Source organism: Burkholderia sp. ABCPW 11 (genome assembly GCF_001523445.1).
Lineage (GTDB): Bacteria > Pseudomonadota > Gammaproteobacteria > Burkholderiales > Burkholderiaceae > Burkholderia.
Genome location: NZ_LOVM01000004.1, coordinates 1 through 52,728 on the forward strand (window position 1 = coordinate 1; position 52,728 = coordinate 52,728).

68 protein-coding genes, 1 tRNA gene and 2 pseudogenes (1 of these 71 only partly in view) are annotated in these 52,728 nt (G+C 62.6%); 41 read left to right on the forward strand and 30 right to left on the reverse strand.

Annotation, left to right across the window (positions count from 1 at the left end):
- Positions 1–268 (forward strand): AAA-associated domain-containing protein (locus WS61_RS02505; protein WP_082725075.1); only part of this gene is annotated, 268 nt, incomplete at its 5' end.
- 88 nt (positions 269–356) lie between these two features.
- Here WS61_RS02505 and WS61_RS02510 read toward each other — a convergent pair.
- Positions 357–851 carry a hypothetical protein gene (locus tag WS61_RS02510; protein WP_059499102.1) on the reverse strand — a complete coding sequence of 165 codons (495 nt, stop codon included), beginning with the start codon at positions 849–851 and terminating at the stop codon, positions 357–359.
- Positions 848–1,399, reverse strand: coding sequence for a hypothetical protein (locus WS61_RS02515; RefSeq protein ID WP_059499103.1), 552 nt, complete (start codon positions 1,397–1,399; stop codon positions 848–850). Before WS61_RS02515 ends, WS61_RS02510 begins: the two co-directional genes overlap by 4 nt.
- 287 nt (positions 1,400–1,686) lie before the next feature.
- On the opposite strand from WS61_RS02515, the gene WS61_RS32455 reads away from it, so the two are divergent.
- From WS61_RS32455 to WS61_RS02525, 3 genes are all read left to right on the forward strand, one after another.
- Positions 1,687–1,896, forward strand: coding sequence for a hypothetical protein (locus tag WS61_RS32455; RefSeq protein WP_095211567.1), 210 nt, complete (start codon positions 1,687–1,689; stop codon positions 1,894–1,896).
- Positions 1,897–2,034: 138 nt separating this feature from the next.
- Entirely contained in the window at positions 2,035–3,456 is a 1,422-nt protein-coding gene (gene otsA, locus WS61_RS02520) for an alpha,alpha-trehalose-phosphate synthase (UDP-forming) (protein WP_059499104.1), read from the forward strand.
- On the forward strand, positions 3,449–4,075 hold the full coding sequence (locus WS61_RS02525) for an AAA family ATPase (RefSeq protein ID WP_059499105.1): 627 nt from the start codon (positions 3,449–3,451) through the stop codon (positions 4,073–4,075). The genes otsA and WS61_RS02525 overlap by 8 nt, the downstream gene beginning before the upstream one ends.
- A 30-nt stretch (positions 4,076–4,105) precedes the next feature.
- On the opposite strand, the gene WS61_RS02530 is transcribed toward WS61_RS02525, so the two are convergent.
- Both WS61_RS02530 and WS61_RS02535 read right to left on the reverse strand, forming a co-directional pair.
- Positions 4,106–5,473, reverse strand: a complete 1,368-nt coding sequence (locus WS61_RS02530) for an MFS transporter (RefSeq protein WP_059499106.1) — start codon at positions 5,471–5,473, stop codon at positions 4,106–4,108.
- 185 nt (positions 5,474–5,658) lie between these two features.
- Positions 5,659–6,039, reverse strand: a complete 381-nt coding sequence (locus WS61_RS02535; protein WP_059499107.1) for a DUF5594 family protein — start codon at positions 6,037–6,039, stop codon at positions 5,659–5,661.
- Between the two features lie 117 nt (positions 6,040–6,156).
- Here WS61_RS02535 and WS61_RS02540 point away from each other — a divergent pair, with 117 nt between their 5' ends.
- Positions 6,157–6,558, forward strand: a complete 402-nt coding sequence (locus WS61_RS02540) for a hypothetical protein (RefSeq protein ID WP_059499108.1) — start codon at positions 6,157–6,159, stop codon at positions 6,556–6,558.
- A 192-nt stretch (positions 6,559–6,750) separates the two neighbouring features.
- Here the strand turns inward: WS61_RS02540 and WS61_RS02545 are convergent, their stop codons facing one another.
- Positions 6,751–7,080, reverse strand: a complete 330-nt coding sequence (locus tag WS61_RS02545; protein ID WP_059499109.1) for a hypothetical protein — start codon at positions 7,078–7,080, stop codon at positions 6,751–6,753.
- A gap of 143 nt (positions 7,081–7,223) precedes the next feature.
- Between WS61_RS02545 and eco the strand changes: the two genes are divergently transcribed.
- Positions 7,224–7,724: a serine protease inhibitor ecotin gene (gene eco, locus WS61_RS02550; protein WP_059499110.1), complete on the forward strand. Its 501-nt coding sequence runs from the start codon at positions 7,224–7,226 to the stop codon at positions 7,722–7,724.
- Positions 7,725–7,745: 21 nt separating this feature from the next.
- Here the strand turns inward: eco and WS61_RS02555 are convergent, their stop codons facing one another.
- Positions 7,746–8,378, reverse strand: coding sequence for a TetR/AcrR family transcriptional regulator (locus WS61_RS02555; RefSeq protein WP_059499111.1), 633 nt, complete (start codon positions 8,376–8,378; stop codon positions 7,746–7,748).
- Between the two features lie 115 nt (positions 8,379–8,493).
- Here WS61_RS02555 and WS61_RS02560 point away from each other — a divergent pair, with 115 nt between their 5' ends.
- Complete coding sequence (locus tag WS61_RS02560) at positions 8,494–9,234, forward strand: SDR family NAD(P)-dependent oxidoreductase (RefSeq protein ID WP_059499112.1); 741 nt, start codon at positions 8,494–8,496, stop codon at positions 9,232–9,234.
- Positions 9,235–9,289: 55 nt separating this feature from the next.
- Here the strand turns inward: WS61_RS02560 and WS61_RS02565 are convergent, their stop codons facing one another.
- Positions 9,290–9,622, reverse strand: coding sequence for a hypothetical protein (locus tag WS61_RS02565; protein WP_059499113.1), 333 nt, complete (start codon positions 9,620–9,622; stop codon positions 9,290–9,292).
- Between the two features lie 221 nt (positions 9,623–9,843).
- A tRNA-Met gene (locus tag WS61_RS02570) sits at positions 9,844–9,920 on the reverse strand.
- A gap of 172 nt (positions 9,921–10,092) precedes the next feature.
- On the opposite strand from WS61_RS02570, the gene WS61_RS02575 reads away from it, so the two are divergent.
- The 5 genes from WS61_RS02575 (at position 10,093) to WS61_RS34660 (ending at position 13,648) form a co-directional block, all read left to right on the forward strand.
- Positions 10,093–10,674 carry an RNA polymerase sigma factor gene (locus WS61_RS02575; protein WP_095211568.1) on the forward strand — a complete coding sequence of 194 codons (582 nt, stop codon included), beginning with the start codon at positions 10,093–10,095 and terminating at the stop codon, positions 10,672–10,674.
- A 12-nt stretch (positions 10,675–10,686) separates the two neighbouring features.
- Positions 10,687–10,995 (forward strand): hypothetical protein, encoded by a 309-nt coding sequence (locus tag WS61_RS02580; protein WP_059499114.1) that lies wholly within the window; start codon positions 10,687–10,689, stop codon positions 10,993–10,995.
- Between the two features lie 2 nt (positions 10,996–10,997).
- Positions 10,998–11,294 carry a 4Fe-4S dicluster domain-containing protein gene (locus WS61_RS02585; RefSeq protein WP_059499115.1) on the forward strand — a complete coding sequence of 99 codons (297 nt, stop codon included), beginning with the start codon at positions 10,998–11,000 and terminating at the stop codon, positions 11,292–11,294.
- 97 nt (positions 11,295–11,391) lie between these two features.
- Positions 11,392–12,114 carry an O-methyltransferase gene (locus WS61_RS02590; RefSeq protein ID WP_059499116.1) on the forward strand — a complete coding sequence of 241 codons (723 nt, stop codon included), beginning with the start codon at positions 11,392–11,394 and terminating at the stop codon, positions 12,112–12,114.
- 481 nt (positions 12,115–12,595) lie between these two features.
- Positions 12,596–13,648, forward strand: a complete 1,053-nt coding sequence (locus tag WS61_RS34660; protein WP_157692665.1) for a hypothetical protein — start codon at positions 12,596–12,598, stop codon at positions 13,646–13,648.
- Positions 13,649–13,694: 46 nt separating this feature from the next.
- Here WS61_RS34660 and WS61_RS02600 read toward each other — a convergent pair whose 3' ends face one another.
- Complete coding sequence (locus tag WS61_RS02600; protein WP_059499265.1) at positions 13,695–14,270, reverse strand: recombinase family protein; 576 nt, start codon at positions 14,268–14,270, stop codon at positions 13,695–13,697.
- A 256-nt stretch (positions 14,271–14,526) separates the two neighbouring features.
- Here WS61_RS02600 and WS61_RS02605 point away from each other — a divergent pair, with 256 nt between their 5' ends.
- Entirely contained in the window at positions 14,527–15,027 is a 501-nt protein-coding gene (locus WS61_RS02605; protein WP_157692666.1) for a TIR domain-containing protein, read from the forward strand.
- Positions 15,024–15,890: a DUF4231 domain-containing protein gene (locus WS61_RS02610; protein WP_059499118.1), complete on the forward strand. Its 867-nt coding sequence runs from the start codon at positions 15,024–15,026 to the stop codon at positions 15,888–15,890. The genes WS61_RS02605 and WS61_RS02610 overlap by 4 nt, the downstream gene beginning before the upstream one ends.
- A gap of 32 nt (positions 15,891–15,922) precedes the next feature.
- Here the strand turns inward: WS61_RS02610 and WS61_RS35520 are convergent, their stop codons facing one another.
- Both WS61_RS35520 and WS61_RS02620 read right to left on the reverse strand, forming a co-directional pair.
- Positions 15,923–16,759 (reverse strand): hypothetical protein, encoded by an 837-nt coding sequence (locus tag WS61_RS35520; protein ID WP_059499119.1) that lies wholly within the window; start codon positions 16,757–16,759, stop codon positions 15,923–15,925.
- A 242-nt stretch (positions 16,760–17,001) separates the two neighbouring features.
- Positions 17,002–17,915: pseudogene (locus WS61_RS02620) on the reverse strand (IS3 family transposase); the annotation flags it as partial.
- Positions 17,916–18,333: 418 nt separating this feature from the next.
- Here WS61_RS02620 and WS61_RS02625 point away from each other — a divergent pair.
- A complete protein-coding gene (locus tag WS61_RS02625) occupies positions 18,334–19,095 on the forward strand; it encodes a hypothetical protein (protein WP_157692667.1) in 762 nt (253 codons plus the stop codon).
- A gap of 163 nt (positions 19,096–19,258) precedes the next feature.
- Here the strand turns inward: WS61_RS02625 and WS61_RS02630 are convergent.
- Positions 19,259–19,903 (reverse strand): annotated as a pseudogene (locus WS61_RS02630) (tyrosine-type recombinase/integrase); the annotation flags it as partial.
- A 268-nt stretch (positions 19,904–20,171) separates the two neighbouring features.
- Between WS61_RS02630 and WS61_RS02635 the strand changes: the two are divergent.
- Positions 20,172–21,290, forward strand: a complete 1,119-nt coding sequence (locus tag WS61_RS02635) for a site-specific integrase (RefSeq protein ID WP_257126640.1) — start codon at positions 20,172–20,174, stop codon at positions 21,288–21,290.
- Here the strand turns inward: WS61_RS02635 and WS61_RS02640 are convergent.
- The 17 genes from WS61_RS02640 to WS61_RS02720 all read right to left on the reverse strand — a co-directional run bounded on the left by WS61_RS02640 (position 21,287) and on the right by WS61_RS02720 (position 29,838).
- The gene (locus WS61_RS02640; protein WP_229290943.1) at positions 21,287–21,586 is read right to left on the reverse strand and encodes a helix-turn-helix domain-containing protein; all 300 of its coding nucleotides are present in this window, start codon (positions 21,584–21,586) and stop codon (positions 21,287–21,289) included. The two genes, WS61_RS02635 and WS61_RS02640, sit on opposite strands and share 4 nt — an antisense overlap.
- 5 nt (positions 21,587–21,591) lie before the next feature.
- Entirely contained in the window at positions 21,592–21,909 is a 318-nt protein-coding gene (locus WS61_RS02645) for a hypothetical protein (protein ID WP_218921191.1), read from the reverse strand.
- On the reverse strand, positions 21,906–22,520 hold the full coding sequence (locus tag WS61_RS35385; protein ID WP_218921192.1) for a hypothetical protein: 615 nt from the start codon (positions 22,518–22,520) through the stop codon (positions 21,906–21,908). The genes WS61_RS02645 and WS61_RS35385 overlap by 4 nt, the downstream gene beginning before the upstream one ends.
- Positions 22,521–22,587: 67 nt before the next feature.
- The gene (locus WS61_RS02655) at positions 22,588–23,028 is read right to left on the reverse strand and encodes a hypothetical protein (RefSeq protein ID WP_059499122.1); all 441 of its coding nucleotides are present in this window, start codon (positions 23,026–23,028) and stop codon (positions 22,588–22,590) included.
- A complete protein-coding gene (locus WS61_RS02660; RefSeq protein ID WP_257126642.1) occupies positions 23,025–23,840 on the reverse strand; it encodes a PRTRC system ThiF family protein in 816 nt (271 codons plus the stop codon). Before WS61_RS02660 ends, WS61_RS02655 begins: the two co-directional genes overlap by 4 nt.
- Complete coding sequence (locus WS61_RS02665) at positions 23,786–24,166, reverse strand: hypothetical protein (protein WP_059499124.1); 381 nt, start codon at positions 24,164–24,166, stop codon at positions 23,786–23,788. The genes WS61_RS02660 and WS61_RS02665 overlap by 55 nt, the downstream gene beginning before the upstream one ends.
- Complete coding sequence (locus WS61_RS02670; protein WP_257126644.1) at positions 24,163–24,963, reverse strand: PRTRC system protein A; 801 nt, start codon at positions 24,961–24,963, stop codon at positions 24,163–24,165. Before WS61_RS02670 ends, WS61_RS02665 begins: the two co-directional genes overlap by 4 nt.
- A gap of 5 nt (positions 24,964–24,968) precedes the next feature.
- Complete coding sequence (locus WS61_RS02675) at positions 24,969–25,682, reverse strand: PRTRC system protein B (RefSeq protein ID WP_059499125.1); 714 nt, start codon at positions 25,680–25,682, stop codon at positions 24,969–24,971.
- Positions 25,679–26,740 carry a PRTRC system protein F gene (locus tag WS61_RS02680; RefSeq protein WP_059499126.1) on the reverse strand — a complete coding sequence of 354 codons (1,062 nt, stop codon included), beginning with the start codon at positions 26,738–26,740 and terminating at the stop codon, positions 25,679–25,681. Before WS61_RS02680 ends, WS61_RS02675 begins: the two co-directional genes overlap by 4 nt.
- Positions 26,737–26,895 (reverse strand): hypothetical protein, encoded by a 159-nt coding sequence (locus WS61_RS02685; protein ID WP_157692668.1) that lies wholly within the window; start codon positions 26,893–26,895, stop codon positions 26,737–26,739. Before WS61_RS02685 ends, WS61_RS02680 begins: the two co-directional genes overlap by 4 nt.
- A gap of 23 nt (positions 26,896–26,918) precedes the next feature.
- Positions 26,919–27,401: a PRTRC system protein C gene (locus tag WS61_RS32460; protein ID WP_095211572.1), complete on the reverse strand. Its 483-nt coding sequence runs from the start codon at positions 27,399–27,401 to the stop codon at positions 26,919–26,921.
- Positions 27,402–27,415: 14 nt separating this feature from the next.
- Positions 27,416–27,964: a PRTRC system protein E gene (locus WS61_RS02695; RefSeq protein ID WP_059499128.1), complete on the reverse strand. Its 549-nt coding sequence runs from the start codon at positions 27,962–27,964 to the stop codon at positions 27,416–27,418.
- Between the two features lie 315 nt (positions 27,965–28,279).
- A complete protein-coding gene (locus WS61_RS02705; protein ID WP_059499130.1) occupies positions 28,280–28,486 on the reverse strand; it encodes a hypothetical protein in 207 nt (68 codons plus the stop codon).
- A 7-nt stretch (positions 28,487–28,493) separates the two neighbouring features.
- Positions 28,494–28,619 carry a hypothetical protein gene (locus WS61_RS35525; RefSeq protein ID WP_257126648.1) on the reverse strand — a complete coding sequence of 42 codons (126 nt, stop codon included), beginning with the start codon at positions 28,617–28,619 and terminating at the stop codon, positions 28,494–28,496.
- A complete protein-coding gene (locus WS61_RS02710) occupies positions 28,616–28,846 on the reverse strand; it encodes a hypothetical protein (RefSeq protein ID WP_059499131.1) in 231 nt (76 codons plus the stop codon). The genes WS61_RS35525 and WS61_RS02710 overlap by 4 nt, the downstream gene beginning before the upstream one ends.
- Positions 28,847–28,854: 8 nt before the next feature.
- Entirely contained in the window at positions 28,855–28,983 is a 129-nt protein-coding gene (locus WS61_RS35530) for a hypothetical protein (RefSeq protein WP_257126649.1), read from the reverse strand.
- Between the two features lie 450 nt (positions 28,984–29,433).
- The gene (locus WS61_RS02720) at positions 29,434–29,838 is read right to left on the reverse strand and encodes a hypothetical protein (RefSeq protein ID WP_059499133.1); all 405 of its coding nucleotides are present in this window, start codon (positions 29,836–29,838) and stop codon (positions 29,434–29,436) included.
- Positions 29,839–29,923: 85 nt separating this feature from the next.
- On the opposite strand from WS61_RS02720, the gene WS61_RS32465 reads away from it, so the two are divergent.
- On the forward strand, positions 29,924–30,163 hold the full coding sequence (locus WS61_RS32465) for a YdaS family helix-turn-helix protein (RefSeq protein ID WP_095211573.1): 240 nt from the start codon (positions 29,924–29,926) through the stop codon (positions 30,161–30,163).
- 180 nt (positions 30,164–30,343) lie between these two features.
- Here WS61_RS32465 and WS61_RS02725 read toward each other — a convergent pair whose 3' ends face one another.
- Entirely contained in the window at positions 30,344–30,544 is a 201-nt protein-coding gene (locus WS61_RS02725; RefSeq protein WP_023477126.1) for a hypothetical protein, read from the reverse strand.
- 89 nt (positions 30,545–30,633) lie between these two features.
- Between WS61_RS02725 and WS61_RS02730 the strand changes: the two genes are divergently transcribed.
- The 24 genes from WS61_RS02730 to WS61_RS02840 form a co-directional block, all read left to right on the forward strand.
- Entirely contained in the window at positions 30,634–31,140 is a 507-nt protein-coding gene (locus WS61_RS02730) for a phage regulatory CII family protein (protein WP_059499134.1), read from the forward strand.
- 27 nt (positions 31,141–31,167) lie between these two features.
- Positions 31,168–32,535 carry a replicative DNA helicase gene (gene dnaB / locus WS61_RS02735; protein WP_059499135.1) on the forward strand — a complete coding sequence of 456 codons (1,368 nt, stop codon included), beginning with the start codon at positions 31,168–31,170 and terminating at the stop codon, positions 32,533–32,535.
- A 5-nt stretch (positions 32,536–32,540) separates the two neighbouring features.
- Positions 32,541–33,620 carry a helix-turn-helix domain-containing protein gene (locus WS61_RS02740; RefSeq protein ID WP_218921193.1) on the forward strand — a complete coding sequence of 360 codons (1,080 nt, stop codon included), beginning with the start codon at positions 32,541–32,543 and terminating at the stop codon, positions 33,618–33,620.
- A gap of 12 nt (positions 33,621–33,632) precedes the next feature.
- Positions 33,633–34,034, forward strand: a complete 402-nt coding sequence (locus tag WS61_RS02745) for a hypothetical protein (protein ID WP_059499137.1) — start codon at positions 33,633–33,635, stop codon at positions 34,032–34,034.
- A gap of 311 nt (positions 34,035–34,345) precedes the next feature.
- On the forward strand, positions 34,346–34,714 hold the full coding sequence (locus tag WS61_RS02750) for an HNH endonuclease (protein ID WP_059499269.1): 369 nt from the start codon (positions 34,346–34,348) through the stop codon (positions 34,712–34,714).
- Between the two features lie 195 nt (positions 34,715–34,909).
- Positions 34,910–35,413, forward strand: a complete 504-nt coding sequence (locus WS61_RS35535) for a hypothetical protein (protein WP_059499138.1) — start codon at positions 34,910–34,912, stop codon at positions 35,411–35,413.
- A gap of 44 nt (positions 35,414–35,457) precedes the next feature.
- The gene (locus tag WS61_RS02760) at positions 35,458–37,134 is read left to right on the forward strand and encodes a terminase large subunit (protein ID WP_059499139.1); all 1,677 of its coding nucleotides are present in this window, start codon (positions 35,458–35,460) and stop codon (positions 37,132–37,134) included.
- Positions 37,131–38,420: a phage portal protein gene (locus WS61_RS02765; protein WP_059499140.1), complete on the forward strand. Its 1,290-nt coding sequence runs from the start codon at positions 37,131–37,133 to the stop codon at positions 38,418–38,420. Before WS61_RS02760 ends, WS61_RS02765 begins: the two co-directional genes overlap by 4 nt.
- A complete protein-coding gene (locus WS61_RS02770; RefSeq protein ID WP_059499141.1) occupies positions 38,386–39,198 on the forward strand; it encodes a head maturation protease, ClpP-related in 813 nt (270 codons plus the stop codon). The genes WS61_RS02765 and WS61_RS02770 overlap by 35 nt, the downstream gene beginning before the upstream one ends.
- Positions 39,199–39,266: 68 nt before the next feature.
- Entirely contained in the window at positions 39,267–40,532 is a 1,266-nt protein-coding gene (locus tag WS61_RS02775) for a phage major capsid protein (protein ID WP_059499142.1), read from the forward strand.
- A 50-nt stretch (positions 40,533–40,582) separates the two neighbouring features.
- A complete protein-coding gene (locus WS61_RS02780) occupies positions 40,583–41,167 on the forward strand; it encodes a head-tail connector protein (RefSeq protein ID WP_059499143.1) in 585 nt (194 codons plus the stop codon).
- Between the two features lie 9 nt (positions 41,168–41,176).
- Complete coding sequence (locus WS61_RS02785; RefSeq protein WP_027808749.1) at positions 41,177–41,503, forward strand: phage head closure protein; 327 nt, start codon at positions 41,177–41,179, stop codon at positions 41,501–41,503.
- A complete protein-coding gene (locus WS61_RS02790; RefSeq protein ID WP_027808748.1) occupies positions 41,496–41,918 on the forward strand; it encodes an HK97-gp10 family putative phage morphogenesis protein in 423 nt (140 codons plus the stop codon). Before WS61_RS02785 ends, WS61_RS02790 begins: the two co-directional genes overlap by 8 nt.
- Positions 41,915–42,256, forward strand: coding sequence for a DUF3168 domain-containing protein (locus WS61_RS02795; protein WP_059499144.1), 342 nt, complete (start codon positions 41,915–41,917; stop codon positions 42,254–42,256). Before WS61_RS02790 ends, WS61_RS02795 begins: the two co-directional genes overlap by 4 nt.
- A gap of 59 nt (positions 42,257–42,315) precedes the next feature.
- A complete protein-coding gene (locus WS61_RS02800) occupies positions 42,316–42,780 on the forward strand; it encodes a phage tail tube protein (RefSeq protein WP_059499145.1) in 465 nt (154 codons plus the stop codon).
- 27 nt (positions 42,781–42,807) lie between these two features.
- Complete coding sequence (locus tag WS61_RS02805; RefSeq protein WP_059499146.1) at positions 42,808–43,275, forward strand: phage tail assembly chaperone; 468 nt, start codon at positions 42,808–42,810, stop codon at positions 43,273–43,275.
- Positions 43,272–43,550 carry a DUF4035 domain-containing protein gene (locus tag WS61_RS02810; protein WP_027808744.1) on the forward strand — a complete coding sequence of 93 codons (279 nt, stop codon included), beginning with the start codon at positions 43,272–43,274 and terminating at the stop codon, positions 43,548–43,550. Before WS61_RS02805 ends, WS61_RS02810 begins: the two co-directional genes overlap by 4 nt.
- 13 nt (positions 43,551–43,563) lie before the next feature.
- Positions 43,564–47,664: a phage tail tape measure protein gene (locus WS61_RS02815; protein ID WP_059499147.1), complete on the forward strand. Its 4,101-nt coding sequence runs from the start codon at positions 43,564–43,566 to the stop codon at positions 47,662–47,664.
- Positions 47,664–48,002: a phage tail protein gene (locus WS61_RS02820; protein WP_059499148.1), complete on the forward strand. Its 339-nt coding sequence runs from the start codon at positions 47,664–47,666 to the stop codon at positions 48,000–48,002. The genes WS61_RS02815 and WS61_RS02820 overlap by 1 nt, the downstream gene beginning before the upstream one ends.
- Positions 48,003–48,010: 8 nt before the next feature.
- On the forward strand, positions 48,011–49,486 hold the full coding sequence (locus tag WS61_RS34665; protein ID WP_157692669.1) for a hypothetical protein: 1,476 nt from the start codon (positions 48,011–48,013) through the stop codon (positions 49,484–49,486).
- A gap of 6 nt (positions 49,487–49,492) precedes the next feature.
- On the forward strand, positions 49,493–50,176 hold the full coding sequence (locus WS61_RS02825) for a phage minor tail protein L (protein ID WP_059499149.1): 684 nt from the start codon (positions 49,493–49,495) through the stop codon (positions 50,174–50,176).
- Positions 50,177–50,225: 49 nt separating this feature from the next.
- On the forward strand, positions 50,226–50,978 hold the full coding sequence (locus WS61_RS02830) for a C40 family peptidase (RefSeq protein WP_059499150.1): 753 nt from the start codon (positions 50,226–50,228) through the stop codon (positions 50,976–50,978).
- Positions 50,975–51,538 carry a tail assembly protein gene (locus WS61_RS02835; RefSeq protein WP_059499151.1) on the forward strand — a complete coding sequence of 188 codons (564 nt, stop codon included), beginning with the start codon at positions 50,975–50,977 and terminating at the stop codon, positions 51,536–51,538. Before WS61_RS02830 ends, WS61_RS02835 begins: the two co-directional genes overlap by 4 nt.
- Positions 51,535–52,728 carry the start of a phage tail protein gene (locus WS61_RS02840; protein ID WP_059499152.1) on the forward strand. Its footprint extends 2,712 nt past the window's final position, so 1,194 of the gene's 3,906 nt are visible here — the first part of the coding sequence; its start codon is at positions 51,535–51,537; its stop codon lies beyond the right edge, outside the window. The genes WS61_RS02835 and WS61_RS02840 overlap by 4 nt, the downstream gene beginning before the upstream one ends.

Genomic DNA, 52,728 nt, shown 5'->3' on the forward strand with positions numbered 1-52,728 from the left:
GGAATTCGGCACGCAGGAGCGCAAGCTGATGTTCGCGGATCACCTGCTGAAGCACGTGCCGCTTGCTGCCCGGATCAAGAAGGTGCTGAACGAGCGTCCGGGCCACCGCGCGCCGCGCGTGCGCTTCGAGCAGGAGCTCGAGGACTTCCTGTCGGACGGCGCGGCCGAGGAAACGCTCGACGCGGTGATCGACTGGGGCCGTTACGGCGAGATCTTCTCGTACAACGACCAGACCGAAATCTTCAGCCTGGAGGACGTCGAGTCCTGATCGCGCCGGGCCGGGCCGTGCGACCCGGCCCGGTATTCGCGTGCTTCGAGCATCACGCGCCGCGCACCACGCACCACGTATCGCCCCGTTACTGCAAATTCCCCCACCGATCGACGGCCGGTTCCGCCGACGCCCACTTCCAGTGCGTGCCTTGCTGGCACGCATTCGCGAAATACCAGTCGGCCTTGCCGCCGTCCTTCACCGAGAACGCGAATTCCTTGCACAGCGCGAGCGCCGACGAGTACGCGCGTGTGACCCGCACCTCGCCGTCGCCGTTTTCGAGCGGCAGCGTGTTCTTCACCTTCCACGGCTTCACTTCGCCGACGGCGAGACTGCCGGCCGTCTTCGCGATCGCGTCCTGCTGGTTCTGATGGAGCTGCTTCATCGTGCGGTTGACGGCTTCGTCGGTCGCGGCCTGCACGGCGATCCCGACACCGACGCCGACCGCCGGGTTCGCGGTGACGAGGCCCGTCGCCGCACCGGCCAGCGCGCCGCTCGCCGCGCCGACCGACCCGCAGCCCGACAGCGCGACCGTCGCCGCGCACAGCGCACCGATCGCCGCGATACGAATCGCGACGCTCATTGCAGCGCGCCCCAGCGTTCGGTCGCCGGTTCGGCCGACGCCCATTTCCACACGGGCCCGTCGCGGCAGATGGTGGCGACGTAGAACGCCGATTGCGCGGCCTTGTCGGCCTTCGCCGGCGTGTCGACCGCGAACACGATTTCCTTGCAGTCGAGCGGACCGACGCTGATCATGCGGCTGACCGTCACGCGGCCCTGCTCGTCGTCCTCGATCGGGAACGAATGGTGCGTCGACCACGGCGCGACGCCGCCGACGTCGAGCGGGCCGGCCGCCTTCGCGATCTGCTCCTGCGTGTAGCGGTGCGCGACGCGTTGCGTGTACTGGACGCCGGCCCGCGCGCCGGCGACGGCGCCGAGGCCGATGCCCGTCGCGACGGCGGCGTTGTTGGTGACCTTGGAGGCGATCGCGGCGCCCGCGATACCGGCGCCGGCCGTCGCGCCTTCGCTGTACAACGAATTGCAGCCGGACAGCAGTGCGGCCGTGGCGATCGCGGCCAGCACGACGCGCGCCGGCGTGGCCCGGCGCGGCGATTCGAAACGAATGTTCATCCCTGAGTGCAAGTCCTGTCTGGGTGAGCGGCGACGCGTGCACGCCTGATGCCGCGTCATTGTTTCGCAATTGTCATGGGAAAATTGCAAAGCTTTGACAAATCGCCGTGCGGCAGGCCGCGTGCGCGCGGGCGGCGTTATTGTCGGATAGATGCTCGACGAAGGGTCGAAACGTTACAAATTGAAGGTAATTGTTACCATCGGCCGCGATGACGCGACCTAGACTGTTTTGTTATGGAATGTTTCTACGACGGCCTCGAGCCGCGCCGCATATGAGACACCCAGCCATGCGCCGTTCGAAACGGTTGTCACACCGGCCGCCTGACGCGGCGGCCGGCCATCCGGAAGACCGCTCGCGTCCGCAGACCGACGCGCCATCGGCACCGCCTGCGGGCGCGCCGGACGAGACGCCGTCGGACGGCGATCACAACCAGGGTGGTGCTCGCCCGGAAGGGCTCGACTATCAACGCGACCTCGGTCAGGAGCAGGACGCTTGATACGGTCGTCGCCGCATTCCACCGCCGTATTTCATTGCAATTCTCGGAACTGAGTCGCCGCGCGGCCGCCTTCGGGCCGCCGCGCCTGCTTCGGCGTGCGTTGCGCGCCAGCCAATCGAATCGAGGAGGGGAAGTCGCATGAGCAGATTGATCGTGGTATCGAATCGTGTCGCCGCCGGCGAGGATACGCGCCCGAGCGCGGGCGGTCTGGCCGTCGGCGTGATGGACGCCCTGAAGGAAACGGGCGGCGTCTGGTTCGGCTGGAACGGCGAGATCGTCGGTACGCCGGATGCCGAGCCCGCGATCCAGCGGGACGGCAACGTGACGTATGCGACGGTCGGCCTGACCCGGCGCGACTACGACCAGTACTACCGCGGCTTCTCGAACGCGACGCTGTGGCCGGTGTTCCATTACCGCGGCGATCTCGCGCGCTTCGATCGGCAGGAGTACGCCGGTTACCTGCGCGTGAACGCGATGCTCGCGAAGCAGCTCGCCGCGCTGCTGCGGCCGGACGACCTGATCTGGGTGCACGACTACCACCTGCTGCCGTTCGCGAACTGCTTGCGTGAACTCGGCGTGAAGAACCCGATCGGCTTCTTCCTGCACATCCCGTTTCCGTCGCCCGACATGCTGCGCCTCGTGCCGCCGCACGAGGAGCTCGTGAAGTTCATGTGCGCGTACGACGTCGCGGGTTTCCAGACCGAGGCCGACAAGCAGGCCTTCACCGACTACATCGAGCGGCGCGGCATCGGCGCGGCGAGCGACGACGGGATGCTGCACGCGCATGGCCGCGTCGTGAAGGTCGCGGCCTATCCGATCGGCGTGCATCCCGACGCGATCGCGCAGGCGGCCGTCCAGTACGGCACGCGCAAGCCGGTGAAGATGCTGCGCGAGGCGCTGGGCGACCGCAAGCTGGTGATGAGCGTCGACCGTCTCGATTACTCGAAGGGGCTCGTCGAGCGCTTCCAGTCGTTCGAGCGGATGCTCGCGAATGCGCCGGGCTGGCAGGGGCGCGTGTCGCTCCTGCAGATCGCGCCGCCGACGCGTTCCGACGTGCAGACCTATCAGCACATCCGCGAAACGCTCGAAGGCGAGGCCGGCCGGATCAACGGCCGCTTCTCGCAGCTCGACTGGACGCCGATCCAGTACCTGAACCGCAAGTACGAGCGCAACCTGCTGATGGCGTTCTTCCGGATGTCGCAGGTCGGCTACGTGACGCCGCTGCGCGACGGGATGAATCTCGTCGCGAAGGAATACGTCGCGTCGCAGGATCCGGCCGATCCGGGCGTGCTCGTGCTGTCGGAATTCGCGGGCGCGGCGGCCGAGCTGACCGGCGCGCTGCTCGTCAATCCGTACGACCTGTCGCAGATGGCCGAGGCGCTCGAACGCGCGCTGTCGATGCCGCTCGCGGAGCGGCAGGCGCGTCACGAGGAGAACCTCGCGCGGCTGCGCGAGAACGACCTGTCGGTCTGGCGCGACACCTTCGTCGCCGACTTGCGCAGCGTCGCGGCCGCGGCGTCGGTCACGCAGCGCGCGGGCCGGCGGGTCGCGCATGCGTGAGTTCGTGCCGGGCGCCGCCGCGCCGGGCGCCGCTGCGCCGCGCGCCGCCGATCGCGACGACGAAGCGGTCGACGACACGACCGGCCGCTTCTTCGTCGTGACGGGCGGCCCGGGTTCGGGCAAGAGCACGTTGCTCGATGCGCTCGAGCGCGCCGGGTTTGCGCGCTCGCAGGAGGCCGGGCGCGGCGTGATCCGCGACCAGATGGCCGTCGACGGCCCTGCGCTGCCGTGGCGCGACCCGGCCGCGTTCGCCGAGCTGATGCTGAGCTGGGAGATGCGGTCCTACCACCTCGCGCGGCAGGCGCGCGGTCCGGTGTTCTTCGACCGCGGCGTGCCGGACGTGATCGGCTATCTGACGCTGACCGGGTTGGCGGTGCCCGCGCACGCGGAAGCCGCGGCGCGGCGTTTCCGCTATCACCGGCGCGTGTTCATCGCACCGCCGTGGCCCGACATCTATGCGCAGGACACCGAGCGGCGGCAGGATTTCGCGGAGGCGGTGCGGACCTACGACGCGATGGTCGATTGCTATACGTCGTACGGCTATCGGCTGATCGAGTTGCCGCGCGTGAGCGTGAAGGCGCGTGTGCGCTTCGTGATGGATACGCTCGACGCCGCATGACGCCCGCCGCCTGTGCGGCGCGCGACGGTGTCAGGCTGCCGTGTCCGGCCGCGGCGACGCGATGCGCAGCAGGCTGACGACCGCGGCCACCGCCGCGAACGCCGTGGCGACATAGAGTGCGATCGTCGGCCCGCGGTCCGGCGCGAGCCCGAAAATCAGCGCGACGAGCGCGGCGCCGAGCGTCTGGCCCGTCAGGCGTGCGGTGCTCAGCATGCCGCCGGCGCCGCCGCTGCGTGCGCGCGGTGCCGACGACAGCATCGCGCGATTGTTCGGCGACTGGAACAACCCGAAGCCCGCGCCGCACAGCGCCATCCGCCATACGATGTCGACCGTGCCCGGGTGCGCGCCGATCGTCGCGAGCGACAGCAGCCCGGCGGCGAACAGCGCGAGCCCGATCCCGCCGAGCATGCCGGCCGAATAGCGGTCCGACAGCACGCCCGCGAGCGGCGCGGCGAACACGATCACGAGCGGCCACGGCGTCATGTAAAGACCCGTCTCGACCTGCGAGAACCCCAGCGAATTCTGCAGCCAGAACGGCAGCGCGACGAACGCGAGCATCTGCGACGTGAACGACGCCGTCGACGTGTAGACCGACAGCGCGAACATCGGGATGCGCATCAGGTCGACCGGCAGGAGCGGCGCCGGCTGCGACAACTGACGCTTCACGAAGAAATAGCCGACCACGAACGCGACGGCCAGTTCGGCCGCGACGTACGCATGACCTTCGCCGTGACCGAGCCCGTCGACGGCCGTGATCAGCAGGCCGAATACGCATGCGTTCATCAGCGCGCTCGGGAAGTCGTACGGCGCATCGTGCAGCGGGTTGGCCGGCAGCGCGCGCAGGCTGCCGAGCACGGCCGCGATGCCGATCGGCACGTTGACCGCGAAGAGCCACGGCCACGACGCGAACGACAGGATCGCCGACGCGACCGTCGGCCCGATCGCCGACGACAGCGCGACCACCATCGCGTTGATCGACAGCCCGCGCCCGAGCATCGACGACGGGTAGATCATCCGCACGAGCGCCGCGTTGACGCTCATGATGCCGGCCGCGCCGAACCCCTGGATCACGCGCATCACGGCCAGCATCGGCAGCGAGCCGGCGAGCGCGCAGCCGAGCGACGCCGCGGTGAACAGCGCGAGCCCGGCGATGTAGATGCGGCGATAGCCGATACGTTCGCCGAGCGACGCGAGCGGCAGCAGCGTGATCGTGACCGCGAGCTGATACGCGTTGACGATCCAGATCGACGCGGCGTCGGACGCGCGCAGGTCGCGCGCGATGGTCGGCAGCGCGACGTTCGCGATGGCGCCGTCGAGCACGGCGAGCGTGATGCCCAGGGCGACGCAGACGATCGCCCAGTAGCGTTGCGGAAGCGGCAGGCCGGTATCGGCGTTCATGACAGGAGCGAGAGCATGGTTGTCCGCGCGCCCGCTTGCCGGTTGCGTGCGCAACCATGTGCAGGGGGGGAGGCGGCGATGAACGGCCCGGCCGGCGCGGCTGCACCGGGGCGGGGCCGGTCGAGTGTATCACCGGGCCGCCTCGCGCGACGTCGCGCCGCACGGCCGTCGGCGGGCGCGCGCATTCAGCCTTCGAAGTCGAGGCCGCCGAGCCGCACGAGCGGGTCGGCCTGCGTGCGCGATGCGAGATCGATGTCGCGCGCGCCCTGCCACGCGCCCAGCTTTCTCGGCAGCGCGGCGAGGTAGTGCTCGAAGCGCTGCGGGCCATCGGGTTCCATCAGCCGCTCGATCTCGTCGGTGTCCCACGTCAGTTCGAGATTCAGCGGATGCACGAAGCCGCTCACGTGCTCGTGCGGCGCGCTGCGGATCTGCACGCGCGTCGGATGTCCGTGCCCGCCATAGGGGACGACGTCGGTCTGCACGTGATCGGCGAAGAACGCGGCGATGGCCTGCGCGATGCGCGGTGCGAATTCGGTATCGAAACGGCGGGCGGTTTCGGGCTGCATGACGGCGTCTCCTGTATGCCGAAAATCGTAGCACGGCGACGCCGCGTTTCGGCGGGTGCGATACCGGTAATCGCGCGTTACCACTTGCTGCATCTATTACGGTCGCGGACCGCCACAATGCATCGCATCCAGTACCACTTCGCGTGGGAGTCCATCATGAAAAAGATTGCCGCAGTATGTGTCCTTGCCGGTTCGCTCGCGGTCGCGGGCCCGGCGTCCGCGCATGGCCGCGACGGCGGCGCCGTCATCGGCGCATTGATCGGCGGCGCGGTGCTGGGTGCGATCGTGACGTCGGCGATGAATCCGCCCGTCGCATATCAGGCACCCGCGTACCAGGCGCCGGCCTATCAGCCGCCGACCTACTACCAGGCGCCCGCGTACCAGCAGCCTGCCTACCCGACCTATCAGCAGGCGCAGTACCAGGACGACGGCCCGAACTATTGCTACGACCGCTACCAGCGTGCGTATGTGTGTGGGGCGCCGGTGCAGGGTGGCTACGCGCAGCCGGCGGGCTGGTAAGCGGCGGCGCGCGAGCGGATTCGGTGCCCGGCGGCCACGCTCTCGCCGACGTTCGCTTCGCCCGGCAGGACGACGAAAGGCCCTCGCTCGATGCGAGGGCCTTTGTCTATTGCGTGGCCGTCCGTTCGCCGGTGTGATGCGCCGCCGGCCATCGGCGGGCCGTGCGTGGATACAAACGGTTGCAATTGCGCGTCAGTGGCGATGACCGCCGCCGTCGCCGCGACCGTGTCCGCCGCCACCGCCGCCTTCGTTCCAGTCGCCGCGGCGTCCGCCGCCGCGCCACCAACCGTTGCCGCGGTTGCCGCGATCGCCGTCCCAGTGATGGTAGTCGCGCCGGCCGCGATCCCAGTCGCGTCCACCGCCTCCGCCCCAGATGTTGACCGTGCCGTACACGGGAGACGGGGCGTACGCATAGCCGGGATCGGAATAGTAGGGCTGCCCGTAGCCGTATCCGGCGTCCGGGGCGACCACGCAGCCGGCCAGCAGGGTGGCGACGCCGGCGGCGGCAATGAGCTTCAGCATGATGTTCTCCGTTGGTTCCGCTATAAGTACCGCGCCCGGGGATTGCCGGCTGTTTGCAATTGTGTCGCCAAATTACAGCCTCGTAAGGTCTTGAGACGAAAGTGTTAGCATCCGGGGCTCATTTGTTTTTCAGGAGCACATCGATGAAATTCGCGATCCGGGCCGCGCTGGCCGCCTTCTGCGTGACGACGGCCGCCGCATGCGTGGCCGCGCCGGCATCCGCACCCGCCGTGCCGGCCGAGTCGATCAAGATGTTTCCGCAGGCAGCCGCCGGCCAGCAGCGCGCCGTGATCGCGCTGCCCGCGCTCGAGAACGAGGGCGATGCGCGCGTCGAGTTGATGATCGGCAAGACGCTGCAGACCGACTGCAATCAGCAGTGGTTCGGCGGCGAGCTGACCGCCGAGGACGTGAAGGGCTGGGGCTACACGTATTACCGGCTCACCGACGTGAAGGGCCCGGCATCGACGCTGATGGCGTGCCCGGGCCAGGCGCCGCAGCAACGGTTCGTGCAGGTGCGCGGCGACGGTCAGCTGCTGCGCTACAACAGCCGTCTGCCGCTCGTCGTGTATGTACCGGATGGCTTCGACGTCCGCTATCGCGTGTGGCATGCGTCGAAGGACGTGCAGCAAGCCGCGAAACAGTAATCTCCCGGCGGCGTCCTGCCGCTATCCGCCAGTCGCGCCGGCCGGGCCGCGCGCGCCGACGAGCGCCGGCCATGCGGCCAGCGCGGCCTGCGCGACGGCCTCCAGATCGCGGCGGCTCGCGCCGTCGCGCGCCTGGATCGACATCCCCTGCTGAACCGTCACGTAGTAGCGCGCGATCGCATCGACGTTCGCGTGCGCCGATATTTCGCCGGTCGCGACGCCTTGCGCGAGGCGTTCCCGCAGCGCGTCGACCGTGCCCTCGCGCATCGCGATCAACGTCTGCCGGACCATGTCGGAACGTTCGGCCGGATGCAGCGCCGACAACACGATCAGGCAGCCGGCCGGCTTCGAACGCCGCGTGAACACGCGTGCGGTATCCATCAGGTAGTTCTGCACGGCGTCGTACGCGCTGGCCGCTCGTTCGACGCCCCCCCAGATTTCCCGCCCCTCGGTTGCGCGGTAATGTTCGAGGGCTTGCCGGAACAGCGCTTCCTTGCTGCCGAAGGCCGCATACAGGCTCGGCGACGCGATGCCCATCGCGGCCGTCAAGTCCGTCATCGACGCCCCTTCGTAGCCGAGACGCCAGAACACCTCCATCGCGCGATCCAGCGCCGCTTCCTTGTCGAAGCTTCTCGGTCGGCCTCGTTCAGCCATTGCGTCCGTTCCTTCGTCGATATCTGTATCGATCGATAAAATAAATCAATTGACTGTGCGACGCAACTTGCCACATTCTGTGTCGGTCGTTACATAAATGAGGAAAGGAACCGACATGAACCGACTTCAGGGCAAGTGTGCACTCATCACCGGCGGCAGCCGCGGCATCGGCGCGGCGATCGCCAAACGGCTGGCAGCCGAGGGCGCCGACGTGGCGATCACGTATGAAAAATCGGCCGAGCGGGCGCAGGCCGTCGTCGCCGGCATCGAAGCGCTGGGCCGTCGCGCCGTGGCGATCCAGGCCGACAGCGCCGATCCGCTTGCCGTGCGCAACGCGGTCGATCGTGCCGCGCAGGCGTTCGGCGGCCTCGACATCCTCGTCAACAACGCGGGGATTTTCCGGGCCGGCGCGCTGAACGACCTCACGCTCGACGATATCGATGCGACGCTGAACGTGAACGTGCGTGCGGTGATCGTCGCGTCGCAGGCGGCGGCGCGTCATCTCGGGGAGGGCGGGCGCATCGTGTCGACCGGCAGTTGCCTCGCGACGCGTGTGCCCGATGCGGGGATGAGCCTCTATGCGGCGAGCAAGGCCGCATTGATCGGCTGGACGCAAGGGCTCGCGCGCGATCTCGGCTCGCGCGGCATCACGGTGAACATCGTGCATCCGGGCTCCACGGATACCGATATGAATCCGGCCGATGGCGAGCACGCCGATGCGCAGCGTTCGCGGATGGCGATTCAGCAGTACGGCAAGGCCGACGACGTAGCCGCGCTCGTGGCGTTCATCGTCGGGCCGGAAGGGCGATCGATCACCGGGACCGGGTTGACGATCGACGGCGGGGCGAATGCATAAACACTGATGCGCGCTGCGTGAACGGGCCGGGTGACGGTTGGTTCGTCGTCGTTCGCTATCGGCAGCCGAGGCGCTGGTGCTCGGCTTCCTGGTCGGCCCGTTTGTCGTAGGCCCGCAGTTCGTTGCGCGGCTTGCCGTCCGGGCCCATCCCGCGCACGACCTTCTGGCCGCGGTCGGGCGAGTGCGTGACCGCGTCGATGCCGGCGGCCAGTTCCCGGCAGCGGGTGTCGGGGGACGTGTTGTCCGGACGCGGGGCTGCCGACGCAGTGACGTTGGCGATGCCCGGGCTGACGTAGCGCTGTTTGGCGGAGGCCGTGTCGGTGTCGGCGGCGTTGGCCGTGCCGGTCATCGCTGAAAGCGCGGCGAGCGCCGCGATCGTCCGAAGCATGGGCGAAGTCCGTGTGCTGAACTGAAGAAAGTTCGGAATTCTACGCAACGTTCAGTGCATATCAGCGGCGAACGGGCGAGGTGCGCGCGTGTGTCGCATATGGCGGTGAATGCTCGATTGCACACATCATTCGTGTGCCGCCTGCGCGCGCCAGCAATATCTCGGACCGTCGAATGGAAAAAAGCCCGCTTGCTTTCGCAAAGCGGGCTTTTTTCGGTATTTGGTTGCGGGGGTAGGATTTGAACCTACGACCTTCGGGTTATGAGCCCGACGAGCTGCCAGACTGCTCCACCCCGCGGCGCGAAGTGTACTTGGGTCGGTGCGCAGAGTCAAACGATTCGTGCGAAGACGGCCCGACTCATATCGGGCCTGTTCCTTGAAACGACTGCAACGCAGGGAAGCCGACGCGTACGACCGGAAATTTTTCACCTTCGCCACAATATTCGCGCGCCTGAAACGTCTTCAGACGCATGGAACCGCCACCCACTTCGCACACGATGACCGACCCAGACCGCGACATCACTGCGACGGTGATGCGTGAACGAACGAGGCTAGGGAACTTCATTCGGCGCCGGATACGCGACCCGGACGATGCCGAGGACGTTCTGCAGGATGTGCTTCACGAATTCGTCCAGGCTTATCGGCTTCCTGCGCCGATCGAACAGGCGAGTGCGTGGCTGTTCCGTGCGGCGCGCAACCGCATCATCGATCGTTTTCGCAAAAAGAAGGAGCAGCCGCTGACCGATCTGCTCGATGCCGACGACGAAGCGGACAGCGAGTATCGCCTGGATCTCGCGTTACCGGCGCACGATGCCGGCCCTGAAGCGCGCTACGCTCGCACGCTGTTGCTGAAGGCGTTGCAGGACGCGCTTGACGAGTTGCCGGCGAATCAGCGCGAGGTTTTCATTGCACACGAACTGGAGGGACTGTCCTTCAAGGAGATGGCCACGCAAAGCGGCGTCACGCTTAATACGCTGCTGGCGCGCAAACGCTACGCGGTCCTGCATCTGCGTGCTCGACTGCAACCCATTTACGACGAACTGGATATCTAGAGGAGTCGACGGATGAATTTTCGAATCAGATGTGCGGGCAAGGCGCTGCTCGTGGTGGTCGCCATAGGCGTGCTCGGATGGATCGTCATGATGTTGTGGAACTGGGTGATGCCGGCGCTGTTCGTCGGCGCCCGGACGATCGACTTCGCGCATGCGCTGGGGCTGCTCGTGTTGAGCCGCATCCTGTTCGGCGGATTTCGCGGACACCGCGGCTGGCACGGCCGGCGCCACTGGCGCAAGTGGGAAGCCATGACACCCGAAGAGCGCGAGCATTTCCGGGCCGCATGGCGATCGCGCGGCAGCCGGCGCACGGAGGAGTGAACATGCGCGAAAAATCAACGGCCGACTGCAAGCAGAAGGCGGGCGTGATCGCGCCGATCGTCGATCTGAAACGTTGCGAAGGCAAGGGGGATTGCGTCACCGTTTGCCCGGAAAACGTGTTCGAGGTGCGGCGCGTCGATCAGGCCGATTACCTCGACCTCGGCCTGATGCATCGCTTGAAACTGCGCGTGCATGGAATGAAAGTCGCCTACACGCCGAATGCGCAGGCCTGCCGGTCATGCGGGCTTTGCGTGACGGCGTGTCCCGAACGGGCGATCACGCTTGCCAGAAGGGCTTAGCGTCGGCCGTGCTCGCCGATGACGGCACGGTGTCGCAGGCAGTCTGACGGATGGCAGTCGCCGGATACGCCGTTCATGTGATCAATCTCGTCAAGGAATGCACTTGGCTTCAACTACCGACGTTCTTTTGCAACGGCTTCATGAAGAAAGCCGGAGCGAAATCATCGCCCGGGCCCGCGCGCAGTTCCAGGGGCCGAATGCGGCGTTTCCGACGCTCGTCGACGAATACGAAACGCTCGCGCCCCGGCTGCGAGGGCGCTTTCTCGAAACGTTCGGCCTGTTCAGCGACGATTTCGAATCGTCGGAAAGCAGTGCGCTGTCGTTGGCCGTGTCGGCGGAGACGGGGCGATTCCTGCGCAACCTCGTGCTGTCGCAACGGTCGGCCAGAATCCTCGAGCTCGGTAGTTCCTGCGGTGTGTCGACCCTGTATCTTGCCGACGCGCTGCGTACGTTGGGCCGTGGCGTGGTCATCGCGACCGAACGGGATGCGCTCAAATGCGCGTGCCTGCGGGCTCACGTCGAAACAGCGGGGCTGGATGCGTATGTCGACTTGCGGGAGGGCGATGTATTCGAGACGGTTGCCGAACTGGACGGGACTGTCGACATGGTGTTTATCGACGTATGGGCTGACGCCTATCTGAAGCTGTTCAAGCAGATCGAGCGCCTGCTGCGGCCGGGGTCGATCGTGCTTGCCGACAATATGTACACGGCCGAGGACGCCGTTCGACCGTACAAGGATTACCTCGACGAGGATCCGCGTTTTTCGACCACGACGCTGGATTTCGAGTCGGGGGTCGAGTTTACGGTGGTCGTTGCTTGAGCGGGGGGCGGTGAGTCTTGGGGGGTAGAGCTTGGCTGGTCCCCCGACAGAATTCATATCTCTCGACTGTATCGGCTCTCCCGGTTAAGGCATTCCATAGATACCAACAAAAATACCAACAAGCGCATCGGCGTAGGCTTCATTAGTCGAAGGGGGCCTGCGTGAGTCCCTTTGCCGTGCCGCCGGAAGCAAAATTATCTGGAGATTTGGAGATAAGCACTCGTTTCGGCTTGTGACCCTTGTCCGGCAAGGCCGACGTTATCTCCAACCATATCTCCAGAACACATACTTTCTTGGAGACAACGTTGGAGATATGTGGTCGAGGGGCCCATGGTCACTTCATCGCTCGCGACCTGTCCGCCATCTGGAACGCTGCGCGCAAAGGATCTCCCCGCGCCGCTCCCCCCGGCAATGCGTCTTGGGCTTATCATTCAATCCGATTGCTTAACTCGATCTCATTGAATCTTTGTTGCGACGCAAAATGACAGCGACTGGCAAACTTATTCCGGCACAGCGGATGCGGTGGATTCCGAAGGAACTGCGGTTGGCGCATGAGTATTGCTTCTTCCTCCATGATGAATGTGTGCGCATGCTGGTTGAGTATGAAAAGGCGCGCGCCCATATAATATCTTTCAAATTTAAAAATAAATCAGAGGAAAGACGGTTTCGGCGTGCTGCGGAGAAGCACGATGCAATTTTTGCTCTTCGACTGATCGGGCGGGAGGATGAGAGTCGTCGCGTCACGTTAAACACTATCACCATGGCGATGGTTTCCGATTGCTGCCATCACATCTACGAATCTCTTAGGTGTTTTGAAAAGCGGAAATTCGTTCCTGCATTCAACTTGCTACGGAAACCATTGCTGGACAGTTTGATGTATCTCATATGGATGGTTGCCGACGAGGATAACTTCTATGCTGAGTTCACGTCAGGTGATTCGTCTCGTATCACTCAGAAGATGATCGGAAATCGGCGTAAGAACCTCATCGCAGCTGCAATTGAGATGGCCGAGCTAACCGACATTATCGATGCGGATGACATCGTTTCAATGATCTTCGACTCACGCAACGAGTTTGGGCTCTACGGATTGTTCCAGCATGCCGTTCATCTAGTCACTGTCGATCGACTCGAAATTAAGACATCCCCTGAGAATTTTAATTTCATATTCAAAAATCCGAACGAAGACGATATTTACGACTCGCTATATTCTCAATTGCCGATTATTTTATTGTTGTTGACGCACGTTATAGCGATACTCTTCGGGCGAATTCAATCCATGGATGCGGGGACTTTCCGTGCTCTAAAATTTCGAAGTATAAATGGTGGTCGGCTTATTCAGGGTTCGCCACTTTCCGATATTGTTGTCGATGTAATGTCAAGGACACTCTCGCCACTTTTGAAATGCGCCACCTGCGATACTTCTATCAAAGTCACGCACCACAACGCGGCGCGGCTCATACTTACCGACACATTCCGCTGTACTACTTGTAAGCGCGTCTCGCCATTTCCTTTTTCGTGGACGTTTGGAGACTAAGGTCAGATTGGCCGAAGGTGAGGGGCATGAGTTCCGATTGGAGTTGTCATGCCGAATCCCGTATTCTCATAATGGTTTGCCGGCTCGTACCGTGTTGCCTCGCCACGCTGGCTACAGACGCGCCCTCGCCAAGTTGCTTTCGAACCTCGGCTTGTTGTTGTTGCGATAGCGCAGTTGGACGTCCCATCGCCTTACCTTCGGATTTAGCGCGAGCAATACCCGCCTGCGTTCGTTCGATCAGAAGGTCTCGCTCGAATTCTGCGACGGCGTTTAGTACCTGCATCGTCATCCGACCGGCTGCACTGGTAAGGTCGACGCCGCCGAGGGCGAGGCAGTGAATCCGAATGCCGCGATCCGCCAGTAGCTCAACGGTCGCGCGCACATCCATTGCGTTCCGACCGAGGCGATCGAGTTTTGTCACGATCAACACATCGCCATCTTCCATCTTGAGCAGCAGCTCAGAGAACCCTGGCCGCTGATCGGCGCTGACGCTACCGGAGATGCATTCTGTAATGACACGGCGTTTGTCAACAGCGAATCCCGCTGCTTCGATCTCGCGGAGTTGGTTCGTCGCCGTCTGGTCCGTTGTGCTGACACGGGCATACGCGAAGGTTCGGGACATGTTGTGCATTCAGCCTGTTCGAAAAGGGTGTACGAATCATACCCTATGTCCGAAAGGTTTGTTCGCTTAATTTCGGACAGGGTTTCGAGCTATTGTCCGAAAGGGTTCGGTTTCGGACACACGGCCTGATTGACAGCCAATGGACGGTCGGCCGGATGCGCGGCCAGCAGAGCGGCATTGTTCGAACCGCAATCCCTGCTCCTCAACCGTCGCTTATGGCACACTCTTTCTAACAACGAGCCCCGGGGACGCGATCATGGGATACCGCAACAAGACCTATGTCATCTTTGACGGTGACGAAGACATGTGGGCATACGCATTTATGCGGGGATGGAACAAGAACGAGCGGATGGAGTTTAGCTTCTACGATGCTCACGATCTGCGGCCGATGTCTGGCACGGCCAGCGAAGCATATGTCAAGAGGGTTTTAAAACAGCGTCTCGAGAATACCAAGCAGGCGATCGTGATCGTTGGCGAGAAGACCAAGAACCTGTTCCGATTTGTGCGGTGGGAAATCGAGACGTGCATCGAAATGGGCATCCCGATTGTTGCGGTGAACCTAAACGGCAAGCGAGAGATGGACGCGGATCTTTGCCCACCGATCTTGCGAGATGTATGCGCGATCCACGTTCCTTTTAAGGCAAAGGCCATAGAAAAAGCCCTCGATGTGTTTTGCGACAACTTTGCATGGCACAAGCAACAGGGGTGGAAGAATGTCGTATTGAAACCGGAAGTCTACAAATCACTTGGCCTATGAAAGAGGAAGATTTCCCTCCAATCTATAACGCAGCCGACAAAGCTTCAAAGGATGCGCAGAAGAATTTCTTTCGTGCATTGGGCGGCAATTTGTTCTTCATCGTCGTCGCAGCAATTTTGTCCGTGGCGAACGTCCAGACAAGGGGCTTTGCGCTTCTGCAAATTGTGCCGCTGGTGATTACGCTCGGGCTGACGATCTACCTGGCTGCCAGGCAACCGCAGCGGATTTGGTATGGGACAAGAGCACTGGCTGAATCGGTGAAGACCGTTTCATGGCGATATATGATGAAGGCCGAGCCGTTCAACCGGAGTGATGTCGATGATCGTGACCACTTCAGAGATTCTCTTACCAAAATATTCAACTCGAATCGGCGGGTTTCTGAACACGCGGTACAAATGGCGGCAGGCTCCCAGATAACGCAAAAAATGCTGGAAGTTCGAGCGCTATCGTTGCAAGAGCGCGTTCGTCTATATGAAGTTGAGCGAGTCAATGACCAACATGTCTGGTACACCAACAAGGCGAAAATAAACAAGAAATCTTCTAGGTGGTGGTTCGGCCTGCTGATCGGACTGAACGTTGTAGCTTTGCTGTTCGCGTCGGGTAAGGTTGCTTATCCAACAACAAATTATTGGCCGACGGACATTCTTGTGGCCGCTGCGGGTGCCGTGATGGCATGGCTGCAAACCAAGCGATTCCAAGAGCTGGCCGCGTCATACACGTTGACCGCACACGAAATCGGCCTGCTACGCATCGCCTTACCCGACGGCACGTCAGAGCATGCATTTTCCGTATATGTAGGTGACGCAGAAAACGCATTCTCACGTGAGCACACGCAATGGCAAGCGCGTCGGGACGCTGATTAGCGGGCGGCGCACTTTTATCAGATGCGACGGTTTTAGTGTCCTAGTAGCGTCTGCATTCTCCGTTGCAATGCCTCCGCTAGCGCTGCACGTCCCTCGGCATTGTTATGGTATCGGATAAAACGAAGATGCCGAAGGTCAAAGGGAATATCTTGGTCTGTCTGTGCTATCAAGATTACATCTCGCCCCAGCGTGTGTGCGATTCCAGCCTCATAGAACACGTTTGGATTTCGCCCCGTGCAATCGCAGATGACTATACGAGATCGATCGATTAGAGATACCACGTCTTGGATGATTGCTGCGTTTTCCCAGATGTCGTCAGCTCGCCTGCAGCGTAATCCGACGTTCTCGGAGGCTAGGAGGATACTCTCATAGACGGTATTGAAGATTGCGTCGAAAGGCATCATTGCAGAGACGAGAGCTTGCTCGATATTCTCATGTTCAGGAATTTGAAACACGGTCGGCCGTTGGCGGCGAGGACGAATGTTCCGGAGCAGAAATCGATAGAGGTCGACGTCCTTGATAGCCCAGTGGTTTCTCGAAAACTCGAAATCTCGCATGTCCAACTCAGTGCGGTTCGAATAGATCATGCTATTTTGAATCGAGGGCACATCCGCGTCGAAGCTAATTTCCAGTGCCAGATTGCCGCCAGCGATCCGCGCTCGGTTAATCTGGCCTACGTATGCAGCTTCTTCCTCCGTTCCCTCTTCGCAGAAAAGGCATGGTAAGGAATAGAGTCGATCTAGCAAAAGGCTGTTGTCCTCTTTGAATTGCGCGGCAACTTGATCCTCGGTGTACTCGAATATTCTTCCGAGTGGGACAGTAACCCTCTCCGACAGCCAATCAACGTTGAACACCAGTAGGTTGAACATCACATTCCCTTGTAGATTTCATTGTCGTTCAATGTTTCAACTGTATCGCGTTCGCGAAGATGTGGGCTTGGACTGCCAGCGATAGTTCCTCGTAGCAGTTCCCCGCCCACTCTCGACGCTTGGGCGTACAGTACCGGCAGAATCGTCGACCGTCGACCATTAGCTAGGAGGCAGCTGACCCTGAACCAGAATTAGTTCCGGTCGGAAGTGGAGATTTCCGGCTTGGTGACCCTGAACCAGAATTAGTCCCGGTCGGAAGTGGAGATTTCCGGCTTGGTTGAGTTGTCAGGCGAGGCGGATTCCCTTGCCTGACGGGCGAATTCTGCGGGTGTCATCCACTGCAATGCGGAGTGGGGACGAACCTCGTTATAGTACGTGCGCCAGTCGTCGATTTTGCTCTGCGCGTCAGCCAATGACAAGAACCAATGCGCGTTCAGACATTCCTGACGGAAGCGCCCGTTGAAGCTTTCGACCTTGGTGTTGTCAGTGGGCGTGCCCGGCCGGCTGAAATCCAGTTCAACGCCATGTTCATACGCCCACCGGTCCATTGCCTTCGAGATGAATTCGCTGCCATTGTCGACCTTGATCGTGGCAGGGTGTCCGCGCATAGCGGTGATACGCGTCAGCGCTTCGACCACATGCTCTCCCTTCAGACTTTGCCCGACCTCGATGGCTAGGCATTCCCGGGTGTAGTTGTCGACGACGGTCAGTGTCCGTAGACGTCTCCCGTCGAACAGTGCATCCGCAACGAAATCCATGCTCCAGATTTCGTTGATCGCGGTCACGATATGCTTGGGCTGTCGCAGCCGAGCCGATTTGTTACGTCGTGGCTGCTTATGCCGCAGTGAAAGGCCCTCCGCCCGATACAGCCTGTAGACGCGCTTGCAGTTATCTCGCCAGCCTTCCCGTCGCAGGACCACGTGAACGCGCCGATACCCATAGTGCACGCGCGTGGCGGTGATTTCCTTGATACGCATGAGCAGCGCCGACGAATCACGCGCAACCGACTGATACCGATACAGCGAACGAGACATGCCAAACAACGCGCAAGTCTTCGTCAGGCTGGTTCGATAGCGATCACGCAATTCATCGATCAACATGCGCCGACGGGCAGGCTTCAGAGCTTTTTTGCGAGTACGTCCTGCAGCATGGCCTTCGTGTCCGCTTGGACACATCATGCCGAATTTCTCTACTTTTGCACCGGACTATTTCTTGGGTCAGGGTCCGCGGGGACCGACACCCGCGCTTTTTCTCTACTGATGGAAGAATCGAAGGGGGTATATAATAATAAGGGCCAAATCATTCGTTTGCCCCATACCTAGACCGTTGGCGTTTTACTGGCGGAGACTGAACGGCAGGGGATCACAGATTCAGGAAAGGTCGAGCCGGTGACATAAGGGCGAGGTTCAGCGCGGAATTCTGGATGCGCGCGACTTAGCTGTCCGTGTAGGGCCAGAAGTGCTCAATGATGATGGACTGGGCTGCTAATATGGCGGCGCATGAACAGTCGGGTCGTTGATCTCATATTGCAAAACACGCCTGCCTCCAACGTTAGCCCTTGCCACGACATCTTTATGTCTACTGCCTCTCCCGTCGACACTAGCTTCGTCATTTCTCCTTTCGGGGAGCCGTTCGATACATACTTCGCTCATATCGTAAAGCCGGCACTAGAAGAGTGTGGCCTGTACGCGATTCGTGGCGACAGCCTGTATCGCCCGTCGACTATCGTTGACGACATCTGGCAGGGGATTCGAGAGGCAAAGCTGCTCATTGCCGAGCTAACCGACCGAAATCCCAATGTCTTTTATGAACTTGGGCTGGCTCACGCTATTTCTAAGCCCGTTATCCTAATCTCGAAGTCCATCGATGACGTGCCCTTTGATCTGCGATCAATTCGCGTTCTCGGATACGACAAAGATCACCCTGACTGGGGTAACAAGCTACGGATTAGCCTCATTAAGGCGATCAAAGAGGTACTTAAGAACCCAACTAGCGCGATCCCAACCACTTTCAAAGTTGCGGTTAAATCTGTCGTTCCAGAGGAAAGTGAGACGGCTCTTAGGTTGGAAGCATTGGAAGCTATGGTTCAACGTCTAGACGGCCTCGATTCGAGTTCATTCAGCCCCTACGTTGAACAGGTGGATCCAAAGATCATTCCTCATGCGCTACAAAAGCTCCGACCTGATCAGAAGGTTTTCCACCCGAAGTTTGGGCATGGCAAGGTAATTTCAGTGGAAGGCCGTGGCAAAGACTTGAGGGCCCAGATCAACTTCGACTCGCGCGGCGTGAAGTGGCTGGCACTAAGTGTTGCAAAGCTCGACGTGCTGCCGGATTGATGTGGCTGTTTCTTGCGTTTCGGTGCCAACGCTAAGGGCGAATTATAGCGACGACTCTGTAAGGGACAATCCTCCACGGAATATGCGGGCAACTGCAATTGGTATCCTCTCCCATCGTCTGCAGTGGTGAGAGGTGTGCGAAGTGCATGGCGACGTCGGTACGCTAACGCGCAGACGCGAAAGGGATGACATCGACTCCGGCCTTAAGGCGGTCGAGGTGATACCCCCATGCTTGCATCATTCGCCGGCGTTCGGGCAAATCTTTAGCGTGGACGTAGGCGGCCGTTACCTGGTTGCGTTCGGCGTGTGCCATCTGGTGCTCTACAACATCCCGACCGAATCCGAGTTCACGAAGAGCCGTAGCCACCAGCCCGCGAAAGCCGTGCGCCGTCATGCGCGACTCGTAGCCCATACGATAGAGCGCATAGAGCATGGTGTTGTTCGAAATATGGCTCCGACCTTGCACGCTGTAGAGCATGAGTCAATGCTGGCCGTTGAGCGCACGGAGCTGGGCTAGCACGTCGAGCGCTTGCCGCGATAGCGGCACGATGTGCGGGTCGCGCATCTTCATGCGCTCCGGCGGTATGCGCCATTCTGCGGCGGCTTCGTTAAACTCCGATCATTCCGCATGGATCATTTCTGTTGTCCGCACGCAGGTCAGTGCCATCAGGCGGGGCGCGAGCCGGGTAACCGGGTCCCCTTGGTAGGCGTCAACGTCGCGTATGAGATGCGGAATCTCTGTCTCCTTGACGCGGGCCATATGCTGTACGCCCGAACCTTTCTTTAAGACCGTCTGCGCGTCGATGTCGCGCTGGCTTCGCGTTCAGCACCTGTATGTCAGTGAGAGGCATTGTTGGTATTTGTGTTGTTGGTATCGGCTGATACCAACACTTTCTCCGCTGCCACTGAGCAACCTTGGGTGACGATGTGAGCTAGAGGTTCGCCGGACGGGCTTGAGCGGGGAGTTTCTTGTGAATCTCGGGGGAGATTTGGGGCATGACTGGTCCCCCCGACAGGGATCGGCTGTGATTCCTTCAACAGCTATCAAGCTCCATCAATTTTCCACAGAGCCACTATTGACGGGGATCAGCTGGCAGTCGCGGGGTACAGGTTCGATTCCAGAGTTCCCCAAAATTCATCAAATTTCCGCTATCCTTTACGCCAAAATTACGCCAGGGCACAGGATGGCAAGCTATAGAAAGCGGGGCGCGTCGTGGCGCGCGGAAGTCGCGAAAGCCGGTATTCGAGATTCGAGGACGTTCGATACAAAGGCGGAGGCCATCGCTTGGGCGACGGCGCTCGAGGCTGAAATCGACGCGGGTCGTCGACGATCATATTCGAAGGTCAATAAGACGCTCGGCGATGGTTTCGATGAATATCTAGCGAAGGTGTCGCCGTCGATGGGAAAGCACGAATGGAACGAGACTCGGCTCGATTTCTTCCGTGGTGAGATGGAGTTTGTGGGCGACCTGATCCGCAACGTGAAGCCGGAACAAATCGCGGCATGGCGTGATGCCCGGCTCAAGGTGGTCAAGCCGTCAACCGTCAACCGAGACTTGAACCTACTGTCCGCGGTATTTGAGGCTGCGCGCACGGAATGGAAGTGGGTTCACACGAACCCGGTTCACGAGGTGAAGCGCCCTAAGAATCCGCCGTCACGCGATCGGCGCGTGTCGGACGACGAGGCGGCCGCGATGGCCGCGGCTCTCGGGTTGCAGGATGGGGTTCCCCCGAAGAACGTCAAGCAGTACACGGCCCTAGCTTTCCTGCTCGCCCTCGAGACTGGCATGAGGCAGATCGAGATGGCATCGATGACGTGGCCGAGCGTGCACCTCGACAAGCGGTTCGTGCGGTTGCCGAAAACGAAGAACGGGGATGCTCGAGATGTGCCACTGTCGACGCGAGCCGTCGAATTGATCCATCGGTTGCCGAAAGTGAAGGGGGAGCCTCGGTGTTTCCCTGTCGCGCAGGCCAGCATGGATGTGATGTGGCGGCGCACGCGCGCGACGCTGGCGAAGAAGCGTCCCTCGATCGCGGATTTAAATTTTCACGATTCTCGGCATGAGGCGACGACGCGCCTATCGCGCAAGCTCCATGTGCTCGCGCTGGCGAAGATGATCGGGCACAGGGATATTCAATCCCTGATGATCTACTACGACGAGACGGCCGCCGAGCTGGCGGCACGTCTGGATTAATCCGCCTTCCGGCGCCGACCTGGCCGCGGCGTCGGGAGCGTGCCGCGGTTGCGGCGCGCCCATTCGAGTACGTCACTCGCGAACCATCGGCGCTGAGCCTGCTGGCTTTCAACGGGGCGCATGCCGGCGGGAAAATCCTTGCGGGTTACGACGCGCAGCTCGACAGTCGATTTCGACAGGCCGAGCCACTTCGCGATTTGCTCGGTGCTCCACAGCGTTTCATCGAGCTTCTTCGGCTGCTCGAGCGCGGCGACCAGCCGGCGCAACTCGGGCAGCAGCTGCTGCAGTTCGCTCATGTCCATTATTGAGGCGCTCCCGTGTCTGCTTCAACGAGCCCGAGTGATCGCGAATAGGCGAGGTAATGCTCGACCTTCGCCATCTTCTGTGCCATCGCCATGTGGTCGGGCTCGTAGTGGAACTCGCCGAACGCGACATCGTTCAGGCGCAACACCATCGCGTTCAGGTCGTTCAACTCGGCATAGATGCGCTCGGCATTGGTTTCAGTGCGCTCCGGATGACGCTCGCTCAGTCCGAAGTGAGCAGTCTTGAGGGCGATCTGCGCAACCTCGGAAGCTTCCTCGGCGATCTTGACGAGCAGGTATTGCGTGAGCGTCATCATTGGTCGGCTCCTTTAAGAAGGGCGTCGATTTCATCGAGCAGCCTACCGACGCGGCTGGGCGGATCGTTTTCCCACTCGACGATCGACAGTTCCTGGCGCGCACGGCGAAGTGCGTCGGTCAGCCCCTCCCGAGCTTCTGCCGGCGCGTGTGCGGCTTCGGTCGGGATCGCGGTCGAGCCGTCGATGAAGAGCGCGCCTTCTCCCGGGCACTCGGTGAGCCAGCAGTACATGCCGTTGCCGGAGTGTCCGTCGCCGCGCTGGAACGTCAGTTCGGTCTCGAGCTGGTCGCGATCACGATCCGGCGCAATGAGGTCGAGTGCTTCGAGCAGCTGCGCTCCGGAGAGGGTGAGCGGGTCGCCGTTCACGATGATGCGATCCTTCGGGCTCGGCTCATTGATCTGCGCTGTTGCGGGTACCTCGATGGTGTAGCCGCCGAACAGGTGCGCGATGAACTCTCGAAGGACGAAGAGATCCTCACTATTCGGCTTGCGCGACCAGTTGCTATCTTCGACGATTTCGAACGTCTCGATTGCTGCGAGCGCGGCTTGCGCAGTGATGGGCGCAGGTTGTTCGGATGCGGACAAACTGGAATCTTGTTGTTGCGTGGTCATAAAATCTCCAATGCTCAGTGAGGACGGCAGGCCGACGTGGTTGCTCGGTGGTATCTTTTTCGGCGGCCTAGAACGGCAGGTCTGGGTCGTCGGATGGTGGCACGAATACGACGCGGCCCGGTTGCAGCCTCGGGCTGGCGCGCACATGAATGCGGATCATGTCCTTCCCGGTCATATCGCAGACGTCGAGAAGATCGCGAAATGCCTTGTATCTGGCCTTGCTACGCGTGCTGGCGGTCACCGTGAACCACGCTTCGTATTCGAACTCGTCGCGCCACGGGGCGAGGCAGCGCCACTCGCGCAACACTGGCGTGTCGACGATTTCCCCGTACTCGACCTGGTCAGTCGGGTGATAGAGGCGCTCCTCCTCGGTCTTGTCTCCGTCGATAACGACGCAGAGATAGTGGCCGTCGGCATTCACGATCACGCCGCGTTCGCCGTAGCATTTCACCTGACGGCCGCGCTCGGCCGGCACGCCGTAGTGCTTGCGGATGTATTCGAAGCTCACTTGGCGTTCTCCGCTTTCGCGACAGGCACCGGACGCACTTGTCCTGTCTTCAGGTTGATGAACGCGCCGCACCACGTAAGGCGCGCATGCCGGAAAAACTCCCAAAGGATCGCGAGCCCCTGCGTGACGACAGCCTGGTTGATGAACAACTCCTGCCGCTCGAGCGCTTCGGCGAGGCTACAACTCGGTGTGTCGTCTTCGGGAACCGAGGTGTCGATCAGCTCGGGCAGCACGTCGTAGGGCCAGCGCAGCGGCATGCTGCCGGCAGCAGTCTTGGTGTTGCCCGTCACCTTTTTGTGCGCGCCAAACAGCACCTGTGCGTCGCTCGCTCGGTTGCCGAGGTCCATCACGTAGCAATTCGATGCGCGCAGGGACGGCTCGAGCTTCGCGCGAGCTGCCGCGCTGTCCACGCACATGATCGTGAGGGCGGGCGCGCCGCGCACAAGCTCGTCCGGGCCGGCGTGCACGGGCCGACCGCACCAGTCGATCCCGAAAAAAGCGTTGATCCGGTGAACGAGTACGACGCTTTTGTGCAGGCCGACGTCGGCGGGGCTGAACATTTGCCGGCCGACGTTCGCGCTACTGATCGTGTCGGCGTCGAACGCGGTAACGTGCAGGCCGGGATGGCCGAGCTCGACGAGCGCGTGATTGAGGCGCGCGAGCCCCGTCAACATCTGCGAGCCAGTGCCGCCGCAACCGATCAGTGCAACCGTAACGCGCCGATCGCTGAGAAAGCGGGCCGGTGTCGTGTGATGGGTCATACCGTCCTCCACCAGGGCGCACCGACGTCGCGCCCGATCAGCGCGGCGCATTCGGTGATCGCGCGGCGCGTCGCACGCTCGCGCTCCACCTGCTGCGCACCGATGTCATGCCGCGAATCGATGTCGTCGTGCGTGAAGTGGCGGAACGCACCTGCGCCGGCGTGCGCGGTCACGTAATCAGCGAAGTGCGTCACGTCGATGCGGGCCGCAGCCGAAAGCTCGAACGCGTCGGCGCGCGAGCCGATCGAATCGAACGCGCGCCAGGCGGCGGTTGCGTTCGGTCTGACGTGGATCGCGGTGCAGTCGCGGACCGTGTGGCGCTTCGCTTCCCACCCCGCGGCGCGCGCGGCGAGTTCGAGCATGTCGAGTTGGTTCACGCGGCTTTCTCCGTCGACGGGAAAAATGCCTGTACCGGCACGCGCAGCGTGATCATCTTGCCGAGTGCGCACAGGCGGAACGCAACGCTCGGATTGCCCGTGCCAACGCCGCCGATCACGCCGGCGATCTTCACTTCGCCGGCATCGTCTGCGTCGTCGGTCGCGCTGAAGCCTGCCGGGCCGGCGCCGTGGCTATGAAGGTCGAACGCGAGGCTCTCGTCGTCGGCGAGGGTCGGGCGATTGATAGTGATCGCGGTCGGCGTGGCGCTGGTCACTTCGACTGCGCGGTACACCAGTTCCTTGCTCGTCTCGTTCCAGACGATCCATGCGGCATGCTCGTTCGGCGCGGCGCCGGCGGCGTCGGTTGCGAACCGGCGAAGGTGCGGCTCGGCGGCGCTGATGCGCCCGAACGCGAATTCAATTTTTTCGTCGATCGAGCCGTACGGCGGACGCGGGCTGGCGCCTTCGATCGGCGCGACCGGTTGAATCAGGTGCAGCCACGGGCGGCGAATCTCGACGAACAGGCCTTCGGCCGCGAGCAGGAAGCGGTGGCCGACGTCGAGCAGCGGCGCGAATTCAGCGTGACGTGGCACGGCGGCCACCGGTGCGCTGTCGAACAGCGCATTGTCGAGCGCGATGTTTTCGTCGTCGGCCCGCGCAGCGAGCGCGCGGCGCTGGCCGGCCGTGACTTCGTCGGCGACGGCGCGCGTGAACGTCGACAGCGCCTTGCCGAGCTGCTCGAGTACGGCGCCAGTGGCGGTTTCGAATTCGGCTTTGATGGTTTCGATTTTGCTCATGACTATTAACTCCGTTGCGTGATTTTTTGGATGGCGGCGGCGACGGTCATTTCGCTGCTGACGAGCCGCTCAGTGGGAAATTTGGCACCATCGAGCAGCTCGACCCAGAGATCGGCGGCACTGCCCCCGTTGATCAGCTTCGTGGCGTTCGGGTGCGTGAAGCGGCTACGAAAAAATTCATCGGCTTCGTATCGTTCGATTTCTGCCGGCGTTGGGTTGGCTGCAATGTCGACGTTGCCGGTGCAAATCTGGCCGCCCTTGCTCACATTGAAGTAGGGTGCTTGATAGACCTGCGTGTCAGGAGTCGGCCTGCAGTTCTCTGCGAGCGCGAACACATAGCGTGCTTCCCCCCGAGCGACGAACAGCAGTGCGGGGTGGTGCGTGACCGCGGAACGCTCGCCGATCGGTGGGCTGGCTGAAAACCAGACCTGCCGCTGTGCGGCCGGCGTCCACCAGGCCACGACGCCGGGGGCGGTGAAAATCGCCCGCTCGTGAATGAATCCTTCGTGCCCTAGCTGCTTCGATGCCGCAGCGACGAATTCAGCCAATTGCGAACGCGTGATCGGTGTGCCGGCCATCAGCGTCGGCACGCCGTCGACCACGCGGGCCGAGTGCTTCGTGACGTAGACCTGGCTTTCGAGTGCGTTCTTGTAAATCAGCAGCGCGGAGTGCAGGTCGAGTGAAACGTCGCCGTTTCCGTAAATATCAACGCGGCTCATACACGCACCTGTACCTTGACGGGTTCGCCGTCGATATCCGATCCATCGGGCGTCGAGATCAGCATGACCAAGTTCGAAACCGCCTTGGCCAGCGTCGCGGTGTTGCGCATGCGATCGAGCCACGTTCCGAGAGTGCGGCCATTCGTAGAAATGTGGAGTGCTGCGCACGATTCAGGGTCGCCGCACTGCATTTCGCCTTGCCAGAAATCGTCAAGAATGCGTCCGAGGCCGTCGCCCTGATCCCAGGCGAGGATCAGTGAATAGTCAAGGCAGTATTCGCTCGTATCCTTCAGGTCGACGCGGGCAAACGGGCCGCCGGTGGTGATCGTCCGGTGGATCGCGTCGCACGCGTCGATGGCGGCCCATGCGATGAGATTCGTGTCGTAATACCGACGCACCTCGGATGCATCAAGTACGCGCTCGGGCGTTATGGCCCACGCTGGCGCGCTCGCGAAAAACTCGGCGCGCCGTGGAACGTCGATGTGGTCGAGGAATTCCTGATCGGGGAGCCACGGGTCACCCGGTCCAGTATTCATGTCGCGAAGTTCTGGAAGCGCCGCAACCTCGTCTGTGTTGCAGTGCCAGTACATGTATTCGGCCAGGCTCATTGCTTCACGCGGCGTACATACGGACGGCAAATAGTGGTCGCAAGCCTCGTACAGGACTGCGAGCACGGTTTGGCCGAGGCCTGGTTGAATCGATTCGAGGCGTCGAATGCCCGATCCAATGAATCTGATCGGACCGCTGCCCGCCCCTTCGGCCGTCGTGATGCGCACGAGCGCGGTGTCGGGCATGTTGTTCGCGTCGGAGATCGCGAGGCTCCAGTCAAACGTACCAATATCGCTGGTGATTTCTTTCCAGATGCGCGGCATCGCGTTTAACGCCAAATCGCTTTCGGTCGACGAGTCGTCGAGCGCCGCGGCGTCGGCTTCGCTAAGCTGTCGGCCGCGAAGCAGCGCCAGCGATAGCCGGCGCATGAAATCGGCGTCGTCGCCGATCGTGTAGCGCGTCGGCACGTCAGGCGCGATGCGGGGCAGGGTGAGCGGTGCGGCGATCATGGCAGCACCGGAACCAGCGTTGACGGCAGGCGCAGGCGTTCGGTCGTGCCGTCGTTGGTCGTGGCTGCGCGCGCGACGCTGCGCGCGAGAGGCGCGTCATACTTGCCGATCGAAGTCGGCAGGCGCTGGCCCTGGTTCAGCGTGTCGGTGCGCAAACGCTTTCGAAGTTCGCGGAGCGTCATTTCGGTTGCGGGCAGTAGCGCGCATGCAGCGCATTGATGAACGCGACTTCTTCGTCGAGCAGCGGGCACACGTGCGCTGTGCTGAATCGGTCGAGTTCGGCGAGGTAGGCGCGCACGGGGTGCGGAACGATGCAGTCGACTGCGCGTATCTCGTCGAGCTTCCGGCGTGCGTCGTCGGAGTCGACTGGGTTCGCGATCGCGATGCCCGTGACATAGGTTCGTCCGTCGGCGCTGGTCGACAGTTTGAGCGTGTAGCTGTTGTGCGGCACGGCGTGATTGCCCTTCGTGCCGACGGCGCGACGGAACGTGTAGACGTTGCGGTTGCCTTTGATGACCGGTCCCTCGATTTCCGCATTTGTCAGCTCGGGATAGGTCTGCGAATAGAAGTCGCGGATCTGCTGGAGCGTGAACGTCGGTGCAGGGTCGGCGAGCTTGGCGCCGTTATACGAGAATTCGCGAGCGAGCGTTTCGATTTGCATGTCGTCGCCTCCGATCAGTACAGGTCGACGCCGGCGTCGGTCGATTGAGGTTGCGCCGCGCTCGCACGTTCCGCGGGCGCCTGCGTTTCTGCAGCCGGTGTCTCGCCGCCGTCACTCGGTTGGCCGGCATCGTCGATGCGCATCTGGCGCGGGTCTGTCGCGCCGGCGTTTGCGCCGTCAGTCGAGGGCGGGTTGTTGGCGTCGTCGGCCTTCGCGGCCTTCGGCGGACGACCGCGACCGCGCTTCCCGGGTGTGCCTGCGGCGTCACCGGTGCTCGGTGCGGGTAACGCGGTTGCGGAATCGGGCTGATTCGCCGCGGCGCACGCGCGCGCCTGATCGAGCAGCGGCGTTGCACCGGGTGCGTACACCTCGACCGCAGCGGCGAATTCCGCGTCGAGTTCGGCGGGCGTTGCCAGCAGCGACAGCGGCCAGCGCTGCTTTTCGCCCTTGCCGTTCGGCATCGGCGTAACGTTGACGCGAAGGCTTTCCGGTCCTTCCGCCGTGATCAGGATGTTGATGCTCGTTGTCTGTGCGAGCGCGTGCAGTGACGTGAACAGGGACATGCGATTACCTCTCAGTTGAAGTCAGGCCGCGAGGCCGTCGTAATTGCGATCGGCGAAATCGGTATCGCCGGGGTAGCGGTTCGAGCCGTCGGCCCGATGCCGGCAAAATAGGGAGCCGCGTCGATGCGGGAACCAGTAACCGGCGCAGTCGCAACGCATGCGCGTCGTGTTGCGGCGATTCATCCAGTGGTCGACGCGATATTTCCGGCGGTTGCACGTGCGGCACGCCGGCAGGCGCGTGTATCGATCGGGGTGGCGCCGCAGGCATCGGCGCGCGTCGCAGTGCGTGCAGCGAACGTGGCAGCGCGGCATCGATCAGTCCTCCGCGTCGCCGGCCTGCAGGCGCTTCACGTCTACGCGCGCAGCTGCGCGGCGTCGTTCGCGCGTTTCTCGCGCGCGCGCAGACGATTCGAGCGCGTCCCGCACGCTGGCGCGCTGGATCGCGGTTTCGAAATCGCCGGTCATGTGCAGCAGTTGCCACTCGACGCGCAGAAGATGGGTTGGCAGGTGATCTTTCTGCATGGCCGGCTCACGCGCTGTAGATGCTTTCGCTCGACGCGGCCCGCGCTTCGTCGCTGTACGTCCATGCGACGCAACCGATGCCGACCGCGAGCCAGAGCAGCACGATTTTCCAGAGGGGCATGGGCTTGTTCATGCGTCCTCCGCCGGGTACAGGTGCTCCATGCCGGCGCCGGCAGCGAAAGCCTTGGCGAGTGCAAGATAGCCGTGTGACTCGAGTGCACCGCAGAGGCTCGCGACGAAAGCGCGCGGCCGCGGTCGGTCGTCGCGCCTGCAGTGCTCTTCAGCGGATTCGGCCGCTCGATTGATGCAGCCGAGCAGCATCGTTTCGAGTTGGCGTGCAGAACGGGGCGTGTTGTCCATCACGCACCTCAAATGCCGAATGCCGGGGCGATCGCGCTGGCGATCAGGTAGAGCGCGAACAGGGCGACGAGCGGATGCCAGTCGCGACGTTCCGCCGCGCGCGCTGCGCGGGACCAGTGTTTGTTCAGGGTGTGCATTGAATTCGCCTCCCGTGGCGTAGGACGCCGACTAAGTGAGGCGGATGGTAGCGTAACGCGAACGACACAGCAATAGCGAAACGCGAACTCTTTTAATTCCTACGCGAACGATTTCTGTAGGATAGAAGTAAGGTGCAATTTTTTAAGAAGCCTGATACTGTACGGATATACAGTATTCTGGCTGTTCTGTTTAGTGCGCGTGGGGAAAATGAAAAGAGCAATTCAGCGCGAAGTGGCGATTTCGGTGAGGGCCGACGAGCCAGCGGAAGCCGCGCCGAGGCTGGCGTTGGCGAGTGTGGCGGGGAGGTTTCGCCGGGATCGGGTGTCGACCCTGACGATTACTGTGGGGATGGATGGCGCGATCAGTCACCGTGCGCGTGTGCTGCCGGAGCACCGGCAGGAGATCGCTGATTGGTTGATAGCGTTAGCGTGCCGGATAGGCGCGCCGGATTAGCTTGCTTTGCGGGTGCGCGAGGAGGCGCCAGCCTTTCCCGGCGTGTCACCTTCTTCAATAAATGGCGTTGAGTGGCGGGCGGCCGTGCTCTGGACGAGCAGGCCATTGACGAAGCCAATCACCTGGGCGCGCTGCATGTCGGAAAGTCGGCTCCAGCCAGCAATGATCTCCGGATCGTTGTCGAGCCAGCCGATTTCCTTTCCGGTCTTTTCCTCGATGTGGCGGGCAATGTCGTCCGATATCCCGCGAGGCTTTCCAGTGCGCGAGTCTTTCGACGCATTGACCCACTGGCGTATCTGAGTGTCCGTTTTGCCTATCAGTTCTGATAGGCGGCCGACGCTGCCGAGCTCTTCAATTAGGGCGCGAAGTTGTTCCCGCCTGATTTCGTGGCACGTTTTCATTCTCGTATTGCATCCGATATTGATGTCGACGGGAATTCGCGAAACGCGATTGACCTGACGGTAGCGTTACGCTATCGTTCGCGTCATGGAACTGACTACATACCTCTCGAGTGCGGACGCGCCGTCCGCCGCCGACTTCGCCCGCCGTCTTGGCACTGCGCCGTCGGTGGTGAGTCAGTGGCGCACCGGTGCGCGACCTGTACCGATCAAAAGCTGCGTCGCCATTGAGCGCGTTACTGCAGGCGAGGTAACTCGCCGCGATCTCCGCCCCAACGACTGGCACGACATCTGGCCGGAACTCGCTCGGCAAAAGGAGACTGCATGACGCGTCCCCGCTCACGCTGGCCCCTTCTCCGACGCTTGCTGATCGATCATCGCAGCCCGATTGCGCGACTCGCGTATCGACACAACTTTCGATGGGTCGATTGGCTTCAGGAGGCGTATATGCGTCGACTAATCCGCGCCGGCGCCGAACCCGACTTAGTTGTCGGCCCGGATGGGCGCGTCATTCCCCGTCGTCGATCGGTATCAATCCCGCCTTCTTTGCTTGCTTTTCGAGATCGTCGTAATCGAGCTCCATCGTCCGACGACATTCCGGGCACCAGACTGGCGGATCTAAGCGGCCGTTGAGCGCACGCTCAATGGTCTCTTTGCGCACGAACCCGCAGAAATTGCAGCGGAAATCGTAGGGGTGGTTTGTATCCATAAATCCGGCTCCGTTGATCGAGTGAACGAATGTTATTCGATCCGGAGTTTGGTTAACAGCATGAAAAACGGTGAAATTCAAGGGTAAAAATGGCTCACCATTACAGCGATTCCGAATGGACCGACGTGCTTTACAAATCGGTCTCGAAAACTCCGGGGAAGGTCGGCGACGCCGCTCGCTATTTGAGCGAGCGACGCGGGATTCACATCACCGGGGAATCTTTGCGGCTCAAGTTGCGTGAAGTCGAAGGTGCGCGCATCACGGGCGAGATGTTCGAAATGTTGATCGAGTGGATGCAGGAAAAAAATCAGCCCCACGCGCTCGACGCGCTGCATGCACTCAATGCGCGATTCGGCCTGGTCGCCGGCGCGCCGATCGAGCGCGAAAGCAGCACGGACATATCGGCGCTTGTGTCGGCCGCACTGGTGGTCAGCAGCTACGCCGGCCGGTTTGCCGAGGAAATTCACAGGGCCGTTGAAGACGGCGTGATCGAGCGGCATGAGGTGGAGGCGATCGAGCGCGCCGCGCGCGAAAGCCAGCGTCAAATCGAGGTCGCCGTGTGTACTGCACGCGCCTTGGTCGTCAATCCGCGCTAACGCGCTTCCGAAGCTTTTGGGGAAACAATGGGCGCCAGCCATGAGGCTGAGGCGCGCGGGGTAATTGCGTCCGTAGAATCCGAGCAGGCGGTGCTAGGCGCGCTCATGCTTGACAACGGCGCATACGACCTGATCGCCGCGGAACTGTCCGCAGACGACTTCACGGTCGGCGATCATCGCGCGATCTTCACTGCAATTCAACATCTGATCGTCAGCTCGCGCCCGGCTGACGTGCTGACCGTTTTCGAGCAGCTGCGCGCAACCCATGCGAAGGTTTCGGAACCACTCCGATACCTCAACGATCTCGTCAATTCGACGCCGAGCTCGGCGAACCTGAGTCGATATGCGGACATCGTTCGGTCGCGTTCGCAGCTGCGCGGCGCGGTGCGTGCTGCCCGCGCCGTGATCGATCAATGTCACAACACGAACGGGCGCGAAGCGACCGAGATTATCGATTCGGCGCAGGCCGCTTTTCTGCGGCTGTCCGATCGCGGCCAGCGCGCGGCAGACAGTTTCCAGCCAATGCAGCCAGCGTTGACGCGTGTGGTTGAGCGCATCGACGAACTGTTCCATCGCGAGGACCGCGGCGGAATCACCGGAACGCCGACCGGGTTTGTCGACTTAGATGCGCGACTCGACGGTATGCACGGCGGCGAATTGATAATCGTCGGCGGACGGCCGTCGATGGGAAAAACTTCGCTAGCCATGAATATCGCCGAGCACGTCGCCATCGTGTCGCGATTGCCCGTCGGCGTCTTGTCGCTGGAAATGCCGACCGAACAGTTGACCATGCGCATGCTGGCGTCGACGTCCCGTATCAGCCAAAACAGGCTGCGAACCGGTCGCCTCGAGGATGACGACTGGCCGCGCCTGACGCGCGGCGTCGAGCTTATGGCCGACGCGCCCGTGCATATTCTCGATAGTTCCGCCATCACCCCGTCGAAATTCAAGTCCGAGTTGCGGCGCTTGTATCGCGAATGCGGCAGGCTCGGGCTGATTGTCGTCGACTACCTGCAGCTGATGTCGGGCGACGGCGGTGGATCCGAAATGCGCGCTACCGAGGTCGCGGAAATATCGCGTGCGCTGAAGCAGATCGCGAAAGAGCTCGATGTGCCGATCATCGCCTTGTCGCAGCTTAATCGCGGTCTCGAAAACCGTCCGAATAAACGACCCGTCATGTCCGATCTGCGGGAATCCGGCGCGATCGAGCAAGACGCCGACGTGATCCTCTTCATTTACCGGGATGAGGTCTACAACCCCGACAGCGCGGATCGCGGCACGGCAGAAATCATCATTGCGAAGCAGCGAAACGGGCCGATCGGCACCGTGCGGCTCGCATTCCAGAACGCAACGACTCGGTTCGAGAATTTTGCCGAGCCGACATCAAGTTACTGACCTGTATGAAAACCGTTTCCCCTTTTTACTCCTGGCGCCGCGCGATGATGTCCAGCGCGCTGCCGTCGACGACGAAACTCGTGCTGTTCGTCGTGGCGGAATATTCGAATGGGATGGATGGCACTTGCTGGCCGTCACTCGAAACCATCGCGGAGAAAGCGACGCTGTCGATTCGCGCGGTGACGAAGCATCTCGGCATCGCTGCAGAGTTCGGATGGCTGACTAGTTGGCGTTCGCGCCAGCCGGATCGGAAGTGGGCGCATGCGCACTATCGGCTTTCAATCCCGGAAGATGTTGCGCTCCAACAGCGTGACGCGATCGATCTCGATCTTGCTGCAGCCGAGGATGAACTGGCGGTCGCAGGCCCGAAACGTGGTGCCGAGACTACACAAAAAGTAGGCAAATCGGCACCACGTGCCAGTAACTCCGGCGAATCACTGGCACGTGGTGCCAGTAACTCCGCTGCGGCGCAGGAATGTGGTGCCAGTGAAGGCGTTCAGGGGCCGGAATCCACCGATCCGGTAGGAAGTTCCTGGCACCACGTTCCAACTAACTACCCAGTAAACAGAAATACGAGTAAACCCTCTCTCTATCAAACCACGGTGGTTAGCACAGGCAGCGGCGATCAGAGAGAAAAACCCTGTGACGGAGATTATTCGTTCGCTCGGTGGATGCTCGACAGGCTGCGTGCTGACGATCCCGGGTTTCCTGTGCCGAATCTCGACGAGTGGGCGGCCGACGTCGCGGAGATGATTCGCGACGACGGCCGATCGGTCGATGCGATGGCGAGGCTCGTCGGCTATGCGCTGCGCGACAAATTTTGGAAGCGGGTCATCACGTCGCCGGCACGCCTGCGAAAGAACTGGGAGGAATTGCGGCGCAGACGCAACGCGGCGATCGAATCGAAGGCTGCTGCGCCGGCGCCGGCCGCTGTCGCGAGTCACGCCTCTTCCGGTGCTGGCGATCGTCAGTGCGCGCACGTCGAGGCCGGTTGCCGATGCACGAATCCAGCAACAACTCTCATTGGTGCCGGCTCGTCGCAGCGCGGCTATTGCCGACAGCACATCGGCCATTACGAGGATTAACGGGGAAGAACCATGACGATCGATCAACGATTGGAAAATTGGGCGAACGCGCAACGCGGCGGCCCTGGCGGCAATGATGGGTTGACGGCGAGCATCTATTTCAAATCCATTCCGGGTATTGCGATCGACTCAACGCTCGATCTGGCAGACGCAAATCGGGTTGAAGCCGCGATGCGGAAGATCATGCCGCTAGATCGGCAACTGCTGCAGATGCACTACGTATGGCGTAAGCCGCCGTTCCTGATCTGTCGACGACTCGGATTGAAGGTGCGCCCGACGTCGATCTTCGATCTGCAGCTCGTGCACGCGAAGCGTTCGCTCGAAGAACGCCTGCGTGAGCCAAAGCGCGAGTACGTCTCGATGAGTTCGGTCATTGAGCATTTATCTAGGAGGCCTCTTGCGGAATCGAAATAGCTGATCTACACTCCCTCTCACAATTTGATTCCGGTGAAGTCTTACCGAGTGCGCGCGGCCTGTTCCGGGTTGCCGCTCGCCCGGAAGAAACCAAAGCCTCGACTGCGAAAGCGTCGGGGCTTTTTTGTTATCCTGTTTCGGGGCGTAGGCTAAAGCCGAATGCGAGCGCAGGCGCTTGCTTGGCGACCGATCCTCGGATCGGTTGGTACGGCCGCGCGGCAGCTGCCGCGGTTGTGCGTTCGAGTCGCACCGCTCCACCTCTTTGAGCCCCGCGCGCGAAAGCGTCGGGGCTTTTTGCATTGGAGCTCTTGATGCCGAAGAAAGCGCCGACGCAGTGCCGGCATTACGGATGCGGCCGACTGGTCGCGACGCCGGGCTACTGCACCGAGCATGCGGGCGAGGCGGTCGGTTGGCAATCGGATCGCCTGCGCGGATCGCGGCATGCCCGCGGATACGGAACAGCCTGGACGAAGTTGCGGCGCGAGGTGCTCGCGCGCGACCACGGGCTGTGTGTGCCATGCCGGAAGAATGGTCGGATCGCTCGCGCGGTCGCTGTCGACCACATCGTATCGAAGGCCGAAGGCGGAACCGACGAGCTGACCAATTTGCAGTCGATCTGCAAACCGTGTCACGACGCCAAGACGTCGACCGAGGCAGCGCGCGGGCGCGGTCGCCGGTGACCCGACGTAGGCCGCCGCCCTCGAACCGAGGGGGGGTGGTTTTATTTTTTCGGCCCCCTGCTCGGGACCGAACGTTCAGCCGCATTTTTTCGCGGACCACTTTTTGAAGAGGGGGGGGTTAAGAAAGCCGCCCCATAGAGCCGATCGCGCAACGCGAGACGAGTTTTTCGTCGGCTCGTTCACGGGAAGCCTCACATGAGTCCGAATCAACCGTTTGCCGACGTCGGCGGTGCCGACGATTCGCGCGCGTCGGGCGGCGGCGTTGGAAAGGCGATCGAATCGCCGCCGCCGCCGCCCGGGGTGCATTTCGAGTCCGCGCACCGTAAGGTGTGGGACTACCTGTGCTTGGCGCTGCGCGCGGAGGGTGTGCCGCACCGCACTGCCGGTGTCGCGCTGTCGATTGTGTGCATCGACTTCGTTCGCTGGGTGAAGGTTGAGCTGCAGCTGCGCGACTTCGAGAAGATCAATCACGGATCGTTCATGGTGCAGACGCCGAACGGTCATACGCAGCCGCATCAACTCTACTACGCGGCGAAATCGCTGAAAGAGGGGTTGCTCAAGTGCCTGCCGGAAGCCTGCCTGACGACGCCGTCGATGCTGATCGCGAAATCGAAGATGGAAGATCCGAATCCGCAGGACGATCTGTTCGACCAGTTGCTCGATCACGCGCGCTCGAGGCCGACGAGCTTGCCCGCCTGACGCCGGCCGTTCGGCATCGGTGGGACGTCGACTATGGCCTCCCGGTGCTGCGCGGCGAGATTGTTGTCGGCGAGTTCGCGTTTCTCGCGGTAAAGCGGCATTACGACGATCTGATTAACGGCCCTGCGCGTGGCATCGTATTCAGTGCGCCCCATGCCGCGCACATCATTGACTGGATCGAGACGCAGTTCCTGCACATCAAGGGTGCGCTGGCTGGTCGGACTCTCGTGCTCGATCCGTGGCAGCGGTTCTGGACCGCAGTCATGTACGGATGGCGTCGCGTCGATACCGGGCTGCGCCGGTTTCGCACGGGATACGAGGAGGTAGCGCGCAAGAACGGCAAGTCGACGTGGAAAGCCGGCCAGGCGGACTATCTGTTTCTGATGGACGGCGAGCAGGGCGCGGAGGTGTACACGATCGCAACGACGCGCGAGCAGGCGATGAGCGTGTTCAAGCCGGCGCTCGACAACTACCGGCGCCGGTGCCGGCGATCGAAACGGCTGGCGCGTTCGATCAAGGTGTACGACGGAACGAACCAAGAGCGGATCGTGTTCGGCAGCAGCGTGTTCAAGCCGCTGCCCGCGAATGCGGAATCACTCGATGGCTTGAACCCGTCGGTCTGTATGGTCGACGAACTGCACGCGCACAAAACGCGGGAGGTGTGGGACGTGATGGAGTCGGCGCTCGGTGCGCGGCTTCAGCCGTTGATCTCGGCCATCACCACGTCCGGCTACATCCTCGACGGAATCTGCACGGAAATTCGCGGCTATCTCGTCATGATCCTGCGTGGCGACAAGCTAGACGACAGCTTCTTCGGCTACATCTACACGCTCGACGATGGCGACGATCCGTTCGATCCGGCTGTTTGGATCAAGGCGAACCCGAGCCTCGGCAGTGCGAAGACGGTCGAGTACATGCGTGCGCAGGCTGCGAAGGCGGCCGAGCTGCCGAGCGCTAAGGCGAACTTTCTCACCAAAGACCTGAATGTCTGGGTCAATGGTGCGTTGAGCTGGTTCGACATGCAGGTATGGGACCGCTGCGGCGCGCCGTTCGATCCGGCGGTCCTCGTCGGTCGGCGGTGCTTCGGTGGGCTTGACCTTGCCAGCACGCAGGATTTGAGCGCATTCGTGCTCGTTTTTCCACCGTACGACGATGACGGAGATATTGTCGAAGAGCTCGGCCCGGACGGCGAGTGGTATGTGGTCGCGCATATTTTTGCGCCAAAGGCGAAGGTCGATACGCAGGAGGGCAGCGATGCTGCGCCGTATAAAAAGTGGGCCGAGCTCGGGTGGTTGACGGTTACGCCTGGTGCGGTGACCGACTATTCGATCATTCGCGACACGATCATCGGCGCATGCAAGAAATTCGACGTGCAGGACATTGCGTTCGATCCATGGAACGCAACACAGATCGTGAACGAACTGCTTGAAGCCGATATCCCGATGGTTCAAGTGCAGCAGAACATGTCGGGTCTGTCGCCTGGGGCGAAGCAACTCGAGCGCCTGGTGTATGGCGGCAGCATGCGACACGGGGGAAATCCGGTAATGCGTTGGTGCGCGAGCAACGTGACGCTGATGCTTGATTCGAACGACAACATCCGGCCGGACAAGAAGAAGTCTCGGCCGAACGGGCGCATCGATCCGATCGTCGCGGCCTGTATGGCGACCACACGCGCGGTTACGTATCAGCCTGAAGCGGACCCGGAAATCTACATCCTATGACGAACGCAACGACCGGTGCGCCGCGCGCGAACGCGAGCGGCTCGCGAATTTTGAACCAATGGAACGCCGAGCGCCAAGCGGCAAAGGTGAACGCTGCCGCGGTGTCGACGAGTCAGATCGTCCCGGGCACGGATGCGTACGACTGGATGACGGGCTTGCAGACGCCCGGACGGGCGGTGAGCGAGCGAGGTGCGATGAGCGTCGCGACCGTCTATTCCTGTGTGGCGCTGATCGGCGGTGCGGTCGCTTCGACACCGTTGGTCGAGTACGAGCGTGGCCCGAACGGCGTGCTGCCGGTGGAATCGGAATATTGGGAGCTGCTCAACGAAGAGCTGCATCCGCGGTGGCCGGCTGCGGTTGGATGGGAATTCGGCATGACGGGCCTGCTCCTGCATGGCGACCTGTTTTCGCGCATCCACCGTGTTTCGCGGTGGTCGCCGCGAATCGAGTCGGTCGAGCCGCTACATCCGCTTTCGGTATGGGTCGACCTCGTCGACGGTCGCCTCGTATACACGTATCTCGATCCGGCCACTAACGTCGTGATGACGGTCGACCAAGACGACATGATCCACGTTCCCGGCCCCGGCTTCGATGGTCGACGGGGGCTCTCTCAGATCCGCAGCGTACTTCGAATGCCGGTCAACGTCGCGTCGTCGGCCGGTCAGCTGGTCGACACGATGCTGTCGGACAACCTGCGGCCCGATCTGGTGATCAGGTCGGATAGTAAGTTGACCGAGGATCAGGTCGCGTTGCTGCGCAAGCAGTGGATACAGCGATACAGCGGGTTGCATAACAGTTCTGCGCCTGTTGTGCTCGGCGGTGGGATGGACATCAAGCAGATTTCGATGTCGGCGGCAGATGTGAAGTTGATCGAAAACCGCAAGCTGACCGATGACGACGTGTGCTCCGTGTTCGGAGTCATGCCGCACATGGTCGGCCGCAGTGACAAGGGTACGACGATCGGCACGACTGCCGAGCAGCTTGCTAAGCACTTCGTGAAGTACACGCTTGGCAGACACCTAACGAAGATCGCGCAGGAGGTCGGTCGGAAGGTGGTTCGAAAGCCGAAGCGTTCAATTCAGCATGACGCCGACGCGCTCGATCTCGGCGACATGAAATCGCGGTTTGAGGCATTCCGCATCGCGCTAGGCCGCGCAGGCGAGCCGGGCTGGATGACGCAAAACGACGTGCGGCGCCGCTTCAACATGCCGCCGGAGGCGGATGGCAACACTCTCAATTCAGGGACCAAAGATGCGACGAAACCGAATCCTCCAGCTGCTGAATGACAACCGCGCCGCGCCGCGAGCTTTCAGCGTTAAGGCGAGCGACGACGGCACGGTTGCGACCGTCTACCTTTACGACGTGATCGTGACCGATGACTGGTGGGGCGGTGTTTCCGCGCAGTCGTTCGTGCAGGCGCTTGCCGGAATCACGGCCGATACGATCCACCTTCGGATCAACAGCCCGGGCGGCGACGTGTTTGCCGCTCGCGCGATGGAAACGGCGATTCGCGGGCACTCCGCGCGTGTGATTGCGCACGTCGACGGTGTTGCCGCGAGCGCGGCCAGTTTCGTGATGCTTGCGGCCGACGAAGTCGAGATCACGGACGGCGCGTTCGTGATGATCCATAACGCGTGGACGTTCGCGATGGGAAATGCGGACGATCTGCGCGAATCGGCGAAGCTGCTCGACGCTGTCGACGCGTCGCTGGTGCGAACCTACGCGAAGGAGACGGGGCAAAGTGAGGACGATATTTCCGCTTGGATGGCGGCCGAAACGTGGATGTCATCCGACGAAGCCGTGCAACGCGGCTTTGCTGATCGGCTCGCGGGCGCTGGCGCGGATGCACAGGCATCCGCGTGGAATCTCTCGGCGTATGACCGCGCGCCGAGCGCGGCGCATGCGCAGTCGTCGCCGCGCAGGCCGGTCGCGTTCGCTCCGCCGGAATCGCCGCCGGCGCCGGATTCGAAGCCTGTCGAGCCGACGCCGGCTCCGCAGACGTCAGCCGCGGCGCCGGATATGGATGCAATGCGGCGCCGGCTGGAGCTTGCACAACGTTCGTGACGCGTTCCCGCGTCGATTCAAGGGGCTGCCTTCGGGTGGCCCTTTCTTTTTCTGTCGATGGAGACTGTATGGCTATTGCAATTCAAGCACTGCGGGAGCGTCGCGACGCACTCGCGAAAAATCTGAACGCGCTGCTCGAAAACACCCCGGGCGACAAGTGGGGCGCCGAGCAGCAAAAGGCGTATGACGAAGGTCTGGCCGAGATCGATCGCGTGAGCGCGGAAATCAAGCGGCACGAAGGACTGATGAACCGGCTCGCCGAAGACGCGCTCGCCGGCAATCCCGAGGGGCTGATCAACGCACACGTGAAGACGCCCGGCGCGCACGAAGGTGAATCGAATGCGATTCGCACGTTCCTCCGCCGCGGCGTGCTGGCTCTGACGGATGAAGATCGCGCGCGCATGCTCGCACGGCAGACGCCGGAAATCCAGAACGCCATGTCGACAGGCGACCCGGCGGCCGGCGGCTATACCGTCGCGCCGGAATTCTACCGCCGGTTGTCCGAGGCGCTTAAGGCATTCGGCGGCCTTCGCCAGATCGCTACCGTGCTGTCGACCGGGACCGGCGCGTCGATGACGTTTCCGGGAACGGATGCGACGACGGAGGAAGGCGAGATCGTCGACGAAAACGGGGAGACCAGCGACAGCGATACGAAATTCGTTGCGAAGTCGCTCGATGCGTTCCGCTACTCGTCGAAGTCGATCGCGCTGTCGATGGAGCTGCTGCAGGACAGCATGTTCGACCTCGAAAGCTACATCATCCGTCTGCTGTCGACGCGCGTCGGCCGGATCACCGCGCGGCATTTCGCGAAGGGCACCGGTAACAAGCAGCCGGTCGGGCTGCTGACGGCGGTCGGCACGGGCGTTACCGTGGCGTCGCCGAACCTGATCACCTACGACGACCTGATCGACCTTGAGCACAGCGTCGATCCGGCATACCGCGTGCGTCCGAATTGTGGGTATGCGATGCACGATCAGATGCTGAAGGCCGTTCGCAAGATCAAGGACGAGCAGAAGCGACCGATCTTCGTGCCGGGCTACGAGCAGGGTAATCCGGGCGGTGCGCCGGATCGTCTGCTCGGCCGGCCGGTCACGATCGTGCAGGAATACGACGTGCCCGAGGCGGGTGCCAAGCCCCTGACGTTCGGCGACCACTCCGAATACATCGTGCGCGAAGTGATGGATCTCACGATGTTCCGCATGACGGATTCGCGATACACGCTGAAGGGTCAGGTCGGGTTCGTCGGCTTCAATCGCCAGGGCGGCAACCTGATCGACATCGGTGGTGCGGTGAAGGCGCTGCAGATGGGCCAGGCCGCGGCGCCGCAGGGCTGATGAACGGGGCCGCCACGTTGTGGCGGCCGCACATTCGACGTGAGGAACACATGGCCGACCAGTTGGCATATCCGCTGCGCGTCGCGGCGGGCCGCGTCGACGTCATGACGCGGCCCGCCGAGGAAGCAATCACGCTCGACCTGGCGCGCGAGCACTGTCGAATTGACGGCGACGACGAGGATGCTCTGTTGAAGGGGAACATCGTCGCGGCGCGCGAGGCGCTCGAGGCGGCGCTGTCCCGCCCGTTGCTGCCGCAGGAGTGTCGGGTACGGGTTGATTCGTTTCCGTCCGATCGGATTCTCCTGTGGAACGACGTGATCGAGATCACCGACGTGTCGTATACGGACGAGGCCGGCGTGCGGCAGACCTTGCCGCCGGCAGCGTACCGCGTGATGGATCGGGCGTATCTCGTGTCCCGAAAATCGTTCCCGTACGGCGAGGATGTCCAGGTGCGGTTTCGTTGCGGCGCGTTCGAAACACCGGACACCGTGCCCGAATCGCTCGTCGCATGGATGCTGCTGCAGCTCGGCACGCTCTCCGCGCACCGTGAATCGGAGCTCGATGGCACGGTCAGTTCGCTGAGCGAGGATTTCACGAACCGACTGATCGCGCGTCACGCGATCATCAGTATTTAGTGAGGCCGTATGCGTGCGGGAAAACGTAACGAGCGAATCGTAATCGAGCGCCGGAGCGGTGCAGTAAACGAGAACGACGAGCCATTACCGGATGCGTGGGTCGAGCATTCGCGGCCCTGGGCCGACGTGCTGTTTATCAGCGGCAAAGAGCATGTCGTTTCGGGTGCTGTCCGGGGGGCCGCGGTGGCCAGCATGCGCATTCGCTACCGGGCCGGTATCGACGAGCAGATGCGTGTGCGCTACGACGGCAGGCTCTACGATATTACGGCGGTTCTGCCGTCGCGCAAGCGCGGGTATATGGACCTGTCGGTAAAGGTGGGGGAGAAATATGTCTAGCGTGCAGATTCTGGGTCTGGGCGACCTGCGTGCCGATTTCGAGAAGCTCGCGAAAGCGCAGTCGACCAAGGCGTTGCGGCGCGCGACGCTGGCCGGCGCGAAAGTGATCCGGGACGAGGCTCGCGCGCGCGCGCCGAAGAAATCCGGGAAGTTGCGGCGAAATATCGTCTCGGCCGCGCTTCGTCAGAAGGACGCGCCCGGCATTGCGACGGCGGGTGTACGTGTGCGGACGAAGGGCAAGGGCGATTCGCCCAGCAACGCGTTTTACTGGCGCTTCGTCGAGCTCGGCACGCAGCATATGCGGGCGCAGCCGTTCGCACGACCGGCGTTCGACGCGTCGATCGGCCAGGCAGAGGGCGCGATTCGTACCGAGATCGCGCGTGCGATCGACATGGTGATCGGGGGTGGCCGGTGAGTGCCCTCGTTATCCGCAACGCAATCGGCACGGTAGGAGCGGCGAAGGGCTATGTCGGCGCCGCGGCAGCAGCGAAATCGCCGTACTACGTGGTATCGCGCGTCAGCGGTGCGCGCGACATGGCGATTGGCGGTGCGACCGGTGGTAAATCGGGCGTGTTCCAGATCGACGTTTACGCCAGCACGTACACGGACGCCGACGCGCTGGCCGACAAGGTGATCGATCGCGCGTACGCGGCCGAGCAGTTTTCCGTCGGCGGGGTGAACGACCTGCCCGACGACTTTTCGAGCGATTCCGGTGATTTTCGGGTGAGCCTCGAATTATCCGTTGAATTCTGACGGAATCCGCTGTGTGTATGGCCCGCCTCGAGCGGGCCTTTCTTTTTTGTGAGGGGCTTATGGCCGAGAAGAGCAAGCGCATCAAGGCGCAAGGTACGAAGGTCGAGATCTCGAAAACGTCGTCGTCGAACCTCGACGACGACGCGCTCGTTTTCGTCGATCTCAACACGACGAGCAAGACGATCAACTGGCAAGGCGGGCAATCGTCGGAAATCGATGCGACGACGCTCGCCAGCGACGAAAAGGAGTCCGAGCTCGGCCTGCCCGATCCTGGCGAATTCTCCGTCGACGGCAACTATTCGTCGGATGACGCCGGCCAGCTGATTCTCCGCGGCGCGCGCGGCACTGGCGACAAGTACGTGTTCCGCGTCACTTTCCGCGACAAGTCGCAATTCCTGTTCGTCGGCATGGTGCGTCAGTACACCTGGTCGGCAGGCGTCGACGGCATCGTGACGTCGACCTACAGCGTCCGTGTCAGCGGCTCGCCGAAGGAAGTGCCGCCGCCGGCCGCGCCGGCGGGTTAATCGACCTGAAAACGTAAGGAAAAAGTGATGACGAAAACTCCGACGGCCGCCAGTGCGCTGCGTGCCGCGATTCTCAATCCGCTGGCCGGCTGGCGCCACGAGATGCTTGCGATGCCGGAATGGGGCGGCGTAACGGTCGCCGTTCGCGAGCCGTTGCTCGAGGACCGAGCGTTCTGGCTCGAACCGCTGCGCCTCGCAGCCGGCGTCGAGCCGGGCGACGACGAAGCAACGGCTCGCGAGAAGTATGCGCGCGTCACCGCGGAAGAGCACAAGCTGGCTTACGCGCGCCTGTTCGTTCGTGTCCTGTACGTGGAAACGTCGGCCGGCTGGCGTCGCGAATTCGAGGATGGCGACGCGCAGGAGGTCGCGTCGGCATTCGGCGCCGCGCACGATCGAATCGTCAGCAAGGCGCTCGAGCTCGGCAACATGAAGGCCGACGCGGAGGACGATGCAAAAAAAGCCTCCGCCGAAACCCCGATCTCCGACTCGAATTGACGTTGGCGCTGCGGCTCGGCAGGACGCTCGCCGAGCTGCGCGCGGACATGTCGACCGCGGAGTTTGCGTTGTGGCAGGCGTTCGATGCCGAGTCGCCGATTGCCGATGATCGTTACGACCTTCACGCCGCAATGGTCGCGTCGGCGGTGTTCCAGGCGCAGGGTGCGAAGGTCAAGGTGTCCGACATGATGCCGAACTGGTCGGGTGAATCGGCAGAGGTTCAGGAGGTCGCCGACGATCCATTCTTCGCAGGCCTAATGAGATTGGTAAAGTAGGCGGATAGGGAATATGGGAACGAGTCTCCGCGAGCTGATCGTCAGCGTTACCGCGAATACGACCCAGTACGATCGACGCATGCAGCAGCTTGGGTCGACGGCCAGCGGCTATTTCAATGCGGTCCGGGATGGGGGCCGTGCCGCTGACGCGGCGTTCGCGTCCAACGCGTCGAGCGTGCAGGTGACGGTTCGCGCAATCGAGGCCGCGCGCGGCTCGCTCACGGCATATGCGCAGGCTGCTACTGCAGCGTTCGGCGTGCACCAACTGATCGAGTATGCCGACGAATGGACGAACCTGAGTAACCGGCTCAAGATCGTCACGCGGGATCAGATTGATTTCGCCGTCGCGCAGAACGATGTGCTTCGGATCGCGCAGTCGACGCGGCAGCCGCTCGACGCGACGGCCGAGCTGTATCAGCGGATCGCGAACAACACGTCGCACCTCGGCCTGTCGATTAAGCAGGTCGGCCCGCTGGTCGAGACGATCAGCAAGGCGGTTGCGCTGTCGGGCGTGTCGGCCGACACGGCGCGCCTCGGTATCGTGCAGCTGGGTCAGGCGTTCGCGTCCGGTCAGCTGCGCGGGCAGGATCTGAAGAGCGTGCTCGAGGAACTGCCGGGCGTTGCCGATGCGATCGCGCGCGGGATGGGTAAAGGCACGTCCGAGCTGAAGGCCTTGGCCGAGGACGGCAAGCTGACCGTCGAAAACCTGATCGACGCGCTGAAAAACGCCGGGTCGAGCACGGACGCGCTATTCGGCAAGGTCGATATGACGGTCGGGCAGGCGATGACGCGCCTGCAAACGGAAATCATCGCGTACGTCGGGCACGCGAACGAGGCGACCGGCGCGAGCGCGAAGCTGGCGCAGAGCGTGGTCTACGTTGCCGATCACCTCGACGAGATCGTCGCGATCAGTGCGTCGCTGGCTGCCGGCCGGCTCGGCGTGTATTTTGCCCAGACCACGGTGGCCGTCAGCAAGTCGGCAATCGCGTGGAACGCCGAGCGGCAGGCGCTGATCGCGAAGGCGCAGGCGGAAAACGCGGCAGCGCTCGTCACGATCACGAAGGCGCAGAGCGACCGTGACGCGGCCGCGGCGAAGCTGCAGAACGCACAGGCGGCAGAAGTTGCCGCGGCGGCCGAACTGGCCGGTATGCGCGCGATGCGCGAAAGCCTCGCGATGCAGTCGGCGCTGACGGCCGGGTCGATCCAGTACACGCAGGCGAAGCTGGCCGAGGCGCGCGCGATCGAGGCGAGCGCGGTGGCGCAGGTCGCGACGGCGCGGTCGAATCTGGCGAACAGCCAGGAAATCGGCACGCGGATCGCCGGCACGCCGTACGCGGCGGTGATCGCTCGCGAGACGGCGGCGGCGCAGGGCGAGCTGGAACGGGCCGAGGCGTCCCTCGCGCTGGCGCAGCAGCGCCGTGTGGCGCTGGAGGCTGCGGCGGCCAAGGGTACGGTCGACCAGACGCGGTATGCGGTGGCGCTGGCCGAAACCGAGAAGGGGCTCGCGGTAGCCGAGCGCGAAGTGGCGGCGGCGACGCAGGCCCGCGAACGGGCCGAGCGCGGGGCGACGGCCGCGACTGCGGGCCTGGCCGCGGCGACCGAGCGCGCCGCGGTGGCGCAGACGGCTGCCGCGCGCGCGGGTTCGTTGATGCGGACGGTAGGGTCCGGCCTGCTGTCGGTGATGGGCGGCCTGCCCGGCATTGTTGCGACAGTTGGCACGGTCGCGCTTGGCGCCGCGGTGAACTGGCTGGTCTTCCGCGATCACGCGAGCAGCGCCACGTCGAGCCTCATCGACATGCAGGCGCCGCTCGACCAGATCATCGAGAAATATCGGCAGCTGTCGCCGTTGCTGCAGGAGGTCGAGCGCAATCGCGCGAAGCAGGCACAGACCGCGGCGCGCAGCGATGTAGCGGACGCGTACGCGGGCCTCGCGGCGCGCGCGTCGCAGAGCGTCATCGTGCCGGGCATTGGCGACAGCGCGCCGATCATCACGGACGAGAATCAGGTCGCACTCGATCGGTTCATTGAAGGGCTGAACCGGATCAAGACCGAGAACCTCGGCGTCGACGAGAAGTCACGCGAACTTGCGTCGCTGGTCGGCGTATTTGTCGACGCGACGAAGGGCGGTGACGAGCTTCGCGCCGAGCTGGTGCAAGCCGCGTCGGCGATCGACACGGCCGGCGCCGCGGCGGACAAGGGCACGCGCACGCTGGCCGCGATGGATGCTGCCGCGCGCGGTGCGGCCGACGGCATTCGACTGCTCACCGAAGAGAACAATTTCTTCGCGGGCGGCATGGCGGCCGAGGCCTGGAACAAGTACGTCGAGAAGCTGAAAGAGGCCTCCGACGTCATCGGCATGACCGCGCAGCAACGCGCCGAGTATGAAGCGAAAACGAAGGGCGCGAACACTGCGGAGGCACGGCAGGCCGGCTTGATCGCCGGTCGCGCGGACGCGTACAAATCGCTCGAAAAAGCGATCCAGGACAAAGACGCGAAGGCCGAGGCCGGCGCGCGGCGGAACATCGACAATCTGACGCGCGAGCTCGCGCTGATGAATCAGCAGATGGTCGTCGCCGCGGCGCTGGCCGAGTTTCAGGCGGATCTCGTCAGCAAGAAATTCGAGAAATTCGGGTTCAACGCTGACGCGGCGCTCGCTGCCGCCGCGGCGCGCGGCAAAAAGGCGTTCGACGACACGGTGTCGGAATCGGCCGGCCAGGTCGCGCGCATTGGCGTCAACGCGCCGGGGCTCGCGCACAAGAGCAGGGCCGGCGGGGCGCGCGCCGAGCCGGAAAGCCAGCGCATGCTCGACAACATTGCGCAGCGTATTGCGCAGCTGCGCGTCGAGGTGGTCGCAACCGACAAGCTTACGCAGTCGGAGAAAGATCGGATCGGGTTCGACCAGAAGCTGACCGATCTGGCCGCGAAGCGCACGAAGCTGACCGACGGCGACAAGAGCTTGATTCGTGATCAGGCTGCAATTCGCGCGGCATACGACCGCGCGGTGCAGCTGGAGAAAGAGGTCCGCTATCACGAAGCGATCAACAAGCTGAAGGAGCGCAGCGCGCAAATCGACGCGGAGCTGGCGGACTATGCGTCCGAACGGCAGCGCGAAGTCGCGCGCGAGCTGGCCGCGATGCCGATGGGCGACAACGCGCGCGAGCTCAACCAGGCGACGAGCCGCGTCGGGGACGAATTCCGGCGCCGGCGCGACGATTTCACGAAGGGCGCGCGGAAGGACGGCACGCTCGGCTCGCCGGAGTATCTGGCCGAGATCGATCGCATCAACCGGGCCGAGGCCGAGCAGGTCGAGCGTGAACGCGGGTATGTCGAGCAGCGGCTCGCCGTGCAGCGCGACTGGCGCGTCGGCGCGAGCCGTGCGGTGGCGCTGTATCAGGAATCTGCGGAGAACGCGGCAGGTCGCGCGGAGGAAGCATTTACGAGTTCGTTCCGCAGCATGGAGGATGCGCTCACCTCGTTCGTGTCGACCGGCAAGCTGGATTTTCGCGGGCTGGTCAACAGCATGATCGCGGACCTGGCGCGCTTCGCCGCGCGCGCTGCGATGGCGCCGGTGTTCGGCGCTCTCGGTTCGGCGCTGGGGCTGGGCGCGGCCAGCGCGGGCGGATTCAGTTCGTCGTCGTTGCTCGGCGGTGTGGCGGGCGGCCTGTCCGACATGCTCGGCGCGGGTGGCGGCAACGCGTACGGCTTCCACCTCGCGACCGGCGGGCAGGTCACCGGCCCAGGTACGTCGACGAGCGACAGCATTCCGGCGTGGCTCTCGAACGAGGAATTTGTGGTGAAGGCCGCGGCGGTACGCAAGCCCGGCGTGCTTCAGCTGCTGGAGGCGATCAACAGCGGCCAGGATCTCGGTTTCGCGAAGTTTGCGAACGGTGGTCTGGTCGGCGGCGGCTCGGCCGGCGGGGGCGCGCTCGGCGTGCAGGGCGGGGGGATCGAGCTGAATATCCCGGTGACGATCGACGGCGGCACGGGCAACGCGACGCAGATGATGGCGAGCGCCGAGTTCGTGAAGAAGCTCACGCAGATGGTGCAGGGGTTGATCGCGGTCGAGAGTCGTCAGGGTGGCGCGCTCTGGAAACTGAAAAACGGGATGGGGTGATGACCGACACGTTTATCTGGTCGCCGACCGTCGAGGGGTTCGGTGGCGATACGACGCTGCGCGTGCGAAAGGCCGGTTTCGGCGATGGGTACACACAGCGCGCGGTCGACGGCCTCAACAACCGCGTGCCGTCGTACAACCTTCGATTCGTGGGGAGGGCCGAGGTTATCTCGGCAATCCTCAAGTTCCTCGACGATCACGCCGGCGCGGTGTCGTTTTTCTGGACGCCGCCGCTTCGGCCGCAGGGGCGATTCGTGTGTGAGAAGTACACCGAGCCGGTGAAGAACGGCAAGGTGTACACGATCACGGCGCAGTTTGAGCAGACATTTGCACCGTAGGACATGACATGGCAGAACTTCAAAAGGCGAACCTCGGTGTACCGCCCAGCGGTGATGGAGGCGATGATCAGCGGACGGCGAATACGCGGTTTAACTCGAATATCGACATCCTGAAGACTCAGGCGGCGCTCGCGTCGGCGGGGCCCAGCATTACGGCGCCTCGCACGTTGACGGTTGATGAGCATGTCGGCCGGCGTGTTGGGATCAATCTCGCGAATGCGGGAACGATCAAGCTGCCGTCGGCCAAGAAGTGTGCGGCAGACCAGGTCATTCTCCTGCGCAACTTCGGAACTACGGCGGTGACGCTAGCCGTAGAGGACGGATCGGGGGACTACATTGGATTGGATCAACTTCGGCCCTTCGAAACAGTCGTGATGGACACGAACGGGTCGACTGGTTGGTGGGTGCTGTATCGGGGCAGGGCGAGCTCGGGAAATGAGTCGGTCGTCGGCAACCTTGCCGCCGGTGGAAAGCTCGTCGGCGTCAGCAGTCCGAATCTGCTGTTCAATGGATCAGCTGAACTCGGGATTGTTGGTGGGTGGGGGCCGAACGGGTTCGTGGACGCGTACACGGGGGGCACGGGAGAGGGAACCTACTTTTCGAGCAAGGCCGCCATTAACTCGAATTCCTACGTGGGTAGCAACCAGATCGCAATCGGACCGGGAACGCAGCTCACACTGTCAGGTGAGATTCATGCGGGTGGAGTAACGGCGGGTATGGTGTGGTTCCGAATGGTCTACCTGACCGCATCGGGCTCGGTAATCGGAACCTCGCCGAACATCACTACGACGAATGGCTATGGTTGGGTATTCAAGTCGGATTCTAGGACGACGCCTACCAGTACGGCCTATGTCTACGTTCAGTTGGGAGTAGAGGGCTCGCCGCCTTCGGTAGTTGCTGGTGGGGTGTCGTGGCGCCGCCTCAAGCTGGAATATGGTTCGGCTCCGTCGCTCTACTCGCAGGAAGCGACGATCGCATATTTGGGCGGACAGCCGGCTCTTTCGGGTCGACCGACGTTCGCCGGAAAGGTCCCGTGGGATAGCGGGAACCTACCCGATCCGTTGACTGCATCGGCTGTTCAGTCGTTTAGTGCAAGTGGCGGGGACGAGGGTGATTTGTCCAATGCGTTTCAGGTTCGGCTGGCTGCACCATTTACTGCGGGGGCGAGGAGCGTAGTCGCAAGCGCGTCGCTCTATATCCGCATCGCGAGTGCGAGCGCTTCGGCGAATGACTTTCTTTGCTATTTGGACATTATCGATTTGGATGCAAATACTGTGGTCGCGTCGGGGCCGGGAAACATGTTCAGCGTTCCGAACGGGCAGCAATATGCTGGTCTCTCGTCTGCAGGGTCACTGTCATGTAACGTCAGCTATAACAGCTTGACTGTCGGCAGGAAGTATCAGGTTCGTTTGGCGGTACGGAAGAACGTGCTTTATGGTCCGATTTACCCTATGGGAATGAGCATTTCCGGAATTGTGGCGTAGCGACTCATGACGATCACAGCGGATATTCAAACACTCGAACCCGGCCGTCGGCTTGAGTTTTTCGAGGTCGATTGCACGGAGATCGGCGGAGACGCGTTGCGTTTCCACGGGCATCTGAAGTCGACCTCGATCGTGTGGCAGGGCCTGGAATACAAGCCGTGGCCGATCCAGGCGGCCGGCTTCGAGCGGACATCGGACGCTCGCCAGCCGGCGCCGACGCTGACGGTAGGCGACATCAACGGCACGATCACCGCGCTGTGCGTTGCGCTCGATGATCTCGTCGGCGCGAAGGTGTACCGCCGGCGCACGCTGGCGAAATACCTCGACGCGGTGAATTTCCCCGGCGGCAACCCGACCGCGGACCCGAACGAGCAATGGCCGCCTGAGCAGTGGCGAATCGAGCAGAAGAGCGACGAGCAGCCCGGTGTGCAAGTGGAATTCACGCTGTCGTCACCGCTCGATTTCGGCGGGCAGCAGGTCCCCGCGCGCCAGATCGTCGGCACGTGCCAGTGGCGCTATCGCGGGCCCGAATGTGGGTATACCGGCGTGGTGTACTTCGACAAGAACGACCGGCCGGTGAGCGATCCGGCGCTCGATCGCTGTAGCCAGAAAGTCAGCGGCTGCGAATGCCGGTACGGCATCAATAACCCGCTGCCGCATGGTGGTTTTTTGTGCGACACGCTCGCCTAGACCGTCGATCAACCTCTCTTCATGGACCCGCCACTCGGCGGGTTTTTTTATGGACGAACGAATCAAGCAGGCGATCGCGGAGCACGCGCTCGCCGAGTATCCGCGCGAGTGCTGCGGGTTGATCGTGGGAACCGCGGCAGGAGACGTGTATGTGCCTGGCCGGAATGTCGCGGCGGCGCCGACCGAGCGATTCGGGCTGGCGGCCGAGGATTACGCGGATGCGGAGGACATGGGCGAAATCCTCGCGATGGTGCACTCGCATCCGAACGGGACGGCGCAGCCGAGCATGGGGGACCGCGCGATGTGTGAGCGCGCCGGCATCCCGCGGTGGGTGATCGTCTCGCTGGGCGTTCAGGCCGACGGGTCGATCGGCATCGACAACTGGTGCGAGTTCGGGCCGAGCGGCTACGTTGCGCCGCTTTACGGTCGGGAATACGTGCACGGCGTACTCGACTGCTACTCGCTGGTGCGTGACTGGTATCTCGCCGAGCGCGGGATCGCGCTGCCTGACTTCGAGCGCAAGGATGGGTGGTGGGCCGATGGGTATTCGAACCTATATATCGCGCACTACCAGGACGCGGGATTTCTCGATATGGGGCGCGACGCGCAGCTCGAACCGGGCGACGTGCTGCTGATGCAGGTCCGTAGCAAAAACGGCGTGCCGAATCATTCCGGCGTGTATCTCGGTGACGGCATGTTCGCGCATCACATGTACGGGCGGTTGTCGTGCCGCGCGGTGTGGGGCTCGATGTGGCGCGACAGCTGCACGACGGTGCTGCGGCACATCGGGGGTGCGAAGTGACGGAAACGCTACGTGAGGTGAGGCTTTATGGGATCGCGGGCGCGCGATTCGGCCGGGTTCATCGTTTGGCCGTTTCGTCGACCGCGGAGGCCGTGCGCGCGCTGTCGGTCCTGATCCCGGGCTTTCGGAAGTTTCTGCTGGACGCGCGCGACAACGGGCTGACGTTCGCAGTGTTCAACGGCCGCAGAAACCTGAGTGAGGACGATCTCGGCGCGCCGGTCGGTGGCGAGGCGATCCGGATTGCGCCGGTGATCATCGGCAGCAAAAGCGGCGGTCTGTTCCAAACGATTCTGGGCGCGGCGCTGGCCGTGGCCGGCTTTGTGTTCAATCAACCGACGCTGATCGGCCTGGGCGTGTCGATGGCGCTCGGTGGCATCACGCAGATGCTGAGCCCGCAGCAGGCCGGACTCGCCGGCGCGGCCGACAACGGCACCTCGTACTACTTCAACGGAGCGGTGAACAGCGCCGCGCAGGGCGAGCCGGTGCCGCTCGTGTACGGCGAGATGGTTGTCGGATCGAAGGTCGTCAGCTCGGGCATCTATACAGAGGACCAGGTGTGAAAAAGATCTACGCGGAATCCGGGCCGAAGCGGATCAGCGGCGCGAAGGGTGGCGGCGGTGGTGGGAGCGGCGGAGGGGAATCGCCCGACAGCCTGCATTCCGTCGCGCGCGCGAAGGTGCTCGACGCTATTTCGGAGGGGCCGATCGTCGGCCTGGTGAAGGGCATGCAGTCGGTATTCCTCGACGGCACGCCGATCCAGAATTCCGACGGCTCGGTCAACTTCCAGAATTACAGCGTCGACGTCCGCACGGGTACGCTCGATCAGGAGTTCATGCCGGGCTTTCCTGCGGTTGAGCGCGAATCAGCTGTAGGTGTCCCGCTGACTTCTGATGCACCGTGGGTGCGGCAGGTGCAAAACACGCAGCTGTCGGCGGCCCGTATTCGGTTCGGTCTGCCGGCGCTGCAAAAGAGCGATCCGGCGACCGGTGTGTTCGGCTATCGCGTGGAATATGCGATCGATCTGTCGATTGACGGTGGCTCGTACGCGCAGGTGCTGTCGTCGGCGTTCGATGGCAAAACGACGTCGCTCTACGAGCGCTCGCACCGGATCGAGTTGCCGCGCGCCACAACGGGCTGGCTGGTCCGTGTACGGCGCATTACACCGAACGCACACAGCTCACTGATCGCGGACACGGTGAACATCGAGGCGATCACGGAGGTGATCGACCGCAAGCTACGCTATCCGATGACGGCGCTCGTTGGCATGACGTTCGACGCACGATCGTTCTCGCAGGTGCCGGTGCGGTCGTACCACGTTCGCGGCCTGATCGTTCGGGTGCCGTCGAACTACGATCCTGAGACGCGCACGTACTCGGGGGCATGGGACGGGACATTCAAGCCGGCGTGGACGAACAACCCGGCATGGATTTTCTACGACCTGCTGCTGAATGATCGCTACGGCCTTGGCAAGACGGTCGACGCGTCGATGATCGACAAGTGGGGGCTGTACGAGATCGCGCGCTATTGCGACGTCATGGTGTCGGATGGCAGGGGCGGCGTCGAGCCGCGCTTCACGTGCAACTGCGTGATCCAGTCGGCGGCCGACGCGTATAAGGTGCTGCAGGATATCGCCAGCGTGTTCCGGGGTATTTCGTACTGGGGTCCGGGCGCGGTGGTCGCGTCCGCGGACATGCCGTCCGATCCGGTGTACGTCTACACGGCTGCGAACGTGATCGACGGGGCGTTCCGG

What these genes read in the sequence shown, in the direction of transcription:
- WS61_RS02645 (WP_218921191.1), bottom strand. Translation starts at nt 21,909, where the DNA reads ATGATGACGCTCACGCAATACCTGCTCGTCAAGATCGCCGAGGAAGCT.
- WS61_RS02805 (WP_059499146.1), top strand. Translation starts at nt 42,808, where the DNA reads ATGACGAAAACTCCGACGGCCGCCAGTGCGCTGCGTGCCGCGATTCTC.
- WS61_RS02575 (WP_095211568.1), top strand. Translation starts at nt 10,093, where the DNA reads ATGGAACCGCCACCCACTTCGCACACGATGACCGACCCAGACCGCGAC.
- WS61_RS02515 (WP_059499103.1), bottom strand. Translation starts at nt 1,399, where the DNA reads ATGAACATTCGTTTCGAATCGCCGCGCCGGGCCACGCCGGCGCGCGTC.
- WS61_RS02585 (WP_059499115.1), top strand. Translation starts at nt 10,998, where the DNA reads ATGCGCGAAAAATCAACGGCCGACTGCAAGCAGAAGGCGGGCGTGATC.
- WS61_RS35385 (WP_218921192.1), bottom strand. Translation starts at nt 22,520, where the DNA reads ATGACCACGCAACAACAAGATTCCAGTTTGTCCGCATCCGAACAACCT.
- WS61_RS02545 (WP_059499109.1), bottom strand. Translation starts at nt 7,080, where the DNA reads ATGCTGAAGCTCATTGCCGCCGCCGGCGTCGCCACCCTGCTGGCCGGC.
- WS61_RS02670 (WP_257126644.1), bottom strand. Translation starts at nt 24,963, where the DNA reads ATGAGCAAAATCGAAACCATCAAAGCCGAATTCGAAACCGCCACTGGC.
- WS61_RS02705 (WP_059499130.1), bottom strand. Translation starts at nt 28,486, where the DNA reads ATGCAGAAAGATCACCTGCCAACCCATCTTCTGCGCGTCGAGTGGCAA.
- WS61_RS02730 (WP_059499134.1), top strand. Translation starts at nt 30,634, where the DNA reads ATGGCTCACCATTACAGCGATTCCGAATGGACCGACGTGCTTTACAAA.
- WS61_RS02605 (WP_157692666.1), top strand. Translation starts at nt 14,527, where the DNA reads ATGGGATACCGCAACAAGACCTATGTCATCTTTGACGGTGACGAAGAC.
- WS61_RS02745 (WP_059499137.1), top strand. Translation starts at nt 33,633, where the DNA reads ATGACGATCGATCAACGATTGGAAAATTGGGCGAACGCGCAACGCGGC.
- WS61_RS35535 (WP_059499138.1), top strand. Translation starts at nt 34,910, where the DNA reads ATGAGTCCGAATCAACCGTTTGCCGACGTCGGCGGTGCCGACGATTCG.
- eco (WP_059499110.1), top strand. Translation starts at nt 7,224, where the DNA reads ATGAAATTCGCGATCCGGGCCGCGCTGGCCGCCTTCTGCGTGACGACG.
- WS61_RS02785 (WP_027808749.1), top strand. Translation starts at nt 41,177, where the DNA reads ATGCGTGCGGGAAAACGTAACGAGCGAATCGTAATCGAGCGCCGGAGC.
- WS61_RS02780 (WP_059499143.1), top strand. Translation starts at nt 40,583, where the DNA reads ATGGCCGACCAGTTGGCATATCCGCTGCGCGTCGCGGCGGGCCGCGTC.
- WS61_RS02790 (WP_027808748.1), top strand. Translation starts at nt 41,496, where the DNA reads ATGTCTAGCGTGCAGATTCTGGGTCTGGGCGACCTGCGTGCCGATTTC.
- WS61_RS02540 (WP_059499108.1), top strand. Translation starts at nt 6,157, where the DNA reads ATGCATCGCATCCAGTACCACTTCGCGTGGGAGTCCATCATGAAAAAG.
- WS61_RS02510 (WP_059499102.1), bottom strand. Translation starts at nt 851, where the DNA reads ATGAGCGTCGCGATTCGTATCGCGGCGATCGGTGCGCTGTGCGCGGCG.
- WS61_RS34660 (WP_157692665.1), top strand. Translation starts at nt 12,596, where the DNA reads ATGACAGCGACTGGCAAACTTATTCCGGCACAGCGGATGCGGTGGATT.
- otsA (WP_059499104.1), top strand. Translation starts at nt 2,035, where the DNA reads ATGAGCAGATTGATCGTGGTATCGAATCGTGTCGCCGCCGGCGAGGAT.
- WS61_RS02580 (WP_059499114.1), top strand. Translation starts at nt 10,687, where the DNA reads ATGAATTTTCGAATCAGATGTGCGGGCAAGGCGCTGCTCGTGGTGGTC.
- WS61_RS02800 (WP_059499145.1), top strand. Translation starts at nt 42,316, where the DNA reads ATGGCCGAGAAGAGCAAGCGCATCAAGGCGCAAGGTACGAAGGTCGAG.
- WS61_RS02740 (WP_218921193.1), top strand. Translation starts at nt 32,541, where the DNA reads ATGAAAACCGTTTCCCCTTTTTACTCCTGGCGCCGCGCGATGATGTCC.
- WS61_RS02830 (WP_059499150.1), top strand. Translation starts at nt 50,226, where the DNA reads ATGGACGAACGAATCAAGCAGGCGATCGCGGAGCACGCGCTCGCCGAG.
- WS61_RS02695 (WP_059499128.1), bottom strand. Translation starts at nt 27,964, where the DNA reads ATGTCCCTGTTCACGTCACTGCACGCGCTCGCACAGACAACGAGCATC.
- WS61_RS02625 (WP_157692667.1), top strand. Translation starts at nt 18,334, where the DNA reads ATGTCTACTGCCTCTCCCGTCGACACTAGCTTCGTCATTTCTCCTTTC.
- WS61_RS02525 (WP_059499105.1), top strand. Translation starts at nt 3,449, where the DNA reads ATGCGTGAGTTCGTGCCGGGCGCCGCCGCGCCGGGCGCCGCTGCGCCG.
- WS61_RS02710 (WP_059499131.1), bottom strand. Translation starts at nt 28,846, where the DNA reads ATGGACAACACGCCCCGTTCTGCACGCCAACTCGAAACGATGCTGCTC.
- WS61_RS02825 (WP_059499149.1), top strand. Translation starts at nt 49,493, where the DNA reads ATGACGATCACAGCGGATATTCAAACACTCGAACCCGGCCGTCGGCTT.
- WS61_RS02530 (WP_059499106.1), bottom strand. Translation starts at nt 5,473, where the DNA reads ATGAACGCCGATACCGGCCTGCCGCTTCCGCAACGCTACTGGGCGATC.
- WS61_RS02535 (WP_059499107.1), bottom strand. Translation starts at nt 6,039, where the DNA reads ATGCAGCCCGAAACCGCCCGCCGTTTCGATACCGAATTCGCACCGCGC.
- WS61_RS02675 (WP_059499125.1), bottom strand. Translation starts at nt 25,682, where the DNA reads ATGAGCCGCGTTGATATTTACGGAAACGGCGACGTTTCACTCGACCTG.
- WS61_RS02815 (WP_059499147.1), top strand. Translation starts at nt 43,564, where the DNA reads ATGGGAACGAGTCTCCGCGAGCTGATCGTCAGCGTTACCGCGAATACG.
- WS61_RS02750 (WP_059499269.1), top strand. Translation starts at nt 34,346, where the DNA reads ATGCCGAAGAAAGCGCCGACGCAGTGCCGGCATTACGGATGCGGCCGA.
- WS61_RS02775 (WP_059499142.1), top strand. Translation starts at nt 39,267, where the DNA reads ATGGCTATTGCAATTCAAGCACTGCGGGAGCGTCGCGACGCACTCGCG.
- WS61_RS32465 (WP_095211573.1), top strand. Translation starts at nt 29,924, where the DNA reads ATGGAACTGACTACATACCTCTCGAGTGCGGACGCGCCGTCCGCCGCC.
- WS61_RS02725 (WP_023477126.1), bottom strand. Translation starts at nt 30,544, where the DNA reads ATGGATACAAACCACCCCTACGATTTCCGCTGCAATTTCTGCGGGTTC.
- WS61_RS35520 (WP_059499119.1), bottom strand. Translation starts at nt 16,759, where the DNA reads ATGTTCAACCTACTGGTGTTCAACGTTGATTGGCTGTCGGAGAGGGTT.
- WS61_RS02590 (WP_059499116.1), top strand. Translation starts at nt 11,392, where the DNA reads ATGCACTTGGCTTCAACTACCGACGTTCTTTTGCAACGGCTTCATGAA.
- WS61_RS02765 (WP_059499140.1), top strand. Translation starts at nt 37,131, where the DNA reads ATGACGAACGCAACGACCGGTGCGCCGCGCGCGAACGCGAGCGGCTCG.
- WS61_RS02820 (WP_059499148.1), top strand. Translation starts at nt 47,664, where the DNA reads ATGACCGACACGTTTATCTGGTCGCCGACCGTCGAGGGGTTCGGTGGC.
- WS61_RS02565 (WP_059499113.1), bottom strand. Translation starts at nt 9,622, where the DNA reads ATGCTTCGGACGATCGCGGCGCTCGCCGCGCTTTCAGCGATGACCGGC.
- WS61_RS02640 (WP_229290943.1), bottom strand. Translation starts at nt 21,586, where the DNA reads ATGAGCGAACTGCAGCAGCTGCTGCCCGAGTTGCGCCGGCTGGTCGCC.
- WS61_RS02680 (WP_059499126.1), bottom strand. Translation starts at nt 26,740, where the DNA reads ATGATCGCCGCACCGCTCACCCTGCCCCGCATCGCGCCTGACGTGCCG.
- dnaB (WP_059499135.1), top strand. Translation starts at nt 31,168, where the DNA reads ATGGGCGCCAGCCATGAGGCTGAGGCGCGCGGGGTAATTGCGTCCGTA.
- WS61_RS32460 (WP_095211572.1), bottom strand. Translation starts at nt 27,401, where the DNA reads ATGCAAATCGAAACGCTCGCTCGCGAATTCTCGTATAACGGCGCCAAG.
- WS61_RS02720 (WP_059499133.1), bottom strand. Translation starts at nt 29,838, where the DNA reads ATGAAAACGTGCCACGAAATCAGGCGGGAACAACTTCGCGCCCTAATT.
- WS61_RS35530 (WP_257126649.1), bottom strand. Translation starts at nt 28,983, where the DNA reads ATGCACACCCTGAACAAACACTGGTCCCGCGCAGCGCGCGCGGCGGAA.
- WS61_RS02610 (WP_059499118.1), top strand. Translation starts at nt 15,024, where the DNA reads ATGAAAGAGGAAGATTTCCCTCCAATCTATAACGCAGCCGACAAAGCT.
- WS61_RS02600 (WP_059499265.1), bottom strand. Translation starts at nt 14,270, where the DNA reads ATGTCCCGAACCTTCGCGTATGCCCGTGTCAGCACAACGGACCAGACG.
- WS61_RS34665 (WP_157692669.1), top strand. Translation starts at nt 48,011, where the DNA reads ATGGCAGAACTTCAAAAGGCGAACCTCGGTGTACCGCCCAGCGGTGAT.
- WS61_RS35525 (WP_257126648.1), bottom strand. Translation starts at nt 28,619, where the DNA reads ATGAACAAGCCCATGCCCCTCTGGAAAATCGTGCTGCTCTGGCTCGCG.
- WS61_RS02555 (WP_059499111.1), bottom strand. Translation starts at nt 8,378, where the DNA reads ATGGCTGAACGAGGCCGACCGAGAAGCTTCGACAAGGAAGCGGCGCTG.
- WS61_RS02560 (WP_059499112.1), top strand. Translation starts at nt 8,494, where the DNA reads ATGAACCGACTTCAGGGCAAGTGTGCACTCATCACCGGCGGCAGCCGC.
- WS61_RS02770 (WP_059499141.1), top strand. Translation starts at nt 38,386, where the DNA reads ATGCGACGAAACCGAATCCTCCAGCTGCTGAATGACAACCGCGCCGCG.
- WS61_RS02660 (WP_257126642.1), bottom strand. Translation starts at nt 23,840, where the DNA reads ATGCGCCGCGCTGATCGGGCGCGACGTCGGTGCGCCCTGGTGGAGGAC.
- WS61_RS32455 (WP_095211567.1), top strand. Translation starts at nt 1,687, where the DNA reads ATGCGCCGTTCGAAACGGTTGTCACACCGGCCGCCTGACGCGGCGGCC.